This window comes from Escherichia sp. WS1450 (genome assembly GCF_046487395.1).
Lineage (GTDB): Bacteria > Pseudomonadota > Gammaproteobacteria > Enterobacterales > Enterobacteriaceae > Escherichia > Escherichia coli.
Window position 1 is genome coordinate 171147 of the sequence record NZ_JBJQJO010000002.1, and the last position, 57671, is coordinate 228817.

The 57671-nt window shown below is 51.6% G+C and carries 45 protein-coding genes and 3 tRNA genes (2 of these 48 cut by a window edge); 18 read left to right on the top strand and 30 right to left on the bottom strand.

All coding sequences use genetic code 11. The annotated features are described in order from the left end of the window. Nucleotides 1-462 carry the 3' portion of a TPM domain-containing protein gene (locus ACJHYR_RS03115; protein WP_001578882.1) on the top strand. The gene continues 411 nt to the left of window position 1, outside the view, so 462 of the gene's 873 nt are visible here — the last part of the coding sequence; its start codon lies off the left edge, out of view; it ends in the stop codon at nucleotides 460-462. Nucleotides 463-521: 59 nt separating this feature from the next. Here ACJHYR_RS03115 and eno read toward each other — a convergent pair whose 3' ends face one another. The 5 genes from eno to rlmD all read right to left on the bottom strand — a co-directional run bounded on the left by eno (nucleotide 522) and on the right by rlmD (nucleotide 8243). Continuing rightward, on the bottom strand, nucleotides 522-1820 hold the full coding sequence (eno, locus tag ACJHYR_RS03120; protein WP_000036723.1) for a phosphopyruvate hydratase: 1299 nt from the start codon (nucleotides 1818-1820) through the stop codon (nucleotides 522-524). 87 nt (nucleotides 1821-1907) lie between these two features. Continuing rightward, a complete protein-coding gene (gene pyrG, locus ACJHYR_RS03125) occupies nucleotides 1908-3545 on the bottom strand; it encodes a glutamine hydrolyzing CTP synthase (RefSeq protein WP_000210878.1) in 1638 nt (545 codons plus the stop codon). A 227-nt stretch (nucleotides 3546-3772) separates the two neighbouring features. Beyond that, nucleotides 3773-4564 carry a nucleoside triphosphate pyrophosphohydrolase gene (gene mazG, locus ACJHYR_RS03130; protein WP_059327670.1) on the bottom strand — a complete coding sequence of 264 codons (792 nt, stop codon included), beginning with the start codon at nucleotides 4562-4564 and terminating at the stop codon, nucleotides 3773-3775. Nucleotides 4565-4659: 95 nt separating this feature from the next. Next, nucleotides 4660-6894, bottom strand: coding sequence for a GTP diphosphokinase (gene relA, locus ACJHYR_RS03135; RefSeq protein WP_000226815.1), 2235 nt, complete (start codon nucleotides 6892-6894; stop codon nucleotides 4660-4662). A gap of 47 nt (nucleotides 6895-6941) precedes the next feature. After that, nucleotides 6942-8243 (bottom strand): 23S rRNA (uracil(1939)-C(5))-methyltransferase RlmD, encoded by a 1302-nt coding sequence (rlmD, locus tag ACJHYR_RS03140; RefSeq protein WP_000046778.1) that lies wholly within the window; start codon nucleotides 8241-8243, stop codon nucleotides 6942-6944. 56 nt (nucleotides 8244-8299) lie between these two features. Here rlmD and barA point away from each other — a divergent pair, with 56 nt between their 5' ends. Then, nucleotides 8300-11056, top strand: a complete 2757-nt coding sequence (gene barA / locus ACJHYR_RS03145; protein WP_219112262.1) for a two-component sensor histidine kinase BarA — start codon at nucleotides 8300-8302, stop codon at nucleotides 11054-11056. Between the two features lie 239 nt (nucleotides 11057-11295). Here the strand turns inward: barA and gudD are convergent, their stop codons facing one another. The 7 genes from gudD to syd form a co-directional block, all read right to left on the bottom strand. Then, a complete protein-coding gene (gudD, locus tag ACJHYR_RS03150) occupies nucleotides 11296-12636 on the bottom strand; it encodes a glucarate dehydratase (RefSeq protein ID WP_000098243.1) in 1341 nt (446 codons plus the stop codon). A 20-nt stretch (nucleotides 12637-12656) separates the two neighbouring features. Then, the gene (locus tag ACJHYR_RS03155; RefSeq protein WP_000211753.1) at nucleotides 12657-13997 is read right to left on the bottom strand and encodes an enolase C-terminal domain-like protein; all 1341 of its coding nucleotides are present in this window, start codon (nucleotides 13995-13997) and stop codon (nucleotides 12657-12659) included. 1 nt (nucleotide 13998) lies between these two features. Continuing rightward, nucleotides 13999-15351: a galactarate/glucarate/glycerate transporter GudP gene (gene gudP / locus ACJHYR_RS03160; RefSeq protein ID WP_000097082.1), complete on the bottom strand. Its 1353-nt coding sequence runs from the start codon at nucleotides 15349-15351 to the stop codon at nucleotides 13999-14001. A 434-nt stretch (nucleotides 15352-15785) separates the two neighbouring features. Then, nucleotides 15786-16235 (bottom strand): flavodoxin, encoded by a 450-nt coding sequence (locus tag ACJHYR_RS03165; protein WP_059327669.1) that lies wholly within the window; start codon nucleotides 16233-16235, stop codon nucleotides 15786-15788. Nucleotides 16236-16252: 17 nt separating this feature from the next. Further along, nucleotides 16253-17035, bottom strand: coding sequence for a tRNA pseudouridine(65) synthase TruC (truC, locus tag ACJHYR_RS03170; protein ID WP_000890001.1), 783 nt, complete (start codon nucleotides 17033-17035; stop codon nucleotides 16253-16255). After that, nucleotides 17035-17364, bottom strand: coding sequence for a YqcC family protein (locus tag ACJHYR_RS03175; RefSeq protein ID WP_000206993.1), 330 nt, complete (start codon nucleotides 17362-17364; stop codon nucleotides 17035-17037). The genes truC and ACJHYR_RS03175 overlap by 1 nt, the downstream gene beginning before the upstream one ends. Before the next feature lie 621 nt (nucleotides 17365-17985). Then, entirely contained in the window at nucleotides 17986-18531 is a 546-nt protein-coding gene (gene syd, locus ACJHYR_RS03180; RefSeq protein WP_059327668.1) for a SecY-interacting protein, read from the bottom strand. 67 nt (nucleotides 18532-18598) lie between these two features. Between syd and queF the strand changes: the two genes are divergently transcribed. From queF to xni, 5 genes are all read left to right on the top strand, one after another. Continuing rightward, nucleotides 18599-19447 carry an NADPH-dependent 7-cyano-7-deazaguanine reductase QueF gene (gene queF, locus ACJHYR_RS03185; RefSeq protein ID WP_059327667.1) on the top strand — a complete coding sequence of 283 codons (849 nt, stop codon included), beginning with the start codon at nucleotides 18599-18601 and terminating at the stop codon, nucleotides 19445-19447. Nucleotides 19448-19558: 111 nt separating this feature from the next. Beyond that, entirely contained in the window at nucleotides 19559-20923 is a 1365-nt protein-coding gene (ppnN, locus tag ACJHYR_RS03190; RefSeq protein ID WP_000627995.1) for a nucleotide 5'-monophosphate nucleosidase PpnN, read from the top strand. Nucleotides 20924-21479: 556 nt separating this feature from the next. Then, a complete protein-coding gene (sdaC, locus tag ACJHYR_RS03195) occupies nucleotides 21480-22769 on the top strand; it encodes an HAAAP family serine/threonine permease SdaC (RefSeq protein ID WP_000450476.1) in 1290 nt (429 codons plus the stop codon). 57 nt (nucleotides 22770-22826) lie between these two features. Next, nucleotides 22827-24194, top strand: a complete 1368-nt coding sequence (gene sdaB, locus ACJHYR_RS03200) for an L-serine ammonia-lyase II (protein WP_000626395.1) — start codon at nucleotides 22827-22829, stop codon at nucleotides 24192-24194. A gap of 111 nt (nucleotides 24195-24305) precedes the next feature. Then, nucleotides 24306-25061, top strand: coding sequence for a flap endonuclease Xni (gene xni / locus ACJHYR_RS03205; RefSeq protein ID WP_059327666.1), 756 nt, complete (start codon nucleotides 24306-24308; stop codon nucleotides 25059-25061). A 104-nt stretch (nucleotides 25062-25165) separates the two neighbouring features. On the opposite strand, the gene fucO is transcribed toward xni, so the two are convergent. Then, entirely contained in the window at nucleotides 25166-26314 is a 1149-nt protein-coding gene (fucO, locus tag ACJHYR_RS03210) for a lactaldehyde reductase (protein ID WP_410233071.1), read from the bottom strand. 27 nt (nucleotides 26315-26341) lie between these two features. After that, nucleotides 26342-26989 carry an L-fuculose-phosphate aldolase gene (fucA, locus tag ACJHYR_RS03215; RefSeq protein WP_000440775.1) on the bottom strand — a complete coding sequence of 216 codons (648 nt, stop codon included), beginning with the start codon at nucleotides 26987-26989 and terminating at the stop codon, nucleotides 26342-26344. A 546-nt stretch (nucleotides 26990-27535) separates the two neighbouring features. On the opposite strand from fucA, the gene fucP reads away from it, so the two are divergent. The 5 genes from fucP (at nucleotide 27536) to fucR (ending at nucleotide 33400) form a co-directional block, all read left to right on the top strand. Beyond that, nucleotides 27536-28852, top strand: coding sequence for an L-fucose:H+ symporter permease (gene fucP / locus ACJHYR_RS03220; protein ID WP_000528603.1), 1317 nt, complete (start codon nucleotides 27536-27538; stop codon nucleotides 28850-28852). A gap of 32 nt (nucleotides 28853-28884) precedes the next feature. Further along, on the top strand, nucleotides 28885-30660 hold the full coding sequence (gene fucI, locus ACJHYR_RS03225) for an L-fucose isomerase (RefSeq protein WP_000724167.1): 1776 nt from the start codon (nucleotides 28885-28887) through the stop codon (nucleotides 30658-30660). A gap of 108 nt (nucleotides 30661-30768) precedes the next feature. After that, nucleotides 30769-32187 carry an L-fuculokinase gene (gene fucK, locus ACJHYR_RS03230; RefSeq protein ID WP_001587372.1) on the top strand — a complete coding sequence of 473 codons (1419 nt, stop codon included), beginning with the start codon at nucleotides 30769-30771 and terminating at the stop codon, nucleotides 32185-32187. Between the two features lies 1 nt (nucleotide 32188). Beyond that, nucleotides 32189-32611, top strand: coding sequence for an L-fucose mutarotase (gene fucU, locus ACJHYR_RS03235; protein WP_000920840.1), 423 nt, complete (start codon nucleotides 32189-32191; stop codon nucleotides 32609-32611). 57 nt (nucleotides 32612-32668) lie between these two features. After that, complete coding sequence (gene fucR, locus ACJHYR_RS03240; protein WP_000642344.1) at nucleotides 32669-33400, top strand: L-fucose operon activator; 732 nt, start codon at nucleotides 32669-32671, stop codon at nucleotides 33398-33400. Nucleotides 33401-33443: 43 nt separating this feature from the next. Here fucR and rlmM read toward each other — a convergent pair whose 3' ends face one another. From rlmM to ACJHYR_RS03260, 4 genes are all read right to left on the bottom strand, one after another. Next, nucleotides 33444-34544, bottom strand: coding sequence for a 23S rRNA (cytidine(2498)-2'-O)-methyltransferase RlmM (rlmM, locus tag ACJHYR_RS03245; RefSeq protein ID WP_001045520.1), 1101 nt, complete (start codon nucleotides 34542-34544; stop codon nucleotides 33444-33446). Further along, the gene (locus ACJHYR_RS03250; protein WP_000203905.1) at nucleotides 34537-34932 is read right to left on the bottom strand and encodes a DUF423 domain-containing protein; all 396 of its coding nucleotides are present in this window, start codon (nucleotides 34930-34932) and stop codon (nucleotides 34537-34539) included. Before ACJHYR_RS03250 ends, rlmM begins: the two co-directional genes overlap by 8 nt. A gap of 18 nt (nucleotides 34933-34950) precedes the next feature. Next, nucleotides 34951-35868, bottom strand: a complete 918-nt coding sequence (gene gcvA, locus ACJHYR_RS03255) for a glycine cleavage system transcriptional regulator GcvA (protein ID WP_000044401.1) — start codon at nucleotides 35866-35868, stop codon at nucleotides 34951-34953. Between the two features lie 350 nt (nucleotides 35869-36218). Beyond that, nucleotides 36219-36446, bottom strand: a complete 228-nt coding sequence (locus tag ACJHYR_RS03260; RefSeq protein WP_000750398.1) for a YgdI/YgdR family lipoprotein — start codon at nucleotides 36444-36446, stop codon at nucleotides 36219-36221. Between the two features lie 191 nt (nucleotides 36447-36637). Here ACJHYR_RS03260 and csdA point away from each other — a divergent pair, with 191 nt between their 5' ends. Both csdA and csdE read left to right on the top strand, forming a co-directional pair. Further along, nucleotides 36638-37843 (top strand): cysteine desulfurase CsdA, encoded by a 1206-nt coding sequence (csdA, locus tag ACJHYR_RS03265; RefSeq protein WP_001305797.1) that lies wholly within the window; start codon nucleotides 36638-36640, stop codon nucleotides 37841-37843. Continuing rightward, on the top strand, nucleotides 37843-38286 hold the full coding sequence (csdE, locus tag ACJHYR_RS03270) for a cysteine desulfurase sulfur acceptor subunit CsdE (RefSeq protein WP_000184256.1): 444 nt from the start codon (nucleotides 37843-37845) through the stop codon (nucleotides 38284-38286). The genes csdA and csdE overlap by 1 nt, the downstream gene beginning before the upstream one ends. A gap of 50 nt (nucleotides 38287-38336) precedes the next feature. On the opposite strand, the gene tcdA is transcribed toward csdE, so the two are convergent. Further along, the gene (tcdA, locus tag ACJHYR_RS03275; protein ID WP_000117728.1) at nucleotides 38337-39143 is read right to left on the bottom strand and encodes a tRNA cyclic N6-threonylcarbamoyladenosine(37) synthase TcdA; all 807 of its coding nucleotides are present in this window, start codon (nucleotides 39141-39143) and stop codon (nucleotides 38337-38339) included. A gap of 238 nt (nucleotides 39144-39381) precedes the next feature. Continuing rightward, complete coding sequence (mltA, locus tag ACJHYR_RS03280) at nucleotides 39382-40479, bottom strand: murein transglycosylase A (RefSeq protein ID WP_000678646.1); 1098 nt, start codon at nucleotides 40477-40479, stop codon at nucleotides 39382-39384. A 208-nt stretch (nucleotides 40480-40687) separates the two neighbouring features. Here mltA and ACJHYR_RS03285 point away from each other — a divergent pair. From ACJHYR_RS03285 to ACJHYR_RS03295, 3 genes are all read left to right on the top strand, one after another. Then, nucleotides 40688-40764: transfer RNA gene (locus ACJHYR_RS03285), tRNA-Met, on the top strand. Between the two features lie 33 nt (nucleotides 40765-40797). After that, a tRNA-Met gene (locus ACJHYR_RS03290) sits at nucleotides 40798-40874 on the top strand. Between the two features lie 34 nt (nucleotides 40875-40908). Further along, a tRNA-Met gene (locus tag ACJHYR_RS03295) sits at nucleotides 40909-40985 on the top strand. Between the two features lie 74 nt (nucleotides 40986-41059). On the opposite strand, the gene amiC is transcribed toward ACJHYR_RS03295, so the two are convergent. Beyond that, nucleotides 41060-42313 carry an N-acetylmuramoyl-L-alanine amidase AmiC gene (amiC, locus tag ACJHYR_RS03300; RefSeq protein ID WP_000016907.1) on the bottom strand — a complete coding sequence of 418 codons (1254 nt, stop codon included), beginning with the start codon at nucleotides 42311-42313 and terminating at the stop codon, nucleotides 41060-41062. Between the two features lie 231 nt (nucleotides 42314-42544). Here amiC and argA point away from each other — a divergent pair, with 231 nt between their 5' ends. Further along, a complete protein-coding gene (argA, locus tag ACJHYR_RS03305; RefSeq protein WP_000237947.1) occupies nucleotides 42545-43876 on the top strand; it encodes an amino-acid N-acetyltransferase in 1332 nt (443 codons plus the stop codon). 61 nt (nucleotides 43877-43937) lie between these two features. Here the strand turns inward: argA and recD are convergent, their stop codons facing one another. From recD to thyA, 9 genes are all read right to left on the bottom strand, one after another. Next, entirely contained in the window at nucleotides 43938-45764 is a 1827-nt protein-coding gene (recD, locus tag ACJHYR_RS03310) for an exodeoxyribonuclease V subunit alpha (protein WP_000775943.1), read from the bottom strand. Then, nucleotides 45764-49306, bottom strand: a complete 3543-nt coding sequence (gene recB, locus ACJHYR_RS03315) for an exodeoxyribonuclease V subunit beta (protein WP_001322794.1) — start codon at nucleotides 49304-49306, stop codon at nucleotides 45764-45766. The genes recD and recB overlap by 1 nt, the downstream gene beginning before the upstream one ends. Continuing rightward, nucleotides 49299-52187, bottom strand: a complete 2889-nt coding sequence (ptrA, locus tag ACJHYR_RS03320; RefSeq protein ID WP_001587374.1) for a pitrilysin — start codon at nucleotides 52185-52187, stop codon at nucleotides 49299-49301. The genes recB and ptrA overlap by 8 nt, the downstream gene beginning before the upstream one ends. Before the next feature lie 175 nt (nucleotides 52188-52362). Beyond that, entirely contained in the window at nucleotides 52363-55731 is a 3369-nt protein-coding gene (recC, locus tag ACJHYR_RS03325) for an exodeoxyribonuclease V subunit gamma (RefSeq protein WP_000946850.1), read from the bottom strand. 12 nt (nucleotides 55732-55743) lie between these two features. Continuing rightward, a complete protein-coding gene (locus ACJHYR_RS03330) occupies nucleotides 55744-56067 on the bottom strand; it encodes a prepilin-type N-terminal cleavage/methylation domain-containing protein (protein ID WP_001276460.1) in 324 nt (107 codons plus the stop codon). Next, on the bottom strand, nucleotides 56052-56459 hold the full coding sequence (locus ACJHYR_RS03335; RefSeq protein ID WP_001078373.1) for a DUF2509 family protein: 408 nt from the start codon (nucleotides 56457-56459) through the stop codon (nucleotides 56052-56054). The genes ACJHYR_RS03330 and ACJHYR_RS03335 overlap by 16 nt, the downstream gene beginning before the upstream one ends. Beyond that, nucleotides 56456-57019 carry a prepilin peptidase-dependent protein gene (locus ACJHYR_RS03340; protein ID WP_001144285.1) on the bottom strand — a complete coding sequence of 188 codons (564 nt, stop codon included), beginning with the start codon at nucleotides 57017-57019 and terminating at the stop codon, nucleotides 56456-56458. Before ACJHYR_RS03340 ends, ACJHYR_RS03335 begins: the two co-directional genes overlap by 4 nt. After that, a complete protein-coding gene (locus ACJHYR_RS03345; protein WP_000857045.1) occupies nucleotides 57010-57480 on the bottom strand; it encodes a prepilin peptidase-dependent protein in 471 nt (156 codons plus the stop codon). The genes ACJHYR_RS03340 and ACJHYR_RS03345 overlap by 10 nt, the downstream gene beginning before the upstream one ends. A gap of 184 nt (nucleotides 57481-57664) precedes the next feature. Continuing rightward, a protein-coding gene (thyA, locus tag ACJHYR_RS03350; RefSeq protein WP_000816232.1) for a thymidylate synthase crosses the window boundary here: on the bottom strand, nucleotides 57665-57671 show its end. 788 nt of this gene lie beyond the right edge of the window; the window shows 7 of its 795 coding nt (coding positions 789-795); the start codon falls outside the window, past its right edge; it ends in the stop codon at nucleotides 57665-57667.

A 57671-nucleotide genomic window follows, 5' to 3' on the forward strand; every position in this document is an offset into this window, starting at 1 on the left:
AAATTAGCTCAGGGATTAGAGCTAGCTATAAACGCTTTGAATAACCAACTCACTTCACAACACCAATATCCGGCTAATCCTTCAGAAATTGAATCAGCGTCTTCCAGTGATCATTATTACTTTGCTATTTTTTGGGTATTTGCAGTGATGTTCTTCCCTTTCTGGTTTTTTCATCAAGGCAGTAATTTTTGTCGCGCATGTAAAAGCAGTGTCTGTATTTCAGCAATCTATCTTTTAGATTTATTCCTGTTCTCCGATAAAACTTTTTCCATTGCTGTATTTTTCTTCTTTTTTACTTTCACCACCATTATGGTCTTTACCTGTTTATGTGTACTTCAGAAAAAAGCATCTGGTAGAAGTTATCATTCAGACAACAGCGGTTCCGGTGGCGGCTCAAGTGGCGGCGGATTTAGCGGCGGGGGCGGTTCTTCTGGCGGTGGCGGCGCGTCCGGTCGCTGGTAACTCAACCATAAAAAATGCCAGCCCGAAGGCTGGCATTTTTAAATCAGATAAAGTCAGACTTATGCCTGGCCTTTGATCTCTTTACGACCGTTGTACGGTGCTTTTTCGCCCAGAGCTTCTTCGATACGAATCAGCTGGTTGTATTTAGCAACACGGTCAGAACGGCTCATAGAACCAGTTTTGATCTGGCCTGCAGCAGTACCAACAGCCAGGTCAGCGATGGTAGCATCTTCAGTTTCGCCAGAACGGTGAGAGATTACTGCAGTGTAGCCAGCGTCTTTCGCCATCTTGATTGCAGCCAGAGTTTCGGTCAGAGAACCGATCTGGTTGAATTTGATCAGGATGGAGTTAGCGATACCTTTTTCGATACCTTCTTTCAGGATCTTGGTGTTGGTTACGAACAGGTCGTCACCAACCAGCTGGATTTTGTCGCCCAGAACTTTGGTCTGGTATGCGAAACCGTCCCAGTCAGATTCGTCCAGACCGTCTTCGATGGATACGATCGGATACTGTTTGGTCAGTTCTTCCAGGAAGTGAGTGAATTCTTCAGAGGTGAAAGCTTTGTTGCCTTCGCCAGCCAGAACGTATTTACCGTCTTTGTAGAATTCAGAAGCTGCGCAGTCCATCGCCAGAGTGATGTCTTTGCCCAGTTCATAACCAGCAGCTTTAACAGCTTCAGCGATAACAGCCAGAGCTTCAGCGTTGGAACCCAGGTTCGGCGCATAGCCACCTTCGTCACCAACAGCAGTGTTCATGCCTTTCGCTTTCAGAACTTTTGCCAGGTGATGGAAAACTTCAGAACCCATGCGGATGGCTTCTTTCACAGTTTTCGCGCCAACCGGCTGAATCATGAATTCCTGGATATCAACGTTGTTGTCAGCGTGCTCACCACCGTTGATGATGTTCATCATCGGAACCGGCATGGAGTATTTGCCCGGAGTACCGTTCAGTTCAGCGATGTGCTCGTACAGCGGCATGCCTTTAGCGGCAGCAGCAGCTTTGGCGTTAGCCAGAGATACAGCCAGGATTGCGTTCGCGCCGAATTTGGATTTGTTTTCGGTGCCGTCCAGGTCGATCATGATCTTGTCAATGCCAGCCTGATCTTTGGCATCTTTGCCAATCAGTGCCTGAGCGATCGGGCCGTTTACCGCAGCAACAGCTTTGGTTACGCCTTTACCCAGGAAACGGGATTTGTCGCCATCGCGCAGTTCCAGAGCTTCACGGGAACCAGTAGAAGCACCTGACGGAGCAGCTGCCATACCGACGAAACCACCCTCCAGATGTACTTCGGCTTCAACAGTCGGGTTACCACGGGAGTCGATGATTTCACGACCGATGATTTTTACGATTTTGGACATTAGGTTTTCCTCAAGTCACTAGTTAAACTGAAACTCCAGACAAACAACGCGTACCCAGGGTACGCGTTGCCGTTCTAACTTTTTTACTTACTTCGCCTGACGTTTCTGGAACTCGCTGGCGGCTTTCACAAAGCCTGCAAACAGCGGGTGACCATCACGTGGAGTAGAAGTAAACTCCGGATGGAACTGGCAAGCCACGAACCACGGGTGATTCGGAACTTCGATGATCTCGACCAACTGATCATCCCCGGAACGGCCCGCAACGCGCAGACCTGCATCTTCAATCTGTTTCAACAGCATGTTGTTGACTTCGTAACGGTGACGATGACGCTCAACAATTGTCGGCGCATTGTACAGCTGGCGAACCAGGCTATCGTCAACCAACTGGCACTGCTGTGCGCCGAGACGCATGGTACCGCCGAGATCGCTCTTCTCGCTACGAACTTCAACGTTGCCGTTTTCATCGCGCCACTCGGTAATCAGCGCCACAACCGGGTACTTACAGTCTGGCACAAATTCCGTAGAGTTGGCGTTCTCCATGTTGGCAACATGGCGAGCGTAATCAATTAACGCCACCTGCATACCCAGGCAAATGCCCAGATACGGAATATTGTTCTCACGCGCAAAACGCGCGGTCGTAATCATGCCTTCTACGCCACGATAGCCGAAACCGCCAGGTACGAGGATTGCGTCCAGACCTTTAAGGATTTCAACGCCGCGCGTTTCAACATCTTGTGAATCGATCAGTTTGATGTTGACGCTGACACGATTCTTCAGCCCACCGTGTTTCAGTGCTTCGATCACGGATTTGTAAGCGTCCGGCAGTTCAATGTACTTGCCGACCATACCAATGGTGACTTCACTTACCGGATTCGCTTCTTCGAAGATAACCTGTTCCCATTCAGACAGATTCGCTTCCGGGCAGTTTAAGCTGAATCGTTTACAAATATAATCGTCCAGCCCCTGCGATTTCAACAGGCCCGGAATTTTATAGATGGAATCGACGTCTTTCAGAGAAATAACCGCTTTTTCCGGAACATTACAGAACAATGCAATCTTCGCACGTTCGTTCGCCGGAACAGCGCGATCTGAACGACAAATCAGGATGTCAGGCTGGATACCGATGGAGAGCAGCTCTTTTACAGAGTGCTGAGTCGGTTTGGTTTTGACTTCACCAGACGCTGCCATATACGGCACCAGCGTCAGGTGCATAAACAGAGTGTGCTCACGGCCAATTTCAACAGCCATCTGGCGAATCGCTTCGAGGAACGGCAGGGATTCGATATCACCTACTGTACCGCCGATTTCTACCAGTACCACGTCATGACCTTCGCCGCCTTCCAGCACGCGCTCTTTGATAGCGTTAGTGATGTGCGGAATAACCTGTACGGTTGCGCCGAGGTAGTCGCCGCGGCGTTCTTTACGCAGAACGTCAGAGTAGATACGCCCCGTGGTGAAGTTGTTGCGGCGGCTCATTTTGGTACGAATGAAACGCTCGTAGTGCCCCAGGTCCAGGTCGGTTTCAGCGCCGTCTTCAGTAACGAACACTTCCCCGTGTTGGATTGGGCTCATAGTACCTGGATCGACGTTGATGTACGGATCCAGTTTCATGATGGTCACATTGAGGCCACGGGCTTCAAGAATGGCTGCGAGGGAGGCTGCGGCAATGCCTTTACCCAGAGAGGATACGACCCCGCCGGTCACAAAAATATAGTTCGTTGTCATGCTGAACCTGAGAAGTTAGGTTGAAAAGACGATGGAATAACCAGGACGGGAAAGCAGTATACCCGAACATGACCTGTGCCACAAACTTTCATTATCCCTCCTCTTCGCCAGCGCACTATTGAAATCAGGAGTGAGAAAATAGCCCCTTTGGGGTAAATGTTTTTGACGCAAATCAAGCGCTTGTCATTTAAAAAATGACACAAATCGCGCTTGACCACGTAATTCCCTTAGAGATCAATTTCCTGCCGTTTTACCTGTTGCCAGACTTCTTCCATTGTTTCGAGGTCAACACCTGTCATTTCCAGTCCACGCGCGGCAACAATACGCTCCACTTCGCGAAAACGGCGCTCGAATTTTTCATTGGCTTTTTGTAGTACAATCTCTGCTTTTGTCCCTAAATGGCGTGCCATGTTGACCGTGGCAAACAGCAGGTCACCCATTTCCTCCTCCAGTTTAGCCTGGTCGATAACAGCCTGCCGCGCCTCGTACATCACCTCGTCGATCTCTTCGTAGACTTTATCGACTACCGGACCAAGCGTCGTCCAGTCGAAACCAACGTTGGCGCAACGTTTCTGGATTTTTTGCGCACGCATTAAAGCCGGTAAACTACGAGGAATATCGTCCAGCGCTGAATGCTGCGCTTTCTGCGCGCGCTCTTCGGTTTTGATTTGCTCCCAACGGGTAAGCACTTCACTACTGTTTTCGGCAGAACTGTCAGCAAAAACATGCGGATGGCGACGCTCTAATTTATCGCTAATAGCAGCGCAAATATCATTAAAGTCAAAGCGCCCTTCTTCCTGAGCCATTTGCGCGTAAAACACCACCTGGAATAGCAGATCGCCCAGTTCACCGCGAAGATCGTCAAAATCTTCACGGGCGATGGCGTCCAGCACTTCGTAGGTTTCTTCAAGGGTGTAAGGCGCAATGGTGGCAAATGTCTGCTCTTTATCCCACGGGCAGCCGTTTTCCGGGTCGCGCAGGCGCTGCATAATAGTGAGCAAACGGTCGATTTGATTCATTGAATTGTCCTGAAAATTGCGGGTCTGTCAGGTGTAATACCTTCGAGTAAAAGATATCGCTGGATACGGCTGACGCCATATCCAGCTATGTAAGACTAACTCCCGTGCAACCGACGCGCGTCGATAACATCCGGCACCTGGTTGAGTTTACCCAGCACGCGCCCCAGCACTTGCAGGTTGTAAATCTCAATGGTCATGTCGATGGTCGCCAGTTGCTGTTTGGTATCGCTACGGCTGGCAACGCCAAGCACGTTCACTTTCTCATTGGCGAGAATGGTCGTGATATCACGTAACAACCCACTACGATCATTAGCCACCACGCGGACCACCAGCGAATATCCGGCGGAGTAGCTCTCACCCCATACCGCGTCAACAATGCGTTCTGGCGCATGGGAGCGCAGTTCCGCCAGTTGTTCGCAATCGGCGCGGTGTACTGAAATACCGCGTCCCTGGGTAATGAAGCCGACAATCTCATCTCCAGGAATCGGCTGGCAGCAGCGCGCGATGTGGTGCATCAGGTTACCGACACCTTCAACCACCACACGACCGTTATCTTTACTGCGGTTTTGCGGCGTATAGCTTTTTTGCTGAAGTTGCTTCAGCGCGGCGGCATCCTGCTCTTCGGCACTCGGCTTATTAAATTGCGATTGCAGGAAGTTCACCATCTGATTGAGACGGATATCCCCGCCACCAATTGCCGCCAGCAACTCGTCGACATCATTGAAGTTGTAACGCGGCAGCAGATGTTTTTCTGCTTCTTTCAGGCTGATCCCCAGATGTTCCAGCTCGTCGTCAAGGATTTGCCGCCCAGCCAGAATGTTTTTGTCACGGTCCTGTTTACGGAACCAAGCGTGAATTTTCGAACGCCCACGGCTGGTTGTGACGTAACCGAGGTTTGGGTTTAACCAGTCACGGCTGGGGTTCGGCTGTTTCTGGGTGATAATTTCAATCTGGTCGCCCATCTGCAGCTGGTAGGTGAACGGCACAATGCGCCCGCCTATTTTTGCCCCGATGCAGCGGTGTCCGACATCACTGTGGATGTGGTAAGCGAAGTCCAGCGGCGTTGATCCCGCAGGCAAATCAACAACATCACCTTTCGGCGTAAAGACATACACCCGGTCGTCAAAGACCTGGCTGCGTACTTCGTCGAGCATTTCGCCGGAATCAGCCATCTCTTCCTGCCACGCAATCAGTTTACGCAGCCAGGCAATCCGGTCTTCATGTCCCGAACGTGCGCCGCCAGCAGCCGCGCCCTCTTTATATTTCCAGTGCGCAGCAACACCCAACTCTGCATCTTCATGCATCTGTTTGGTGCGGATTTGGATCTCAACGGTTTTGCCACCCGGCCCCAGAACCACGGTATGAATAGACTGATAACCGTTTGGTTTCGGGTTAGCGACGTAATCGTCAAACTCATCCGGCAGGTGGCGATAGTGAGTGTGCACTATCCCCAGTGCGGCATAACAATCCTGTAAACGCTCGGCGACAATACGTACCGCACGCACATCAAACAGCTCATCGAAGGCGAGGTTCTTTTTCTGCATTTTGCGCCAGATGCTGTAGATGTGTTTCGGTCGACCATACACTTCAGCTTTAACGCCTTCAGCTTTCATCTCAGCGCGCAGATGGCCGACAAACTCTTCGATATAGTGTTCGCGGTCGAGACGGCGTTCATGCAGCAGTTTTGCGATGCGTTTGTATTCGGTCGGGTGGAGATAACGGAAGCAGTAATCTTCCAGCTCCCATTTCAGTTGTCCAATCCCAAGACGGTTCGCCAACGGCGCGTAGATATTGGTGCACTCTTTTGCCGCCAGTACGCGTTCATCTTCCGGCGCGTCTTTTACTTCGCGCAGATGAGCAATACGCTCTGCCAGTTTGATGACCACGCAGCGGAAATCATCGACCATCGCCAATAACATCCGGCGAACGTTATCGACCTGTTCGGAGGAAACAGAATCGGTATGCGTCGCTTTCAGCTGGCGGATCGCCGCCATATCACGCACGCCGTGAATAAGGTTAACGACCGACTTACCGACGCTCTCACGCAGCACATCTTCGCTGACTACGTTGGCATCCGCCAGAGGGAACAGCAGCGCCGCCCGCAGCGTGTCAATGTCCATACTTAATGTCGAGAGGATCTCCACCATCTCAACACCACGCCACAATAACAGACTGGCATCCGGATGCCCCTGCGTCTGTTGCAGACAATACGCCCAGGTTTCGGCTAAGCACTCACACGACTTCTGGCTGGTAATACCCAGACTTGCGATCCATTTTTCCGGATCAAATTCACCAGCCTTATTGATATGTGCACTTCTTACCGCAACCATCGTCCTCTCCTTTAGGGACCAGACCTGCCGAAATCGGCAAATCGTAACTATTTAACGCGCGAGAAAAGTACCATCGATTCCAGATGTCCCGTGTGTGGGAACATATCCAGCATCGCCAGTCGCGCAATGGTATATCCTGCTTTTAATAACGCTTCGCTATCCCGAGCCAGCGTTGCAGGGTTACAGGATACATAAACTATACGAATAGGTTCCAGTTTTATAATTTGCTGCATAACACCTGCGGCACCTGCTCGCGCGGGGTCCAGCAACACTTTATCGAAGCCGTTTTTCGCCCACGGCTGCTTTGTGACATCTTCTTCAAGATTTTCGTGATAAAACGTCACATTGTGTAAGTCATTAAGACGCGCATTCTGCTGGCCTTTTTCCACCAGCGCCGGAACACCTTCTACACCCACCACACTGGCAGCTTGTGTCGCCAATGGCAGTGTAAAATTGCCCATACCGCAGAACAGATCCAGTACGCGATCTTCAGGTTGTACATCCAGCCATTCCAACGCACGCGCTACCATTTTTTGGTTCACACCCGCATTGACCTGAATAAAATCGCGCGGGCTAAAAGTTAAGCGCAACCCGTTTGAGTCATACCAGGGCATCTCACCAGAGACGGTTTCGAGTATCTCACTATCGGGGGCGAGATACAGATCCAGGCCTTCAGAATGCGAAAAGCGTTCCAGTTTTTCGCGATCAGCCGAACTTAGCGGTGCGGTATGGCGCAAAATCATCAGCGTGCCGCTGGTTGCCTGTACCAGTTCAACATGACCAAGATGGCGCATAGCTTGTAAGCTGCCCAGGCATGCCCTGACTTTGGGCAGTAATGCTTCAAGTTGGGGCACTAAAATGGGGCATTGTTTAACGTCGACAATGTCACTGGAGCCCGCTTTGCGAAAGCCCATCTGAAGTTGCTGTGTTTTCGGTAAGTAGTTCAAACTTAAACGCGCGCGACGGCGATAGCCCCAGGGAACATCGGCGATCACTTCAGAGACTTCGTGTTTCATTAATCGGGCGAGTGCCGCACTTTTGCTTCGCTGCTGTAAATCCACGCTGGCGTGTTGTTGCTGACAGCCACCGCATACGCCAAAATGAGGGCAGAGTGGCGTTTCGCGTTCCGGGCTATCGCTTAACCGGCGCACGACTTTAGCGCGGGCGTACTGTTTTTTATCTTCAGTAACAGTAACTTCCGCGTTTTCCTGTGGCAGTAATCCAGGAATAAATAACGCTTTGCCGTTATGTCGTGCCACGCCCTGACCAAAAGAGTCGAGGTCGTTGACTGAAACAGTTATGATCTGACGCGTCGTCGTGCGTCGTTTTGCAGAGTAGAATTGCGCCATTGGCGAGACTTTCTCAATTTAACAGTGTGACCTTAATTGTCCCATAACGGAACTCCATGACCAACTACAGCCTGCGCGCACGCATGATGATTCTGATCCTGGCACCGACCGTCCTTATTGGTTTATTGCTGAGTATCTTTTTCGTTGTGCATCGCTATAACGACTTGCAGCGTCAACTGGAAGATGCCGGAGCCAGCATTATTGAGCCGCTTGCAGTTTCTACTGAATATGGCATGAGCCTGCAAAATCGCGAATCTATCGGTCAGTTAATAAGCGTACTGCATCGTCGCCATTCCGATATTGTTCGCGCGATTTCGGTTTATGATGAAAATAACCGACTCTTTGTCACCTCCAATTTTCATCTTGATCCCTCATCAATGCAGCTCGGCAGCAACGTGCCGTTTCCTCGCCAGCTCACTGTCACTCGTGACGGCGATATTATGATCCTCCGCACGCCGATTATTTCTGAGAGTTACTCCCCCGACGAATCGCCCAGTAGCGATGCCAAAAATAGTCAAAATATGTTGGGATATATTGCGCTTGAGCTGGATCTTAAATCGGTTCGCTTGCAGCAATATAAAGAGATTTTTATTTCCAGCGTGATGATGCTGTTTTGTATCGGTATTGCGCTTATTTTTGGCTGGCGCTTAATGCGCGATGTAACCGGTCCGATTCGCAATATGGTGAATACCGTCGACCGCATCCGTCGCGGGCAACTCGACAGCCGGGTGGAAGGATTTATGCTCGGCGAGCTGGATATGCTGAAAAACGGTATCAACTCGATGGCAATGTCGCTGGCTGCTTATCACGAAGAGATGCAGCACAATATCGACCAGGCGACGTCCGATCTGCGTGAAACGCTGGAGCAGATGGAAATTCAGAACGTTGAGTTGGATCTGGCGAAAAAGCGCGCCCAGGAAGCGGCGCGTATTAAATCCGAGTTTCTGGCAAATATGTCACACGAGCTGCGTACACCACTGAATGGTGTTATTGGCTTTACCCGCCTGACGCTGAAAACAGAATTAACACCAACGCAGCGCGATCACCTGAATACGATTGAACGTTCGGCAAATAATTTGCTGGCAATTATTAATGATGTTCTCGACTTCTCGAAACTGGAAGCAGGTAAGCTGATTCTGGAAAGTATTCCATTCCCACTACGCAGCACGCTGGATGAAGTCGTTACCCTGCTGGCACATTCTTCTCACGATAAAGGGCTGGAACTGACGCTCAATATTAAAAGCGACGTGCCTGATAACGTTATCGGCGACCCTCTACGATTACAGCAAATCATCACTAACCTGGTGGGGAATGCAATTAAATTCACCGAGAATGGCAACATTGATATTCTGGTAGAAAAACGTGCGCTGAGTAATACCAAAGTGCAGATTGAAGTGCAGATTCGGGATACCGGCATTGGTATTCCTGAACGCAATCAATCGCGCTTATTCCAGGCCTTCCGACAGGCTGATGCCAGTATTTCCCGCCGTCATGGTGGTACCGGGCTGGGGCTGGTGATTACACAAAAACTGGTTAATGAAATGGGCGGCGATATTTCGTTCCATAGCCAGCCGAATCGCGGTTCAACTTTCTGGTTCCACATTAATCTCGATCTGAACCCGAACATTATTATCGAAGGGCCATCCACCCAGTGCCTAGCCGGCAAGCGCCTGGCCTATGTCGAACCAAACTCCGCAGCAGCGCAATGCACGCTGGATATTTTAAGTGAAACGCCGCTGGAAGTGGTTTATAGCCCAACGTTCTCCGCGCTGCCTCCCGCGCATTACGACATGATGTTGTTAGGCATCGCGGTGACCTTCCGCGAGCCGCTAACAATGCAACATGAGCGATTAGCGAAAGCAGTATCGATGACCGATTTTCTCATGCTGGCACTTCCTTGCCATGCACAAGTCAATGCTGAAAAACTTAAGCAAGATGGTATCGGCGCGTGTCTGCTGAAACCATTAACACCTACGCGCCTGTTACCTGCCCTGACGGAATTTTGTCATCACAAACAAAACACGCTTTTGCCTGTAACCGATGAAAGTAAGCTGGCAATGACAGTCATGGCGGTTGATGACAACCCCGCTAACCTGAAACTTATCGGCGCATTGCTGGAAGATATGGTGCAACATGTGGAACTTTGCGATAGCGGGCATCAGGCGGTTGAACGGGCGAAACAGATGCCGTTCGATTTGATCTTAATGGATATTCAAATGCCGGACATGGATGGCATTCGGGCCTGCGAACTCATCCACCAGCTCCCCCATCAGCAACAAACGCCAGTTATCGCGGTAACGGCGCATGCAATGGCCGGGCAAAAAGAGAAGCTGCTTGGCGCAGGGATGAGCGATTATCTGGCGAAACCGATTGAAGAAGAGCGATTGCATAATTTGTTGTTGCGCTACAAGCCTGGCAGCGGTATTTCCTCTCGCGTCGTGACGCCCGAAGTCAACGAAATTGTGGTGAACCCGAATGCGACCCTCGACTGGCAACTGGCACTACGCCAGGCAGCAGGAAAAACCGATTTAGCGCGCGATATGCTGCAAATGTTACTCGATTTCCTGCCTGAAGTTCGCAACAAAGTTGAGGAACAGCTGGTTGGAGAAAACCCGGAAGGCCTGGTTGATTTGATTCATAAACTGCATGGCAGTTGCGGCTATAGCGGTGTGCCGCGTATGAAGAATCTCTGCCAGCTGATCGAACAACAGCTACGTAGCGGTACTAAAGAAGAAGATTTGGAGCCGGAGCTGCTGGAACTGTTAGACGAGATGGATAATGTAGCGCGCGAAGCCAGCAAAATTCTCGGGTAACGGACGTCTTGTCGAGTCAAAATAGGTTCCGTCCAATGCCAATGCTGGGAGCAGCACAGACAGTCCCCTCGCCCCTCCGGGGAGAGGGTTAGGGTGAGGGGAACAGGCCAACGCAAGTGCGAATGATTACCCTCACCCCGGTCCCCTCCTTGAAAGGGCGAGGGGAAAACCGTCCCCGTAAGCCACTTCGTCAGTAATCTCAAACCGGCTCCTGACAGAGCCGGTTTTGGTTTTCTGTCTTAACGCACCATGCACGGGCGCTTGTTATCAAACGTCCAGCCAGGAATCAGATACTGCATTCCCATTGCATCGTCACGCGCGCCAAGCCCGTGTTTCTGATACAGCTCGTGGGCTTTCATCACCTGATCCATATCGATTTCTACTCCCAATCCTGGTTTTTGCGGCACCTGAACCAGACCGCCTTTGATCTCAAACGGTTCTTTGGTCAGACGCTGATTGCCTTCCTGCCAGATCCAGTGCGTATCAATAGCAGTAATTTTACCCGGTGCAGCAGCGGCTACATGGGTAAACATCGCCAGGGAAATATCGAAGTGGTTGTTAGAGTGTGAACCCCAGGTCAGGCCAAATTCATGGCACATTTGCGCCACACGTACCGAACCTTGCATCGTCCAGAAATGCGGATCCGCCAGCGGGATATCAACGGATTGCAGGGAGAGCGTATGGCCCATCTGCCGCCAGTCGGTGGCGATCATATTGGTTGCGGTCGGCAGGCCAGTTGCGCGACGGAACTCTGCCATCACTTCACGCCCGGAGAAACCTTGCTCCGCACCACACGGATCTTCTGCATAAGCCAGCGAACCTTTCAGGTATTTACCAATTTTAATCGCTTCGTTCAGCGACCAGGCACCGTTAGGATCGAGGGTAATACGCGCCTGTGGGAAGCGTTGCGCCAGTGCCACAATAGATTCTGCTTCTTCTTCCCCGGCCAGTACGCCGCCCTTCAGTTTGAAATCGTTGAAGCCATATTTTTCATACGCCGCTTCCGCCAGGCGCACCACCGCATCCGGCGTCATCGCTTCTTCGTGACGCAGGCGATACCAGTCACATTTATCATCCGGCTGGCTTTGATACGGCAGCGGTGTGGCTTTGCGATTACCGACGAAGAACAGATAACCAAGCATTTCGACTTCGCTACGCTGTTGACCATCGCCCAGCAGCGATGCCACGTTAACCCCCAGATGCTGCCCCAGCAGATCCAGCATTGCCGCTTCTATCCCGGTAACTACATGAATAGTGGTACGCAAATCAAATGTCTGCAAACCGCGCCCACCGGCATCACGATCGGCAAAAGTATTACGCACCAGCGTCAGAACGTTTTTGTATTCACCCAGCGTTTTACCCACCACCAGCGGAATCGCATCTTCCAGCGTTTTACGGATTTTCTCGCCGCCGGGAATTTCCCCTACGCCAGTGTGACCGGAATTATCTTTGATAATCACAATATTACGCGTGAAGAACGGTGCATGTGCACCACTCAGATTCATCAGCATACTGTCATGGCCCGCCACCGGGATGACCTGCATTTCAGTAACAACAGGCGTCGTAAATTGAGAACTCATATTTATGTCCTTTTTCAAAATCAATGACGGCCGAAAACGGGACGTTTACGGTCAAAGGTCCAGCCGGGGATCAGGTACTGCATCGGGCCCGCGTCGTTACGCGCACCGCCAGGCAGACGTTTATAGGCCTCATGCGCCTTTTGTACCTGCTCCCAGTCCAGTTCCACGCCCAGACCGGGCGCATCAGGAACGGCAATTTTTCCGTTTTTAATCTCCAGCGGATTTTTGGTCAGGCGACAATCGCCCTCCTGCCAAATCCAGTGGGTATCGATAGCGGTAGGATTACCCGGTGCCGCCGCACCCACATGGGTAAACATCGCCAGAGAGATATCAAAGTGGTTATTGGAATGGCAGCCCCAGGTCAGCCCCCAGTCGTCGCAAAGTTGCGCCACGCGGACTGCACCGGAAAGCGTCCAGAAGTGCGGATCGGCAAGTGGAATATCTACCGCATTGAGCATCACCGCATGGCCCATTTCGCGCCAGTTGGTGGCGATCATGTTAGTCGCGACGGGCAAGCCGGTCGCCCGTCGAAATTCCGCCATCACTTCACGTCCGGAGAAACCCTGTTCTGCGCCACATGGATCTTCGGCATAGGTGAGAACATCATTCAGCCCTTTGCACAGAGAAATAGCTTCATCAAGCAGCCATGCACCGTTGGGATCAACGGTAATCCGCGCATCCGGGAAACGTTTCTTCAATGCACGAACAGTGTCGATTTCTTGCTCGCCAGGTAACACGCCGCCCTTAAGTTTGAAATCTTTAAAGCCGTAGCGATCCTGTGAGGCTTCCGCCAGACGCACAACGGCTTCGCTGTTCATCGCTTTCTGATGGCGCAACTGATACCACTCATGGTTGCCCGGCGTATTTTCCAGATAAGGAAGATCGGTTTTGGTCCGATCACCGATATAAAACAGATAACCGAGGACGGTAATAGCCTCGCGTTGCTTGCCTGGCCCCAACAGTTCGCAGACCGGAACATTCAGCGCCTTACCTAGCAGGTCAAGCAAGGCGGCTTCCAGCGCCGCCACGGCATTAACGCGCAATTCAAAAGTCCAGGCACCTTTGCCGAAGGTATCAAAATCGGCTGCCTGATTACCTTTATGCACCTGCTGAACCACTTTATTCAGGCGCGCAACTTCCTGGCCCAACACCATCGGAATAGCATCGACCAGTGTCTGATAAATCACCTCTCCGCCTGGCGCTTCACCAATGCCGGTATGCCCGGCGTTATCGGTGAGTACCACAATATTGCGAGTGAAATATGCGTTATGCGCCCCACCAATATTAAGCAACATGCTATCGTGCCCGGCGACCGGAATGACTTTCATATCAGTAATAACAGGACTGGATTGTGTCGTCATCTTATTGCCCCGCGACAGGTTTCAGCTCGATACGCTTGATATCGCCCACCAGCACCAGGTAGCTCAGTACCGCGATTAAGGCATGAACACCAACATAAATCAGCGCCCCATTAAAGGAGCCAGTCGTGCCAACGATATAACCAATTGCGATTGGCGTGACGATGCCAGAAATGTTACCGAACATGTTGAACAGGCCACCGGAAAGACCGCTGATCTCTTTTGGCGCGGTATCTGCCATTACTGCCCAACCCAGCGCCCCGATGCCCTTACCGAAGAAGGCCAGCGCCATAAAGCCGATGATCATCCACTCAACGTTGACGTAGTTGCAGAACACCATCACCATCGACAGCAACATGCCCATTACGATCGGTGTTTTACGCGCAATGTTCAGCGATCCCGTGCGGCGCATCAGCCAGTCGGAAATAATCCCACCCAGCACACCGCCGATAAAACCGCAAACCGCCGGAACGGAAGCCACAAAGCCCGCTTTCAGAATCGACATCCCACGCGCCTGCACCAGATAAACCGGGAACCAGGTAATAAAGAAGTAAGTCAGGGCGTTGATACAGTACTGACCGATATAAACGCCGATCATCATCCGTGACCCGAGCAGTTGTTTGATCTGCCCCCACTTCACGCTGAACGGCACTTTAACTTTGGTGTTTTGCTGATCCATATTGATCAGCGCGCCACCCGCGGCGATGTACTCCAGCTCTTTCTGATTTACCCCCGGATGTTGATTTGGCTCGTGGATGACTTTCAACCAGATAAAGCTGATGACAATGCCCAGACCGCCCATAAAGAAGAAGACGTGTGACCAGCCCACTTCATGCGTCAGCCAGCCCATAATCGGCGCGAAGATCACCGTTGCGAAGTATTGAGCGGAGTTAAAAATCGACACCGCCGTTCCCCTTTCCTGCGCCGGAAACCAGGCCGCAACAATGCGACTGTTGCCGGGGAAAGATGGCGCTTCAGCAAGCCCGACCAGGAAGCGCAGAGTAAACAGGGCAACGATAATGCCGAATCCACTAAAGATATCGACGAAGCCTTGCAGCAAGGTAAACATCGACCAGATAAAGATCGACCAGAAGTAGACGCGTTTTGAACCAAAACGATCCAGCAACCAACCACCAGGGATCTGCCCGATAACATAAGCCCATGAGAAGGCAGAGAACACATAGCCCATTCCCACGGGATCAAGGCCGATATCTTTGGCCATTTCCGAACCGGCAATAGAAAGCGTAGCGCGGTCGCCGTAGTTGAAGGATGTGACGATAAACAACATCACCACTATCCAGTAACGAGCATTCGTGCGTTTTTCCACACTGCTCGCAGCCTGACTTAAAGAACTCATTGTTGCACTCCTGAAAATTCGCGTTAGCCACGCTCACTCTGGACTGCGACATCGCCAGGAAATCAGAGGTGACGTAGGGTGTTTTTTGCCGTTTTTATAGGTCGTTCGCCGAATACGGCGCGTGTTTATATCTGGCAATAGCAGTATAAAAAGCGCGCCATAGCGGCTCACCGTGCAACAACACAACATTAATGCGTTCAATGAGGCCCAATTTTGGCATTAGCCCTGGACGGTGGAATCCACTTCACGGAAATGAAAACAAGAACAAGAAAGGAAGGGTTAAAACGAAGAAATAAAGAAGAGTATGAAATGGATCGCTTGACTCCAGGCAAACGCCAGTAAAAATCCGCGCTATGAAGCAGTTTTTACTGGCATTTGCCTGAAAAGATTCGATTCAGCACCGCTAAAACGGCATTTACCGCTCGCTGAACGTATCAGGACAACAGCGTGCCCCAATTTTCGACCCACGGATTTGATTCCGTTTCCGGTTCCGGGTTCTCACTGGCGTCAATCAACAGCATTTCTCCCACTCGCTGAGCGCTCTGTTCCTGCAACAAGCCATCGAACTGTTTGCCGCCATTGCAGAAATTCACATAACTACTGTCGCCGAGCGCAATCACGCCATAACGCAGATTCGGCTGGAAGCCCAGGGTATCTTTAATTCCCTGAAAGAGCGGCACAATGCTATCAGGAAGGTCGCCCTGCCCGGTCGTGGACGTAACCACCAGAACATACTTATCCTGATAGGGCAGCCAGTCGCTTAATTCAGGATCTTCAAATACCGTTGCTTTGTGGCCCTGCGCGGTCAGAATTGCTTCCGCTTCTTCCGCCACTAACAGCGAATTTCCGTACATAGTGCCGACAAAAATACCAATTTCCGCCATACCGTTTTCTCCCTGGATTAGGAACTTATCTCTCCATCCTGACCCGATGGCGCACTGAACTCAACCCTTTCATTTTCAGGAAGCAGACCCCGCCAGCCAAATTGTGATAACGCCTGCATCCAGGTGTCGTCCAGGCCCGCGTGAATAGTCAGCGGCTCGCCAGTAAAAGGATGCGTTAATGACAACTGACTGGCATGCAGCATTAACCGCTGAAGGCCAAAATGTTCAGCACCGCTGCGATTCTGGCGTAAATCACCATGTTTGCTGTCGCCAATAATCGGGTGCCGCAAATGGGCAAGATGGCGACGGAGCTGGTGCTTGCGTCCGGTTTTCGGCTCCAGTTCCACCAGGCCGTAGCGCGTGGTCGGGTAACGTCCGGTCGCTACCGGCATTTCTACGGTCGCCAAACCGCGATAATGCGTCACTGCTGGCTGTGGGCCTTTATCTTCGCGGGCAAATTTATCAGCGATTTTGTCCAGTTCTTCCACCAGTGGATAATCCAGAACTGCTTCTTCCATCAACCAACCGCGCACAATCGCATGGTAACGTTTCTGGATTTGGTGCTGTTCAAACTGTTGTGCCAGCAGCCGTCCGGCCTCGCTGGATAATCCCATCAACAACACACCAGAAGTTGGTCGGTCCAGACGATGAGCAGTAAACACATGCTGGCCTATCTGGTCACGCACGGTTTGCATGACCACTACTTTCTCGTCGCGATCCAGCCAGCTGCGGTGAACCAGCCAGCCGGAAGGTTTATTTACCGCAACCAGCCATTCATCCTGATAGAGTATTTCCAGCATTAGCTCGCATCATCCGCAAAAAGAGCATCCAGTTTTTCCAGCTCAGCCAGAATAAGCGCGCGTTGCGGGTGGTCCGTCGCCAGCGCCATTTCATAATAGGGAGCAACGGCAAAAGCGCCCGGTAACGGCTGGTTGTTTTCTAACAAATCGTGCATTCGCGGGATCAGCACCCACTGCAACCACTCCAGTGGTTCCATGGTGTCCATAAAGAACGGTTGGGTACTATTAAATTGATGCGGCTGGGGTTCATCGTTTCGCCAGTGCTGATGTTCACGCAGTAACGCTTCAAGCGCCTGCAACTGGAGACGAACGCGGTCATGAGTGGTCATAAAGCAACCTCAATAAGAAAAACTGCCGCGAAGGATAGCAGGAATAAAAAAAGGGAGCACTGTATTCACAGTGCTCCCGGTTCGTTTCGCAGCATTCCAGCTACTTTTGTTGCTCCCTGCTCATCCTTGACAACTTTTCCTCTGGCCTTTCGGCCAATCGTTCATCCTGAACTATTGCTTCCTGCTCACACCACCCCGATGTGATACTTCATCCTGAAGTGTCCCTGGCCTTCCTGACCCACCGAATCATCCTGACCGGTTCTCATTCTCCATCCTGGAGGTGTCCTTTAACGCGTCCTGCGTCATCCTCTTCGCTTCATCCAGAAGCCTTTCCCTGAAACACCATCCTGGTGTGTCCTTCAGAAGTGTCATCATCCTGATGTTCACTTCGTTGTCTGACTCCCTGTCGACGAAGATAGAATCGTCTTTTTCGCGAAGTCTTACAAGGCGCTTACAGACAATGCCTTAAGGAAAATTTCATATGAAAGTTAAGAATTGACAAGCAATATATTGATTTTAAATGAAAATAACGATTCTTATCTTTTTAAGTATTCGCTTATTTCCTGGCGATCTCCTACAGAGTCTGTAAGAGATCTCTCACAACCAGATGGGGTATTTGGATTACAGAAGAGGCTTAAGTTGATTAAGGAATTCCGCAAGATTTGAGGCTAAATGCGTCCGTTTACGTGTTCCCAGCGTCTCTTTGCACACTTCACCGGAGAGATTACACACCGAGATCACCTCTAACTCTTCTTCCAGCGTCGCGATAAATAGCGTGGGCGGCAGTTTTAGCCTTTTCTGAGTCACCAGATGACCAATCAGATTTTCCTGCACCCGACGGAAGTCGTCTTCACTCCAGGTTTGCAGCAATGTCAGTTTAATATCGCCAAACTGCGCGTGCATATCCCCGGCAAACTGAGTCGTATAAAAGGTATGAATTGTGGGTTGTATCACAATATCAAAAGCGCATTCAACCGCGTTTACATTTTGTTCCCCGGTAAACGGCTGGGGTTGCCAGTATACGGCGTCTTCGGTGGTTGAAATAATGCACGGTGAAGGAACGCCGTACAGTTCCTCACTCAACGGCCAGCTTTTATGCTCTTCATGCCACGCATCGCAGTAGCGTGCAGTAAAATCTTTCAGGGCTTGTGCGGTCAAATCGTCCACTAATTTCTCTCTTCACTTAAACCAGATACACTTGTCGTTTAGTTTATCTGGTTTATGACGGTGAAACATGTCTTCTTATGCAAACCATCAGGCACTTGCGGGCCTGACTCTTGGAAAATCAACCGATTACCGGGATACCTATGACGCCAGCCTACTGCAAGGCGTTCCGCGTAGTCTGAATCGCGATCCGCTGGGTCTGAAAGCGGATAACCTGCCTTTTCACGGTACGGATATCTGGACGCTATATGAACTTTCCTGGCTGAATGCGAAAGGTTTGCCGCAGGTCGCCGCCGGTCATGTTGAACTTGATTACACCAGCGCAAATCTGATTGAGTCGAAGAGTTTTAAGCTCTATCTCAACAGTTTTAACCAGACGCGTTTTAATAACTGGGATGAGGTGCGCCAGACGCTGGAGCGCGACTTAAGCACTTGCGCTCAGGGTAAGGTTAGCGTGGCGTTATATCGTCTTGATGAACTGGAAGGCCAACCGATAGGTCATTTCAATGGCACTTGCATTGATGAACAGGATATCACTATCGATAACTATGAATTCACTACTGACTATCTGGAGAATGCCACCAGTGGCGAAAAAGTAGTAGAAGAGACGCTCGTCAGCCACCTGCTGAAATCAAATTGCCTGATCACCCATCAACCAGATTGGGGATCGATCCAAATTCAGTATCGTGGACGCCAAATTGACAGAGAAAAACTGCTGCGTTACCTGGTTTCTTTCCGTCATCACAACGAGTTCCACGAACAGTGCGTGGAACGCATCTTTAATGACCTGTTACGCTTCTGCCAGCCAGAGAAATTGAGCGTTTACGCACGTTATACCCGTCGTGGCGGTCTGGACATTAACCCGTGGCGCAGTAATAGCGATTTTGTCCCATCGACCACAAGACTGGTTCGGCAATAAATTTTTTCTCAATTTTGCGTGCTGGATTCACGCAGAAGGTTGTGAAAGGTCATCAGGCAGGGCTATTGTAATCAAAGGGAATGACGATATTCGTCCCATAAGGAGTTTTTCTTGATTACACATATTAGCCCGCTTGGCTCCATGGATATGTTGTCGCAGCTGGAAGTGGATATGCTTAAACGCACCGCCAGCAGCGACCTCTATCAACTGTTTCGCAACTGTTCACTTGCCGTACTGAACTCCGGTAGTTTGACCGATAACAGCAAAGAATTGCTGTCTCGTTTTGAAAATTTCGATATTAACGTCCTGCGCCGTGAACGCGGCGTAAAGCTGGAACTGATTAATCCCCCGGAAGAGGCTTTTGTCGATGGGCGAATTATTCGCGCTTTGCAGGCCAACTTGTTCGCGGTTCTGCGTGACATTCTCTTCGTTTACGGGCAAATCCATAACACCGTTCGTTTTCCCAACCTGAATCTCGACAACTCCGTCCACATCACTAACCTGGTCTTTTCCATCTTGCGTAACGCTCGCGCACTGCATGTCGGTGAAGCGCCAAATATGGTGGTCTGCTGGGGTGGTCACTCAATTAACGAAAACGAGTATTTGTATGCCCGTCGCGTCGGGAATCAGCTGGGCCTGCGTGAGCTGAATATCTGCACCGGCTGTGGTCCGGGAGCGATGGAAGCGCCGATGAAAGGTGCTGCGGTCGGACACGCGCAGCAGCGTTACAAAGACAGTCGTTTTATTGGTATGACAGAGCCGTCGATTATCGCCGCTGAACCGCCTAACCCGCTGGTCAACGAATTGATCATCATGCCGGATATCGAAAAACGTCTGGAAGCGTTTGTGCGTATCGCTCACGGTATCATTATCTTCCCTGGCGGTGTGGGTACGGCAGAAGAGTTGCTGTATTTGCTGGGAATTTTAATGAACCCGGCCAACAAAGATCAGGTTTTACCATTGATCCTCACCGGCCCGAAAGAGAGCGCAGACTACTTCCGCGTACTGGACGAGTTTGTCGTGCATACGTTGGGTGAAAACGCGCGCCGCCATTACCGCATCATCATTGATGACGCCGCTGAAGTCGCTCGTCAGATGAAAAAATCGATGCCGCTGGTGAAAGAAAATCGCCGCGACACTGGTGACGCTTACAGCTTTAACTGGTCAATGCGCATTGCGCCAGATTTGCAAATGCCGTTTGAGCCGTCTCACGAGAACATGGCTAATCTGAAGCTTTACCCGGATCAACCTGTTGAAGTGCTGGCTGCCGATCTGCGCCGTGCGTTCTCCGGTATTGTGGCGGGTAACGTAAAAGAAGTCGGTATTCGCGCCATTGAAGAGTTTGGTCCTTACAAAATCAACGGCGATAAAGAGATTATGCGTCGTATGGACGACCTACTACAGGGTTTTGTTGCCCAGCATCGTATGAAGTTGCCAGGCTCAGCCTACATCCCTTGCTACGAAATCTGCACGTAATCTCCCCTCCCCCGGTGACGTTTGTTGCCGGGTTTTCTCGTTTTTGGTCACTTACTCATCAACTCATTTCATTTGTTATATGAATGTTTCTTACCACCCTCACGCAACAAATATCATCACAGTTAATATGTCATACAATTTATATTGCAACGCAAACGTTTCCCTATTTTCATAAACCGTATTTTATCGCTATGAAAAAGAAATTATCGCCATGATTAACTAAAAGTATTGATTTTTTCAGTTCAACCTACATATATTGCGCGCCCCGGAAGAAGTCAGATGTCGTTTAATGGGCAAATATTGCCCTTAAATTCTCTTTTACTTTTGATTTACAGAGTAAAGCGTTGGGATAATCTATCTTCCAAGTAGATTATTGTATTTGGGATCAAGATCACTGATAGATACATAACTTGTGTGTATCTTTCCGCCCTCAAATTATTACGGCGGTAAATGATTAAGCCATCGCCGATAGACAGATTTCATTTTTACGGTCAGGCACCTTCCCGGGCTGAACTGGCTAAAAGCTGAATTATTTGCATTCCTCCAGGAGAAATAGATGGAAACGACTCAAACCAGCACGATTGCGTCGAAAGACTCTCGTAGTGCCTGGCGCAAGACAGACACCATGTGGATGCTGGGCCTTTACGGCACGGCAATCGGCGCGGGCGTGCTGTTCCTGCCAATCAACGCCGGTGTTGGCGGTATGATCCCGCTGATCATCATGGCTATCCTTGCGTTCCCGATGACATTTTTTGCTCACCGCGGTCTGACTCGCTTCGTACTGTCTGGTAAAAACCCGGGCGAAGACATCACCGAGGTTGTAGAAGAACACTTTGGTATTGGCGCAGGTAAACTGATTACCCTGCTCTACTTCTTCGCTATCTACCCGATCCTGCTGGTTTATAGCGTGGCAATCACCAATACAGTTGAAAGCTTCATGTCTCACCAGCTGGGTATGACGCCACCGCCGCGTGCGATTCTGTCGCTGATCCTGATCGTGGGTATGATGACCATCGTTCGCTTCGGTGAGCAGATGATCGTTAAAGCGATGAGTATTCTGGTATTCCCGTTTGTTGGCGTACTGATGCTGCTGGCTCTGTACCTGATCCCGCAGTGGAACGGCGCAGCACTGGAAACGCTGTCTCTGGACACTGCATCGGCAACCGGAAACGGTCTGTGGATGACCCTGTGGCTGGCAATTCCGGTAATGGTGTTCTCGTTCAACCACTCTCCGATCATCTCTTCTTTCGCCGTTGCGAAGCGTGAAGAGTACGGCGATATGGCAGAACAGAAATGCTCGAAGATCCTGGCATTCGCACACATCATGATGGTGCTGACCGTAATGTTCTTCGTATTCAGCTGCGTACTGAGCCTGACTCCGGCAGACCTGGCTGCGGCTAAAGAGCAGAACATCTCGATTCTGTCTTACCTGGCTAACCACTTTAACGCACCGGTTATCGCGTGGATGGCTCCGATTATCGCGATTATCGCAATCACCAAATCCTTCCTCGGCCACTACCTGGGCGCACGTGAAGGCTTCAACGGTATGGTGATTAAATCTCTGCGTGGTAAAGGTAAGTCTATCGAAATCAACAAGCTGAACCGTATCACTGCGCTGTTCATGCTGGTAACGACCTGGATTGTTGCCACCCTGAACCCGAGCATCCTGGGTATGATTGAAACCCTGGGCGGCCCAATCATCGCGATGATCCTGTTCCTGATGCCGATGTACGCAATTCAGAAAGTACCGGCAATGCGTAAGTACAGCGGTCACATCAGCAACGTATTCGTTGTCGTGATGGGTCTGATTGCAATCTCCGCAATCTTCTACTCTCTGTTCAGCTAAGTCCTTTCGCGCCGCTTTCGGGCGGCGCTTCCTCCGTTTTAACGCGATGTATTTCCTATGATTAGCGTATTCGATATTTTCAAAATCGGCATTGGCCCTTCCAGTTCTCATACCGTTGGACCAATGAAAGCGGGTAAACAATTTACCGACGATCTGATTGCCCGTAATCTGCTTAAAGACGTGACCCGCGTGGTGGTTGACGTGTACGGCTCGCTCTCTCTGACCGGTAAAGGCCACCACACTGATATCGCCATTATTATGGGCCTGGCGGGTAACCTGCCGGATACCGTGGATATCGATTCCATCCCTGGTTTTATTCAGGATGTGAATACTCATGGTCGCCTGATGCTGGCAAATGGTCAGCATGAAGTGGAGTTCCCGGTTGATCAGTGCATGAACTTCCATGCCGACAACCTTTCTCTGCATGAAAACGGTATGCGCATTACCGCACTGGCGGGCGATAAAATCGTTTACAGCCAGACTTACTACTCTATCGGCGGTGGCTTTATCGTTGATGAAGAACATTTTGGCCAGCAGGATAGCGCACCGGTTGAAGTTCCTTATCCGTACAGTTCAGCAGCCGATCTGCAAAAACATTGTCAGGAAACCGGGCTGTCACTCTCTGGCCTGATGATGAAAAACGAGCTGGCGCTGCACAGCAAAGAAGAGCTGGAACAGCACCTGGCGAACGTCTGGGAAGTCATGCGTGGCGGTATTGAGCGCGGTATTTCCACCGAAGGCGTGTTGCCTGGCAAACTGCGCGTTCCACGCCGTGCTGCGGCACTACGCCGGATGCTGGTCAGCCAGGATAAAACCACCACTGACCCGATGGCGGTTGTTGACTGGATCAACATGTTTGCACTGGCAGTGAACGAGGAGAACGCTGCTGGCGGTCGCGTGGTGACTGCGCCGACTAACGGTGCGTGCGGGATTATCCCGGCTGTGCTGGCGTACTACGATAAGTTTATCCGCGAAGTGAACGCTAACTCACTGGCTCGTTACCTGCTGGTAGCCAGCGCCATTGGTTCTCTTTATAAGATGAACGCGTCGATTTCTGGTGCCGAAGTGGGTTGCCAGGGTGAAGTTGGCGTGGCGTGCTCAATGGCGGCGGCTGGTCTGGCAGAACTGTTAGGCGCAAGCCCGGCGCAGGTGTGCATCGCGGCGGAAATAGCCATGGAGCATAACCTCGGTCTGACGTGTGACCCGGTTGCTGGACAGGTGCAGGTACCGTGCATCGAGCGTAACGCCATTGCGGCAGTAAAAGCGGTGAACGCCGCGCGTATGGCGCTGCGCCGTACCAGCGAGCCGCGCGTCTGCCTCGATAAAGTTATCGAGACCATGTACGAAACAGGTAAAGATATGAACGCCAAGTACCGCGAAACCTCTCGCGGCGGCCTGGCAATGAAGATCGTTGCCTGCGATTAATCGCTCTCCAGAGGCCTCGTTTTGCGAGGCCTCTTCCCGTTTTCTCAACCAGCCATAGCCTGTTCCGGCATCGAATGTTACCCTTATCGCCTGATCTTTAAGGGGGTTATCGTGGCTGTTCATTTGCTTATTGTCGATGCACTGAATCTTATTCGTCGCATTCATGCCGTTCAGGGTTCGCCCTGTGTCGAAACCTGCCAGCACGCGCTCGATCAGCTCATTATGCACAGCCAACCAACCCACGCGGTCGCCGTTTTTGATGATGAAAACCGCAATAGCGGCTGGCGTCATCAGCGTTTACCAGATTACAAAGCGGGTCGACCGCCAATGCCGGAAGAGTTGCACGACGAGATGCCTGCACTACGCACCGCCTTTGAGCAACGCGGCGTCCCGTGCTGGTCAGCCAGCGGTAACGAAGCCGATGACTTAGCCGCCACGCTGGCGGTCAAAGTGACACAGGCCGGGCATCAGACAACGATTGTTTCGACAGATAAAGGCTACTGTCAGTTACTTTCACCGACATTACGTATTCGTGATTACTTCCAGAAACGTTGGCTGGATGCGCCATTTATCGATAAAGAATTTGGCGTTCAACCGCAGCAGTTGCCCGATTACTGGGGGCTTGCGGGGATCAGCAGTTCAAAGGTACCGGGTGTTGCGGGGATCGGACCAAAAAGCGCCACGCAGCTACTGGTCGAGTTTCAGAGTCTGGAAGGGATATATGAGAATCTGGATGCGGTTGCCGAAAAGTGGCGCAAAAAATTAGAAACCCATAAAGAGATGGCGTTTCTGTGCCGCGATATTGCCCGCTTACAAACCGATTTGCATATCGACGGCAATTTACAGCAATTGCGGTTGGTACGGTAACGGCGTGCCGGATGCAAACGATTATCAACACATTGAATTTAATGAACTTATACGCCGGATAAGACGCAGCTAGCGTCGCATCCGGCATTATCACATCAGCGCATTTACCAGGCGGTATGGTAAAGCTCTACAATATCCTCAAGCGTTGCTTCGCGCGGGTTGCCACCGGTACAAACGTCATCAAGCGCCGCCTGCGCCAGTGCCGGAATGTCTTCCTTGCGTACACCAACGTCACGCAAATGTGGCGGAATACCGACATCACGGTTGAGAGCAAACACCGCTTCAACAGCGGCATTACGCGCCTCTTCCAGGCTCATACCTTCCACTTTCACGCCCATAACGCGCGCGATATCGCGGTACTTCTCACCGGTAAAGTCAGCGTTATAGCGCATGACATGCGGTAACAGGATGGCGTTCGCAACACCGTGTGGAGTGTTATAAAACGCGCCCAGTGGATACGCCATACCATGCACCAACCCTAACCCAACATTCGAGAAGCCCATACCCGCAACATACTGCCCGAGCGCCATTTCTTCTCCGGCATCCTTATCACCAGCAACCGATCCTCGCAGCGCCCCAGCAATGATTTCAATCGCTTTAATGTGCAGTGCATCGGTTAGCGCCCACGCGCCACGGGTAATATACCCCTCAATAGCATGAGTGAGCGCATCGACACCCGTCGCAGCTTTCAGCGCTGGAGGCATACCATCCATCATGTCAGCGTCAATAAACGCCACCTGCGGGATATCATGCGGATCAACGCAAACAAACTTGCGCCGTTTCTCTTCGTCAGTGATCACGTAGTTAATGGTCACTTCTGCCGCAGTGCCTGCTGTGGTGGGGATTGCCAGAATCGGTACACTGGGTTTATTGGTCGGGGAAAGTCCTTCCAGGCTACGCACATCGGCAAACTCCGGGTTGTTGCTGATAATGCCAATCGCTTTGCACGTATCCTGTGGAGAACCACCACCAATAGCGATCAGGTAATCCGCGCCGCTATTCTGGAATACACCGAGCCCTTCTTTGACGACAGTAATTGTTGGGTTGGGCACTACGCCGTCGTAAATCGCCCATGCCAGCCCTGCAGCATCCATCTTATCGGTCACTTTTGCCACCACGCCGCATTGCACCAGCGTTTTATCGGTGACGATCAGCGCCTTCTGATAACCACGGCGTTTCACCTCATCGGTTAAAGCTCCAACAGCACCCCGACCAAACCATGCCGTTTCGTTCAGAATCATTCTGTTAGCCATCATCCTTCTCCTTGTTGCTTTACGAAATTACTCTTCAATCCGTAACCCGTAGGTTTTGAATTTCTCCAGCACTACGGCAATCTCTTCATCGCTCAGCACTGGCACCGGGTCCGTAATCGCCAGGGTCGTCAGGTAAAGTTGCGCCAGCACTTCAACTTCATGCGCCAGCCATAACGCTTTTTCCAGATTCACCTCACAAGCGATAAGCCCATGATGTTGTAACAAAGTTGCCTTACGATTTTTGAGAGCCAGCGCAACATGTTCAGAAAGTTCGCGTGTTCCAAAGGTCGCATAAGGCGCGCAAGGAATAGAATTACCGCCAGCCGCCGCAATCATGTAGTGAATAGCGGGGATCGGTCGGTTAAGAATGGAAACTGCTGTGCAATGAACGGCATGATTGTGAACAACCGCGTTGGCATCCGGTCTGCTTTGATAGGCCGCCATATGGAAACGCCATTCGCTTGAGGGGAGTTTTCCTTCCTCATGTTTACCGTTGCCATCAATAAAGACAATATGCGACTCCGTCAGTTTTTCATATGGAATACCTGTAGGCGTAATCAGCATCCCATCCTGATAACGTACACTGACGTTACCCGCTGTCCCCTGGTTCAGTCCCAGGCGGGTCATTTCCAGGCAAGTGTCAATAATCTGACGAGCAAGTTTATTTCGTTCCATTAGCTACCTCTCTCTGATTCAAAACAGGGCAATAATGTTGCTCCTTTCACACTATTGAATTAGCCGTTTAATTACCCACCATCTTCTTCCTGATTAACAAGAAAGAAATTCACAAGCTTATATTTTGTGACCTGGTTCAACTAATCACAGTAAATAACTGCAACTTCTCTTTTTATAACCCCATTAAAAATGACCGCTCTTAAAAATATTTATCAAAACGGTCATTTTTCCATTCCCTCTCGCCAGAAATGCCCGTTTTCGGCACAAACAATTAATACGGTCATCGGGTTTGTGTTTTTTATGATTTATTTTCTGAAACGGGCATGAAATTTCGATTATTAAAGTGATGGTAGTCACATAAAGTCACCTCCCAGCTAATAAGTGTGACCGCCGTCATATTACAGAGCGTTTTTTATTTGAAAATGAATCCATGAGTTCATTTCTGACAGGCAAATATTCACTGATATGAAGCCCGAACTCGCTGGTTTTGCACTTTTGAAAACATAACCGATTACGTGCTTAAGCTTCTGAACCTAAGAGGATGCTATGGGAAACACATCAATACAAACGCAGAGTTACCGTGCGGTAGATAAAGATGCAGGGCAAAGCAGAAGTTACATTATTCCATTCGCGCTGCTGTGCTCACTGTTTTTTCTTTGGGCGGTAGCCAATAACCTTAACGACATTTTATTACCTCAATTCCAGCAGGCTTTTACGCTGACAAATTTCCAGGCTGGCCTGATCCAATCGGCCTTTTACTTTGGTTATTTCATTATCCCAATCCCTGCCGGGATATTGATGAAAAAACTCAGTTATAAAGCAGGGATTATTACCGGATTATTTTTATATGCCTTGGGCGCTGCATTATTCTGGCCCGCTGCAGAAATAATGAACTACACCTTATTTTTAGTTGGCCTATTTATTATTGCAGCCGGATTAGGTTGTCTGGAAACTGCCGCAAACCCTTTTGTTACGGTATTAGGGCCGGAAAGCAGTGGTCACTTCCGCTTAAATCTTGCGCAAACATTTAACTCATTTGGCGCAATTATCGCGGTTGTCTTTGGGCAAAGTCTTATTTTGTCTAACGTGCCACATCAATCGCAAGACGTTCTCGATAAAATGTCTCCAGAGCAATTGAGTGCGTATAAACACAGCCTGGTATTATCGGTACAGACACCTTATATGATCATCGTGGCTATCGTGTTACTGGTCGCCCTGCTGATCATGCTGACGAAATTCCCGGCATTGCAGAGTGATAATCACAGTGACGCCAAACAAGGATCGTTCTCCGCATCGCTTTCTCGTCTGGCGCGTATTCGTCACTGGCGCTGGGCGGTATTAGCGCAATTCTGCTATGTCGGCGCACAAACGGCCTGCTGGAGCTATTTGATTCGCTACGCTGTAGAAGAAATTCCAGGTATGACTGCAGGCTTTGCCGCTAACTATTTAACCGGAACCATGGTGTGCTTCTTTATTGGTCGTTTCACCGGTACCTGGCTCATCAGTCGCTTCGCACCACACAAAGTCCTGGCCGCCTACGCATTAATCGCTATGGCACTGTGCCTGATCTCAGCCTTCGCTGGCGGTCATGTGGGCTTAATAGCCCTGACTTTATGCAGTGCCTTTATGTCGATTCAGTACCCAACAATCTTCTCGCTGGGCATTAAAAATCTCGGCCAGGACACCAAATACGGTTCGTCCTTCATCGTTATGACCATTATTGGCGGCGGTATTGTCACTCCGGTCATGGGGTTTGTCAGTGACGCAGCGGGCAACATCCCCACTGCCGAACTGATCCCGGCACTCTGCTTCGCAGTCATCTTTATCTTTGCCCGTTTCCGTTCTCAAACGGCAACTAACTGAACATATTTTCCGAATAAAGTGAGGAATCAGTAATGAAAAAAATCAGCTTACCGAAAATTGGTATCCGCCCGGTTATTGACGGTCGTCGCATGGGTGTTCGTGAGTCGCTTGAAGAACAAACAATGAATATGGCGAAAGCCACGGCCGCACTGCTGACCGAGAAACTGCGCCATGCCTGCGGAGCTGCCGTCGAGTGTGTCATTTCCGATACCTGTATCGCGGGTATGGCTGAAGCCGCTGCTTGCGAAGAAAAATTCAGCAGTCAGAATGTAGGCCTCACCATTACGGTAACGCCTTGCTGGTGCTATGGCAGTGAAACCATCGACATGGATCCAACCCGCCCGAAAGCCATTTGGGGCTTTAACGGCACTGAACGTCCCGGCGCTGTTTACCTGGCAGCGGCTCTGGCAGCTCACAGCCAGAAAGGCATCCCGGCATTCTCCATTTACGGTCATGACGTTCAGGATGCCGATGACACATCGATTCCTGCTGATGTTGAAGAAAAACTGCTGCGCTTTGCCCGCGCCGGTTTGGCCGTCGCCAGCATGAAAGGTAAAAGCTATCTGTCGCTGGGCGGCGTTTCGATGGGTATCGCCGGTTCCATTGTTGATCACAACTTCTTTGAATCCTGGCTGGGAATGAAAGTCCAGGCGGTGGATATGACCGAACTGCGTCGCCGTATCGATCAGAAGATTTACGACGAAGCCGAACTGGAAATGGCGCTGGCCTGGGCTGATAAAAACTTCCGCTATGGCGAAGATGAAAATAACAAACAGTATCAACGCAATGCCGAGCAAAGCCGCGCAGTTCTGCGCGAAAGTTTACTGATGGCGATGTGTATCCGCGACATGATGCAAGGCAACAGCAAACTGACCGATATTGGTCGCGTGGAAGAATCACTTGGCTACAACGCCATCGCTGCGGGCTTCCAGGGACAACGTCACTGGACCGATCAATATCCCAATGGCGACACCGCCGAAGCGATCCTTAACAGTTCATTTGACTGGAATGGCGTGCGCGAACCCTTTGTCGTGGCGACCGAAAACGACAGTCTTAACGGCGTGGCAATGCTAATGGGCCACCAGCTCACTGGTACCGCTCAGGTATTTGCCGATGTGCGTACCTACTGGTCACCAGAAGCAATTGAGCGTGTAACGGGGCATAAACTGGACGGACTGGCAGAACACGGCATCATCCATTTGATCAACTCCGGTTCTGCTGCGCTGGACGGTTCCTGTAAACAACGCGACAGCGAAGGTAACCCGACGATGAAGCCGCACTGGGAAATCTCTCAGCAAGAGGCTGACGCTTGCCTCGCCGCTACCGAATGGTGCCCGGCGATCCACGAATACTTCCGTGGCGGCGGTTACTCTTCTCGCTTCCTTACCGAAGGCGGCGTCCCGTTCACTATGACTCGAGTCAACATCATCAAAGGCCTGGGACCGGTACTGCAAATCGCGGAAGGCTGGAGCGTGGAATTGCCGAAGGATGTGCATGACATCCTCAACAAACGCACCAACTCAACCTGGCCAACCACCTGGTTTGCACCGCGCCTCACCGGTAAAGGGCCGTTTACGGATGTGTACTCGGTAATGGCGAACTGGGGCGCTAACCACGGGGTTCTGACCATCGGCCACGTTGGCGCAGACTTTATCACTCTTGCCTCCATGCTGCGTATCCCGGTATGTATGCACAACGTTGAAGAGACCAAAGTGTATCGTCCTTCTGCCTGGGCCGCGCACGGCATGGATATTGAAGGCCAGGATTACCGCGCTTGCCAGAACTACGGCCCGTTGTACAAGCGTTAATACATTACTCCCTGATGTGATGCCCGGTCGCTCCGGCTACCGGGCCTGAACAAGCAAGAGTGGTTAGCCGGATAAACAATGTTATCCGGCTATATTGCAGGAGCGATTATGAAACAAGAAGTTATCCTGGTACTCGACTGTGGCGCGACCAATGTCAGGGCCATCGCGGTTAATCGGCAGGGAAAAATTGTTGCCCGCGCCTCAACGCCTAATGCCAGCGATATCGCGATGGAAAACAACACCTGGCACCAGTGGTCTTTAGACGCCATTTTGCAACGCTTTGCTGATTGCTGTCGGCAAATCAATAGTGAACTGACTGATTGCCACATCCGCGGTATCGCCGTCACCACCTTTGGTGTGGATGGCGCTCTGGTAGATAAGCAAGGCAATCTGCTCTATCCGATCATTAGCTGGAAATGTCCGCGAACAGCAGCGGTAATGGACAATATTGAACGGTTGATCTCCGCACAGCAGTTGCAGGCTGTTTCTGGCGTCGGAGCTTTTAGTTTCAATACGTTATATAAGTTGGTGTGGTTGAAAGAAAATCATCCACAACTGCTGGAACGCGCGCACGCCTGGCTCTTTATTTCGTCGCTGATTAACCACCGTTTAACCGGCGAATTCACTACTGATATCACGATGGCCGGAACCAGCCAGATGCTGGATATCCAGCAACGCGATTTCAGTCCGCAAATTTTACAAGCCACCGGTATTCCACGCCGACTCTTCCCTCGTCTGGTGGAAGCGGGTGAACAGATTGGTACGTTACAGAACAGCGCCGCAGCAATGCTCGGCTTACCCGTTGGCATACCGGTGATTTCCGCAGGTCACGATACCCAGTTCGCCCTTTTTGGCGCTGGTGCCGACCAAAATGAACCCGTGCTCTCTTCCGGTACATGGGAAATTTTAATGGTCCGTAGCGCCCAGGTTGATACTTCGCTGTTAAGTCAGTATGCCGGTTCCACCTGCGAACTGGATAGTCAGGCAGGGTTGTATAACCCAGGTATGCAATGGCTGGCATCCGGCGTGCTGGAATGGGTGAGAAAACTGTTCTGGACGGCTGAAACTCCCTGGCAAATGTTGATTGAAGAGGCTCGTCTGATCGCGCCTGGCGCGGATGGCGTGAAAATGCAGTGTGATTTATTGTCGTGTCAGAACGCTGGCTGGCAAGGAGTGACGCTTAATACCACGCGGGGGCATTTCTACCGCGCGGCGCTGGAAGGGTTAACCGCGCAATTACAGCGCAATCTACAGATGCTGGAAAAAATCGGGCACTTTAAAGCCTCTGAATTATTGTTAGTCGGCGGAGGAAGTCGCAACACATTGTGGAATCAGATTAAAGCCAATATGCTTGATATTCCGGTAAAAGTTCTCGACGACGCAGAAACGACCGTCGCAGGAGCTGCGCTGTTCGGTTGGTATGGCGTAGGGGAATTTAACAGCCCGGAAGAAGCCCGCGCACAGATTCATTATCAGTACCGTTATTTCTACCCGCAAACTGAACCTGAATTTATAGAGGAAGTGTGAAATGCTGAAAACAATTTCGCCGTTAATTTCTCCCGAACTATTGAAAGTGCTGGCAGAGATGGGACATGGAGATGAAATTATTTTTTCCGATGCTCACTTTCCCGCCCATTCGATGGGACCGCAGGTGATCCGCGCTGATGGCCTGTTGGTGAGCGACTTGCTCCAGGCGATTATCCCGTTATTTGAACTGGACAGTTATGCACCGCCGCTGGTGATGATGGCGGCGGTAGAAGGTGACACTCTCGATCCTGAAGTAGAACGACGTTACCGTAATGCGCTTTCACTACAAGCCCCGTGTCCTGACATCATCCGCATCAATCGTTTTGCGTTTTATGAACGGGCACAAAAAGCCTTTGCGATCGTTATCACAGGCGAACGAGCGAAGTACGGGAATATTCTTTTAAAAAAAGGGGTAACACCGTAATCTCATACCGGTACGCCCGCATGACGCGGGCGGTTATCGAATGATGGGGTGAAAAATATGAAAGCGGCACGCCAGCAAGCGATAGTCGACCTGCTGCTGAACCATACCAGCCTGACCACGGAAGCTCTCTCTGAACAGCTAAAGGTCAGTAAAGAAACCATTCGTCGCGATCTCAATGAATTACAGACGCAGGGTAAAATTCTGCGCAATCATGGGCGCGCTAAATATATCCACCGTCAAAATCAAGACAGTGGCGATCCCTTTCACATCCGGCTGAAAAGCCATTATGCGCATAAAGCAGATATCGCGCGCGAGGCGCTCGCGTGGATTGAAGAAGGGATGGTAATAGCCTTAGACGCAAGTTCAACCTGCTGGTATCTGGCACGCCAGTTGCCTGACATCAACATCCAGGTCTTCACCAATAGCCATCCGATTTGCCATGAACTCGGTAAACGCGAACGCATTCAACTAATCAGTTCCGGCGGCACACTTGAGCGCAAATATGGCTGTTACGTCAATCCCTCGCTGATTTCCCAACTTAAATCGCTGGAAATCGATCTGTTTATTTTTTCTTGTGAAGGGATCGATAGCAGCGGCGCACTGTGGGACTCCAATGCCATCAACGCTGATTACAAATCAATGCTATTAAAACGCGCCGCGCAATCGTTGTTATTGATTGATAAAAGTAAATTTAATCGTTCAGGGGAAGCCCGCATCGGGCATCTGGATGAGGTAACGCACATTATTTCTGATGAGCGCCAGGTTGCAACTTCTTTGGTAACAGCCTGACGGAAAGGGTAGCAGGCCGGAGACGACGCCCCGGCCTTGCCTGTTATCGCTCGTCGCGACGACCACCCACCGCAGCCCAGATACGGCGGACGTGCACCGTCACTTCTTCGCGATCGTGATACAACTGCCGCGCCTGAATCTGAGCATTTATGCCATGTTCATCAAGCTGTGCCTGAATATACGCCAGATTGTGTGACACTTCTTCGTAGCGTTTTTTCATCGGCAGTTTGAGGTTGAAAATGGTTTCACGACACCAGCCATTAACCAGCCACTGCGCCATCAATGCCGCAACTTTCGCCGGTTTTTCAACCATATCGCATACCATCCAGGAAATATTGCTGCGTGTCGGACGGAATTTGAAACCATCTTCCCGCAGCCACGTCACCTGCCCGGTATCCATCAGACTTTGCGCCATCGGGCCGTTGTCGACGGAATAAACCCACATGTTGCGCTTCACCAGTTGGTAGGTCCAGCCACCAGGGCAAGCGCCCAAATCCACCGCCCACATCCCGTTCGCCAGGCGTTCATCCCACTCATCCGCAGGAATAAACACATGAAATGCCTCTTCCAGTTTGAGCGTGGAACGACTCGGCGCATCTGCCGGAAATTTCAGGCGCGGAATGCCCATATAGAACGGCGAATTATTGTTGCTGTATGAGTAACCGGTATAGCAGCAGCCTGGTGCAATAAAGAATACATGCACAACCGGACGCTTCGGCGTTTCATAGTTCGCCAGCACACCCGCATCGCGCAAGGCAGCGCGTAGCGGCACGGTGAATTTACGGCAGAATTTCAGCAACTCTTTGCTTTCGTTGGTATCGGCAACTTCAACACGCAGTTCACCGCCCTTCTCTACTACGCCCTGTAACATGCCGACAATGGGAGTAATACGATCTTCTGGCGGCAAATGCTGCAGGAGTTCCCCCACCACAAACCACTGGCGGGCAAAAATTAATGAACTGAACGGCAGCTCACGGATTAACTTATCGCCATCATCAGGTTGATAACATTCATAAATGACATAACCCGCATTCTCTTTCACGCGGGCAAAACCGAAAATTTCCCGCTGGCCGGCTTTATCGGTAATTTCTGCGGCGCACTCTTTTTCAAAGCCCGGACGGCACAGCAATACAACCTTATTCATGACTTACGCCCTTGCGCTTTAAACGGATAGCACCAACTAACATTAACGCCCAGCCCGCGAGGAAGCTCACGCCGCCAACCGGTGTGACAAATGCCCACAAACGCAGATGGGACAGCGCCAGGCAATAAAGGCTGCCGCTGAACAGCACCGTGCCTAACGCGAGGAAAACGCTACTCCAGTAAAACCAGATACTGATGCGACGCTGCATTGCCACCGCCAGACCTAAGATCGCCAGCGTATGGAACGCCTGATATTCGAGACCGGTCTGGATCCAGCCCATCTCAACGGCCCCCATGGTTTTACTTAACACATGCGCGCCAAAAGCGCCCAGAGCCACAAAAATGAAGCCGCTAATGGCGGCGAAAATCAGCATAAAACGGCTGGTCATGGTCGTACCCTACGTAAATTATTGTTCATAACGAAAGCGGAATTTTTCTTGTTCAGCAGCGGCTTTCGCCAGGATCCATTGACGAAAGGCGGCTATTTTACCCAGTTCTGCCTGACTGTCATGACAAACCAGATAAAAAGCATTTTTACTGACCAGAACATCATTAAACGGGCAAACAAGACGTCCGGCCTCGATTTCAGATTGCGCCATCACGTTATTTGCCAGCGCCACTCCCTGCCCGTGAATAGCCGCTTGCAGCACCATGGCGCTATGGCTAAAAATTGGCCCTTGCTGAACGTTGATATGATTTAACCCCAATTGGCGAGTATATGTCTGCCAGTCACGGCGTGACGCATCATGTAATAACGTATGTTTAGCCAGATCTTCCGGGGTCTTCAAGGGTTTTTCGCCAGTCAGCAGTAGCGGCGAACACACCGGCAATAAATATTCGGCGTAAAGTTTTTCCACCCGTAGCCCCGGCCAGTTGCCCCGACCATAAAATATCGCCACATCAACATCATCCGCCAGCTTATCTTCCTGACGATCAACCGCCTGGATTCGAACGTCAATTCCCGGATAAGCTGAATTAAAGCTGGAAAGTCGCGGAACCAACCAATGAATGGCGAAACTGGGGAGTAAACTGACCGTCAACGCCCCCTTGGCGCTACGGGCCTGGAGTTTACGCGTCGCTTCGGTTAATTGCGAAAATATCTCTTTGATATCGAGGAAATAGCTTTGACCTTCCTCGGTCAGCAGGAGTGAACGATTACGGCGGCGGAACAGTTTTAGCCCCAGAAAATCCTCAAGAGACTTGATTTGATGACTTACTGCGGCCTGGGTCACAAAAAGCTCTTCTGCTGCGCGAGTGAAACTTAAATGGCGTGCTGCGGCATCAAAAACTCGTAAGGCATTTAGCGGTGGTAATCGTTTAGACATGGCTTTTAAACTTTGATGTTAAATGAATTTAACAATTAGATCACACTGTGTAACCTATTAGTTTTTTTAATCTGAGCCATTATAAATTGTCCGTTGAGCTTCTACCAGCAAATACCTATAGTGGCGGCACTTCCTGAGCCGGAACGAAAAGTTTTATCGGAATGCGTGTTCTGGTGAACTTTTGGCTTACGGTTGTGATGTTGTGTTGTTGTGTTTGCAATTGGTCTGCGATTCAGACCATGGTAGCAAAGCTACCTTTTTTCACTTCCTGTACATTTACCCTGTCTGTCCATAGTGATTAATGTAGCACCGCCTAATTGCGGTGCTTTTTTTTACCTTGCGATCGCGAATTACTGATCCAGTTCGACCATCTCTTTCACGTCGGTACGGTTGATCTGCTGTTTGTTGCCATTAGCGTCTTTATACGAAATCATACCGGTATCGTTATCAGTCTGTGGTTTGCCGTCAGAGACGATGGTACGTCCGTCATTGGTGTGCATCACATAGTTCGAACCGGAACAGGCGCTCAGGGCAAAAGTCAGCATACAGGCAGAAATAATTGCGGCAGTCTTTTTCATCATCTTCTCCTTAAAGCGATTAATAAATCTTAATAGTATTGATTAACAGGCTAAAATTAACGCCTAACACTATTCAGCATATGTTACTTACGCGGCTTCGCCAGGATATCCAGATAATTCTGATGGTTAGCACTCTCCTTGTATCAAAGTGAATTTTGCGTCACGATCGGTTCATCAAGCCGAGGAGTACCATGAACGTTTTTAATCCCGCGCAGTTTCGCGCCCAGTTTCCCGCACTTCAGGATGCGGGCGTCTATCTCGACAGCGCCGCGACCGCGCTTAAACCTGAAGCCGTGGTTGAAGCCACCCGACAGTTTTACAGCCTGAGCGCCGGAAACGTCCATCGCAGCCAGTTTGCCGAAGCCCAACGCCTGACCGTGCGTTATGAAGCTGCACGAGAGAAAGTGGCGCAATTACTGAATGCACCAGATGACAAAACTATCGTCTGGACGCGCGGCACCACTGAATCCATCAACATGGTGGCACAATGCTATGCGCGTCCACGTCTGCAACCGGGCGATGAGATTATTGTCAGCGTGGCAGAACACCACGCCAACCTCGTCCCCTGGCTGATGGTCGCCCAACAAACTGGAGCCAAAGTGGTGAAATTGCCGCTTAATGCGCAGCGACTGCCGGATGTCGATTTGTTGCCAGAACTGATCACACCTCGTAGTCGAATTCTTGCTCTGGGACAAATGTCGAACGTCACTGGCGGTTGCCCGGATCTGGCGCGAGCGATTACCTTTGCTCATTCAGCCGGGATGGTGGTGATGGTTGATGGTGCTCAGGGGGCGGTGCATGTCCCCGCAGATGTTCAGCAACTGGATATTGATTTCTATGCTTTCTCTGGTCACAAACTGTATGGCCCGACGGGTATCGGCGTGCTGTATGGCAAATCAGAACTGCTGGAAGCGATGTCACCCTGGCTGGGTGGCGGCAAAATGATTCACGAAGTGAGTTTTGACGGCTTCACGACTCAATCTGCGCCGTGGAAACTGGAAGCCGGAACGCCAAATGTCGCTGGTGTCATAGGATTAAGCGCGGCGCTGGAATGGCTGGCAGATTACGATAGCAACCAGGCCGAAAGCTGGAGCCGTAGCTTAGCAACGCTGGCGGAAGATGCGCTGGCAAAACGTCCTGGCTTCCGCTCATTTCGCTGCCAGGATTCCAGCCTGCTGGCCTTTGATTTTGCTGGCGTTCATCACAGCGATATGGTGACGCTGCTGGCGGAGTACGGTATTGCCCTGCGGGCCGGGCAGCATTGCGCTCAGCCGCTACTGGCAGAATTAGGCGTAACCGGCACACTGCGCGCCTCTTTTGCGCCATATAATACAAAGAGTGATGTGGATGCGCTGGTGAATGCCGTTGACCGCGCGCTGGAATTATTGGTGGATTAATGACGAACCCGCAATTCGCCGGACATCCGTTCGGCACAACCGTAACCGCAGAAACGTTACGCAATACCTTCGCACCGTTGACGCAATGGGAAGATAAATATCGCCAGTTGATCATGCTGGGGAAACAGCTTCCGGCTTTGCCAGACGAGTTAAAAGCGCAGGCTAAAGAGATTGCCGGATGCGAAAACCGCGTCTGGCTGGGATATACCATGGCTGAAAACGGCAAGATGCATTTCTTTGGCGACAGCGAAGGGCGCATTGTGCGCGGCCTGCTGGCGGTGTTGTTGACTGCCGTTGAGGGGAAAACCGCCGCCGAATTGCAGGCACAGTCGCCGCTGGCATTGTTTGATGAGCTGGGATTGCGTGCGCAGCTTAGCGCCTCACGCAGCCAGGGGTTGAATGCGTTAAGCGAGGCGATTATCGCTGTGGCGAAGCAGGTTTAAGCACAGAACCAGGTCGGATAAGACGTTCGCGTCGCATCCGACCTGATTGTTTACCCCTGACGGGCCGCTTTCGCCATCATCTTCTTCAGCGCATGAGAAACCGCAACAAAACCAAAGGTGGCGGTCACCATCGTCGCCGCGCCAAATCCAGATGCACAATCCATCCGCTTTGGCCCTTCCGCCGTAGCTTTCATTGCACAGACCGTGCCATCTGACTGCGGGTACACCAGCGCTTCGGTAGAGAACACGCAATCCACGCCGAGCTTACCTTTGCTGTTTTTCACTACGCCAAAATCGCTTTTCAGGCGCTCGCGCAACTTCGCCGCCAGCGGGTCCTGAATCGTTTTCGCCAGATCGGTAACCTGAATCTGCGTCGGGTCAATCTGCCCACCCGCGCCACCAGTCGTGACCAGCGGGATTTTATTGCGCCGACAATAAGCAATCAGCGCCGCTTTGGGCCGTACACTATCAATGGCATCAATCACGTACGAATAACCCACGCTCATATACTGCGCTACGTTATCCGGCGTCACGAAATCATCCACCACCGTTACACGGCACTCCGGGTTAATCTGGCGAATACGCTCCGCCATAACTTCCGCTTTTGCCAGCCCAACGTTATCGCGCAGGGCATGAATTTGCCGATTGGTATTGGTGACGCACACATCATCCATATCGATAAGCGTGATTGCGCCAATCCCTGTGCGCGCCAGCGCTTCCGCCGCCCAGGAACCGACACCGCCAATACCCACCACACAAATATGTGCATCGGCAAACAGTTGCAGCGCTTTTTCACCATACAGACGCGCAGTGCCGCCAAAACGCTGACGCCATGCATCACTAATTACCACAGACATAGCACCTCAGAATTAAAAAGGGCGAGGTTATCCCTCACCCTAAACGCATAAATGCCTGATGCGCTACGCTTATCAGGCCTACATAACTCCTGCAATATTTTGGATTTGCATGATTTGTAGGCCGGATAAGGCGTTCACGCCGCATCCGGCATGAACAACGCGCACTTAGTCAATAATCAGGATGTGAGGTTACCCCTCACCCTGTCATATCCGTAAAAACGGCATACAGAATATCACATCAGCCGCTAAAGACGTTACCTGCGCCCGGAGCCGTTTTCAGCACCCAGACACGTCCATAGTGGTTGTACCAACCTGCGCGGTGCCCGGCTTCCGGACCGATCCCTTGATAGATATCGAAGTGTTGGCCTTTGATTGCGCCACCGACATCCAGCGCCACCATCAGACGCAGTTCATACTGACCGTTAAATTTGCCGTTATTATCCAGCAGCGGCACTTCTGCCAGTAAGGTAGTACCTGGCGGAATAATTGAACGATCGGAGGCAACAGAAGCACGGCCAACCAGCGGTACTGCACTTGCTCCTTTCACCGGTGCAAAAGATTGCGGTTTAAAGAAAACGAAAGACGGGTTCTGTTCCAGCAGCTCGCGAACCTCGGCTTCACTGTGTGTTTCGCCCCAGTGACGAATCGCCTGCATCGACATATCTTCTTTTTTCACTTCGCCACGGTCGATCAGCACCTTACCAATGCTGCGATAGGCATGACCGTTTTTCCCTGCATAGCTGAAAAAGTTAAGCGGACTGCCATCACCAAAGTCGATATACCCACTACCCTGCACATCCATAATGAAGTTATCCATCAAGGAGTTACTGTAAGCGAGAATGTATTTATCGCTCAATGCTCCCGCGTAGATCTCCGCACGAGACGGCAAACGACCACGTTTTGGTGGCATACGGTAAATCGGATACTGGAACTCGCCCTGGCGGGTATGGCGTGCCTGAATTACCGGCGTGTAATAGCCTGTAAACTGCACGTTACCATAGTTGTCGGCACCTTCCATCTGCCAGGCATCAATGCCGAACTGGCGCATATTGCGGGTATCACCGCCTGCGCGCAGCCACTCTTGCACCGCGTTATAAACATTACTCTGGTTGCCATACAGACGCGGTGACGAATTACGGATATGGTTAATTTGCTCGGCAAAATCACCGGCGTTAATCGGCGCGCCAACGGCATCTGGCTGGTTCACCAGAGAGAAAGGCTGGGTAAATTTCCCGTCTTTATATTGCTGTCCGCGATCGGTTGGTTTGGAAGAGCAGGCGGCAAGCATTGCCACAACCGTGCCCATAAGAAGGTACTTTACCCAACGTCCTTTCATTGTTCTCTTCTTCAGGTTAAAAAATAAGGCGCAACGAAGATAACAAACCGCCGCGTTTAATGAAATGAGCAGCCTCTCCGTGACGCAAATTTTGCACAAAAAATAGGCTTTAGTGATTTGTTTTTGTTCAAAATCATGCCAGAACCGTGATCGGGGTAAAAAAAAGGTTGCATGAAAACGCGAGCGGAGTATAGTGCGCATCCACGGACGCGGGGTGGAGCAGCCTGGTAGCTCGTCGGGCTCATAACCCGAAGGTCGTCGGTTCAAATCCGGCCCCCGCAACCAATTAAAATTTGATGAAGTAAAGCAGTACGGTGACGCGGGGTGGAGCAGCCTGGTAGCTCGTCGGGCTCATAACCCGAAGGTCGTCGGTTCAAATCCGGCCCCCGCAACCAATCAAAATTTGATGAAGTAAAAGCAGTACGGTGACGCGGGGTGGAGCAGCCTGGTAGCTCGTCGGGCTCATAACCCGAAGGTCGTCGGTTCAAATCCGGCCCCCGCAACCAATTATTGAACACCCTAACGGGTGTTTTTTTGTTTCTACTCTCCCATAAAAAAAGCGCCATTCAGCGCCTTTTTATCATCCCCTTCTCGCCAGCGTCGCCCCATCGGCAAAATACGCTTTAATCCCCGCAAGAATAGACTCCGCAACTTCCTGCTGGAAAGTCGCCGTTTTCAGTTTACGTTCTTCCTCAACGTTACTGATAAACGCCGTTTCGACCAGAATGGAGGGAATATCAGGCGCTTTCAGCACGGCAAACCCGGCCTGTTCAACCTGATTTTTATGCAGCTTGTTGATTTTACCGAGCTTATTCAGCACCGCTTTACCAAACTTAAGGCTGTCGGCAATGGTCAGCGACTGCACCATATCGAACATGGTGTGGTCGACATAGCGGTCACCGCTTTTGCTCACGCCACCAATCAAGTCCGAGGCGTTCTGGGTCTGTGCCAGATATTTTGCCGCAGTACTGGTTGCGCCTTTGGTTGAGAGCGCAAACACTGAGGAACCGCTCGGCTGGCGACTGGTAAAGGCGTCGGCATGGATAGAGACAAACAGGTCGGCACGCTGTTTCTGGGCTTTTGCTACGCGCACTTGCAACGGAATGAAGATGTCTTCATTGCGCGTCATGTACACCTTCATATTGCCCTCTTTCTCGATCAGAGAGCGCAAACGGCGAGCTATTTGCAATACCACGTCTTTTTCGCGCGTTTTGTATTTCCCCACCGCACCGGAGTCTTCGCCGCCGTGGCCAGGGTCAAGCATAATAACAATCGGACGATCGCGCCCTGCTTTACCCGGTTGTGGACCACTTTGTGCTGGCGGCACCTGCTTTTCGAGGTCGCCTTTGTTGTAATCCTCCAGCAGCGCCAGCAGCGGGTCCTGCATATCCTGTGCATTAGCCGGATAGAGGTCCATCACCAGACGCTCTTTAAACCCGGCGACCGGCGCAAGGGCAAACAGCTGCGGTTTTACGTTTTGCTTTAATTCAAAAACCATGCGTACGGTTTGCGGGTCAAATTGCCCGACGCGCGCCGACTTGATGAACGGGTCGTCTGCACGAATTTGTGCCGCCATCCCCTTGAGTACCGAGTTCAGGTTTACATCTTCGATATCCACCACCACGCGTTCCGGGTTACTCAACGCGAACTGCTTATATTTCAGCTGACGATTTGATTCTACCGTCACGCGGGTGTAGCTGGACGCAGGCCAGACGCGCACCGCCACGACCTGGCTGACCGCAGCCAGACTGACCTGACTTACGCTCAATAGCCACATGGCACCCGCGCCTTGCAGTAAACGACGACGGCTGATTGCAGTGTTGGATCCTGACATGCCTCTCCCGAGCAAAAGAAATCTAAGCTGTGTAACAAGTAAACGACTAATTTGACCGGAAACTTTAGCGAAAGACGCATAATCTGTCATCTAATAAACGGTAAACATTCTTTTTATATTCACGGCATTACTGATAAAAAAGTCGCTCTCGCATAAAATTTACACTTGCACCCTGCGAAAAAACAGAATAAAAATACAATAATTTCGAATAATCATGCAAAGAGGTGTGCCGTGGTAAAGGAACGTAAAACCGAGTTGGTCGAGGGATTCCGCCATTCGGTTCCCTATATCAATACCCACCGGGGAAAAACGTTTGTCATCATGCTCGGCGGTGAAGCCATTGAGCATGAGAATTTCTCCAGTATCGTTAATGATATCGGGTTGCTGCACAGCCTCGGCATCCGTCTGGTGGTGGTCTATGGCGCACGTCCGCAGATCGACGCAAATCTGGCTGCGCATCACCACGAACCGCTGTATCACAAGAATATACGTGTGACCGACGCCAAAACACTGGAACTGGTGAAGCAGGCTGCGGGAACATTGCAACTGGATATTACTGCTCGCCTGTCGATGAGTCTCAATAACACGCCGCTACAGGGCGCGCATATCAACGTCGTCAGTGGCAATTTTATTATCGCCCAGCCGCTGGGCGTCGATGACGGCGTGGATTACTGCCATAGCGGGCGTATCCGGCGGATTGATGAAGACGCGATCCATCGTCAACTGGACAGCGGTGCAATAGTGCTAATGGGGCCGGTCGCTGTTTCAGTCACTGGCGAGAGCTTTAATCTGACCTCGGAAGAGATTGCCACTCAACTGGCCATCAAACTGAAAGCTGAAAAGATGATTGGTTTTTGCTCTTCCCAGGGCGTCACTAATGACGACGGTGATATTGTCTCCGAACTTTTCCCTAACGAAGCGCAAGCGCGGGTAGAAGCCCAGGAAGAGAAAGGCGATTACAACTCCGGTACGGTGCGCTTTTTGCGTGGCGCAGTGAAAGCCTGCCGCAGCGGCGTGCGTCGCTGTCATTTAATCAGTTATCAGGAAGATGGCGCGCTATTGCAAGAGTTGTTCTCACGCGACGGTATCGGTACGCAGATTGTGATGGAAAGCGCCGAGCAGATTCGTCGCGCAACAATCAATGATATTGGCGGTATTCTGGAGTTGATTCGCCCGCTGGAGCAGCAAGGTATTCTGGTACGCCGTTCTCGCGAGCAGCTGGAGATGGAAATCGACAAATTCACCATTATTCAGCGCGATAACACGACTATTGCCTGCGCCGCGCTCTATCCTTTCCCGGAAGAGAAGATTGGGGAAATGGCCTGTGTGGCAGTTCACCCGGATTACCGCAGTTCATCACGGGGCGAGGTTCTGCTGGAACGCATTGCCGCTCAGGCGAAGCAGAGCGGCTTAAGCAAATTATTTGTGCTGACCACGCGCAGTATTCACTGGTTCCAGGAACGTGGATTTACCCCAGTGGATATTGATTTACTGCCCGAGAGCAAAAAGCAGTTGTACAACTACCAGCGTAAATCCAAAGTGTTGATGGCGGATTTGGGGTAAGCGATGAAAATCGTCGGATGCGACATGCGTAACACTCGTGCGTCGCATCCGGCAATTACGTTTATTCCCGTGAACTAAACAACGCCGCCAGACCACTGCGCCGCTCAGTACGAGTGGCGATTGCCGCACTTAATATGCGCTCATCGGCATACAGCGACAGACGGCGACGCGCGCGGGTCACCGCGGTGTAAACCAGCTCTCGTGTTACTACCGGCGTGCGTTGGCTCGGTAAAATCAACGCCGCATGGTCGAACTCCGATCCCTGCGATTTATGTACCGTCATCGCCCACGTAGTTTCGTGCTCTGGCAGGCGACTCGGTTGCACAGACTTAATATTGCCGTCCGGCATCGCAAACCAAACGCGCGTCCCCTGTCCGCGATCCAGAGCGATACCGATATCGCCATTAAACAACCCAAGCGCGCTGTCATTACGGGCAATCATCACCGGTCGGCCTTCGTACCAACGAGAGTGCGGATTACGATGAATTTTGCGCTTCTGTTGCATAAACTGCTCAATTCGCTCATTCAGTCCAGCCACGCCAAACGGCCCTTCCCGCAGGGCGCACAAAAGCTGGTACTCATTGAACGCCTGAATGATTAAATCCGGCTCGGCACGCGCTTGCAGCAGATCCAGATAACGTCCGTAACCCGCAAGAGCTTCCTCAAGCATCGCAATATAATCTTCGCCGCTCTGTAAAAGCCGTTTTTCGATATCAGAAAAATCCTGCTGAAAAACGGTTTTCACTGCCGTTTTATCACCACGGTTGATCGCCGCAGCTAACTGACCAATGCCAGAATCGCTGCCGAAACGATAGCTTTTTTGCAGCAGGCAGAGACTGTCGCGCAAAGATGCCGCTTCTGTGCCAGTTCCTGCCGGAACGTGAGTTCCCGTCAGGCGGCTTAGCTGCCCGGCACGCTCGGCGGTAAAGCCGGCATTGGCATAAGCACAAATATCGCCCAGCACAGCCCCAGCCTCAACCGAGGCCAGTTGATCACGATCGCCGAGAAAGATCACTCGCGCATGATCGGGCAAGGCGTCGATCAGTCTCGACATCATCGGCAGATCGATCATTGACGCTTCATCTACCACCAGCACATCAAGATGCAGCGGGTTACCGGCATGATGACGTAAACGCTGGCTACCCGGCTGTGCACCCAGCAATCGGTGCAAAGTACTGGCATCTTCCGGAATGCGTTTCTTTTGTTCATCGGTCAGCGGTAACTGGCGCAAAGCCTTGCCGAGAGATTCGGTTAAGCGCGCGGCAGCTTTACCCGTTGGTGCAGCCAAACGGATACGGCAGCGTTCGCCGTCGGCCATTTGAATTAACGCAGCCAGCAACTTCGCTACGGTGGTCGTTTTACCGGTGCCAGGGCCGCCGGAAATCACCGAGATCCGCCGCGTCAGCGCCACTGCCGCCGCAACTTTTTGCCAGTTAATTTCATCGCTTACTGGAAAAAGTTTGTCCAGGGTTTGCGCCAGTAGAGCTTCATCAACCTCAATGGCATGATTCACTTCGTTGAAAAAGCGTGCCACTGTGCGCTCGTTACACCACATGCGATTCAAATAAAGACGATCACCACAGAGGATCATCGGCGTTGGTTCATCTCCCCGGCTGACCGCTTGTGAAGCCAGCAAGCATTCTTCCCAATTTTGTAACTCACCGATTTCACTGACACAGGTCGCCAACAGCGGATGCGACGCCTCGTTATTTTCCAGTCGTGAGAGCGGTAAACAGACATGCCCTTCTCCGGCGTCGTGGCTTAACAGGGCTGCCGCGAGGGTGACGGCAGGATGTTCATCTCCCGCCACGGTCAGGGCAAATTGCACATCCAGCGGGCGTAGCTGTTTGTGCTCCACAGCTTCCAGTAATTGCTTTTGCAATTTCATTACGCCTCCTCCAGGGTCATACCGGCAAACATCTCATCCATCAGGTCAATCAACCCGGCGTTGGGTCGGGTTGTGTAAATCCCTTGTTGCGGATGTTCTTTATCAACGCCACGCAGGAACAGATAGATAACGCCGCCAAAGTGACGATCATAGTCGTAATCAGCAATGCGATGGCGCAGATAACGGTGCAGCGCCAGGGTATAAAGCTGATATTGCAGATCATAGCGGTGTGCCTGCATCGCCGCTGCCATAGCCTGTTGGGTGTAAGCCGAACTGTCTTCACCCAGCCAGTTGGATTTATAGTCGAGCAGGTAATAACGCCCTTCGTGGCGGAATACCAGGTCGATAAAGCCTTTTAACATGCCGCGTACCTGCATGAACTCCAGCGGCGGGCAGCCAGCGGATAGCGGATCAAACTGGCGAATTAGTGCATCAAGCTGGCTGGCGATGAGCGGTTCACTAATCGGCAGGTAAAACTCCATCTCCACCTGTTTATCGCGGTCGGAAAGCTGACTCAGGCTAACACCCGTTTCATTGAGAGGTGCCTGGAGGACAGCCGTGATCCACTCGGTCAACACCGGTTCCCACTGCGATTCAAAGCCGCCGAGTTCCAGTTTTTCCTGTACCCAGTTCGGGTCAACCGGCTGGGTAAAATCGAGGTCTTCAAACAAACTGTGCAAGAATGTCCCCGGTGACGCACCGCGCGGGAACTGATGCGGTGTTAACGTCGGTTCTTCAACGACGCTGACCACGCCTGCGGCATCAACATCCAGCCGTGGCATCAGATCCTGAGCGATACCGTGACCACGCTGCTGCAAACCGGAGTAGCTGGTGACACGCCAGTTATCGCCGGGCAATCGTTGTAGTGTCCTCGCATTCAGTTCTGCAGTTATAGCATCATTAACCTGCCAGGGCTGGTTATCACCCGTTTGTGCCGTTTGCCAGGCAATATCATCATCGCATAACGCTTCAATACAGGTGCGAAGTCCTGCCGCATCTTGCGGTTCCCCTTTTTGCAGCAAACGCCCGAGCGCACTTTGGTGGACGTCGGTGTCACCTTTTTTATCGCCACGACGGCGCACCAGCGGTGCAACGCCGAGACTGCAATGCCAAACCGAACGCGTCAGCGCCACGTAAAGCAAACGCAGATCTTCCGCCAGACGTTCGGCCTCCGCGAGATCGACACTTTCTGGCGCAGCGTTAAGATCCAGAACAGCCTCAAACGAGTGGCGATCGTGATAGAACGCCTGATCCTGGACGCGGAAATTGGTAATAAATGGCAACCAGACCAGCGGATATTCCAGCCCTTTTGATTTATGGATCGTGACAATCTGCACCAGATGTTTATCACTTTCGAGGCGCATTTGTTGGCTGGAGGCATTACTGTCTGGCTCGAGGATATGTTGCGATAACCAGCGTACCAGCGCATGTTCACTTTCCAGCTGCGTTCCGGCTTCTTGTAGCAGTTCGCTGATATGCAAGATATCGGTAAGACGCCGCTCACCGCCTGCCGTTGCCAGCAAGTTTTCAGCAATGTTACGCGCCGACATCAGCGCCCGCAGCATCGGCATAACGCCACGTTTGCGCCAGATTTGCCGATAACCATCGAACTCTTCGACTACCGCATCCCACGCATGTTCGTCATTATTCAGCGTTTCAATATCCAGCGCATTCAGCCCCATCATTGACGTTGCCAGCGCACTGCGCAGGGTGTTCTCACGTTCGGGAGTCATCACCGCCTGCAACAGCCAAAGCATCTCCTGCGCTTCCAGAGTTTCAAAAACACTGTCGCGGTTCGAAAGGTAAACGGAAGGGATTTCCAGCAGCGTTAAGGCATCGCGCACCTGAGCGGCCTCCTGGCGGCTGCGCACCAGCACACTGATGTCCGAAGCACGCACCGGACGCGCGTCGTCGCCGTTCATCAGCAACGCTTCGCCCCGCTGTCCGGCTTGTAGCCAGTCGCGGATTTGCGCAGCACATACCTGCGCCATGGTACTTTGATAGTCGCCAACGCCGCAGCTTTCGCCTTCCATCAGCCACATTTTCATCGCAGGCTGCGTTTCACCTTTAAACACAAAACGTAACGCCTGATTTTTCCCGGCTGATTTCACTGGAATAAAAGGAATTTCGCGAAACATGAACGCGTCATCAGTCTGACTGAAAAGCTTATTCACGCTGTTCACCATTCCTGGTGCGGAGCGCCAGTTGGTATCTAAAGTGTAGTGGGCGTGAACTTCGCTACGCGCCTTCATATAAGTGAAGATATCCGCACCCCGGAATGCATATATGGCCTGTTTCGGGTCGCCAATCAGCAACAATGCGGTTTCCGGCTGATGGTGCCAGATACGGCGAAAAATTCGGTACTGCTGGGGGTCGGTATCCTGAAATTCATCGATCATTGCCACCGGGAATCGCGTACGGATCGCCGCTGCCAACACCTCTCCGCTTTCGCTACGCAGCGCGGAATCGAGCCGACTTAACATGTCATCAAAACCCAATTCGCCACGGCGGCGTTTTTCACGCGCTACTGTTTCGCGGATCTCAGCCAATGCGCGGGTGATCACCAGATCGCGGATCGACAATGGTTCTGCAAGCAGTTGATCGATCGCCTCAAACAGTGGATGTCGCGGGGTTTCCCCCCCGGCTTTCGTGCGATCTTCTAAGAAACGCTGAGAGAATTTTTCCAGCGACTCCGGTAACTGATAACTGTTGGTCTCTTCTTCTGCCCAGGCGCTGATCTTGTCGATCCATTTAGCCTGATTGCTACGGTTAAACTTGCGTCGATCAATACCAGAAGATTCGATCAGCGCATCCAGTTCACCCACCGCGTCGCGCCACTGCTGTTTTACCGTATCAATACGCGCCACAATTTGCGCGTGGCGGGAAGCCAGCGTTTCATCATCGGGCGGCGGCGCTTTGATAACCGGCGCTTCGCCTTGCAGATAACGATTAATATCGCGCAGCAACGCCTGCGGTCCTTTCCAGGTTTCAAAGACGACCTGGGCAATTTCACGCGGCAGCGGGTAGCAGTGGCGACGCCAGAAATCGGCGCAGGCCTGGTAGCGTAGCAGAGACTCATCTTCAATCAGCTGCTGCTCAAACAGCATGCCGGATTCAAAGGCATTCAGGTTGAGCATGCGCTGGCAAAAACCGTGAATAGTAAAGACTGCCGCTTCATCCATCTGCCGTTCGGCTAACAACAACCACTGCGCGGCTTGCGCTTTATCGTCGATCTCTTCCAGCAGGCGTTCGTACAGTGGATTGTCGGTGGTTTCACGCAAACAGGCGATGCGCAACTCGTGGATATTGCTACGGATACGACCGCGCAATTCTGCCGTGGCAGCCTCGGTAAAGGTGACCACCAGCAGTTCTTCAACGGTCAGCGGGCGGGGAAAGGCGGCAGAACCGCCTAGTCCAAGTAACAGGCGCAAATAGAGCGCCGCAATCGTAAAGGTTTTGCCTGTGCCGGCAGAGGCTTCAATCAGGCGCTCGCCCTGTAAGGGCAAGCGCAAAGGATCTAGTGTCTCGGCGACATCACTCATTCTTTTCACTCATCAGGGGCATTGTTTGCTGCAACGCGCTGACGTTCTCCCACACTTTCCAGCCTTCAGGATGCACATATTCGGCTTTCCCGTTCTGGCTACCGGAAATCTGCGACAGAATAGCCATGCCTTGCGGCTCGACCACCGCCTGATGGAAGAAATCGGCCAGTTTTTGCGGCGTCAGCAGTTTTATCTGGGCCACGATTTTATCACGCGAATCGAAGCGCATATTGCCGCGATCGAAATCTTTACTTAACTTCGATGCTTCTTCGCCGAGCGTTTGCGGTGCCTGCAGCATCTGGGTAATTACCGCCTGCTGGATTTGCGCAAACTCTTCTGGCTTCATCGTCCGCAATTTTGCCTCTGCGGTTGGGAAAAACGCCTTGTAACGCTCCCACAAGAATGAAGGCTGTTTATCATTGCTTTGCAACAGGAAGCCCATGCCCCACTGACGCCCCACGCTCATTGGAAACGCAAACACGGCATAGCCCAACTGTTCTTCGGTACGCAACTGATTGTAGAACCACGGCTGTACGATCTGCCCCAACAGAGAGCTATAGGCTGAGCTGGTGTATTCATCGTAGCCAGTCGGTACAAATACCGCTGCCAGTGCGGAGTCGGTGCTGTTACCGGCTTTTTCAAAGATGACGGATTGTTTTTTATCGACCACGACATCTTTGTTACGACACCACTCCGAACCATCAGCGCCCAACTGTTTTTGCACATCGCGTGCCAGCGTTGTTGCCTGGGCTTCGGTCATGTTGCCAATAACCATAAACTCTGGTCGAGCCCCTGATTTTAAGGCGTCGCGATAGGCCAGCACCTCTTTCAAAGTGATTGAAGGCAAAATTTTGCGCCGTTCATCTCGCGAGAAGTACGGCACTTGCGAGAGCATCTGCGCGGGCATAATCGCCTGCTCGAACGCTTTGCCCTTTTCTGCAGAATCCATCATCTGGTTATACCAGGACTTCGCCTGCTCAAGCTGATCTTCCGTAGCGGTATAGCTAAAGTAGCCCTCCAGCAGAGCCTGGAACAGCTGCGGCAGGCGCTGGGTGTAACCATTGGCATTAACCATAAGGCCGTTGTTAGCGTTGGTGGAAAAACTTATGCCACCAACCGACGCCTGGTTGCTTAACTGATCAAGCGCCAGTCCGGCAAGATAATCATTGAGCGCAAACATCACCTGATTGCGGGCGCTGTCCATGGCTTTCGGGTTACGCAAAATCAGGCTGACATCAGCTTTGGGTTCGCTGGAAAAATAACGGCTTGGCGCATACACCACACGCAGATTCGACTCATCAACAATCAGCTCTGGATGGTCATATTTCTTCTCTGACTTAATCAGCGAGAAATCGTCAGGAATATAGGGGTTAAGCTCTGGCAAAGAGAGCGCAATGTCGGCTGCTTTTTTCTGCCAGTCAGCGAAAGTTTGTGCGCTAATTTTATCGACCTGATACGGCGCATCGACAAAGTAAGCCGTTTTGTTGTGCGGCTCTTTCGGGCTGATATACCAGATACGCGCATTCTGCGGCGTCATCATCGCCAGGCGTTCTTTTACTGCTTTAGCGTCGTACCGATCGGCAATATTGACTGCATCCAGCGTATGCTCAACAGGAACGCGAATCATGGTATCTGCCAGCCATTCGACGTAATCCATATCACGGGTGATTGACGGATAACGGAAGTCGATATCCAGCACATTCGCCAGTTCATCGAAGTATTGTTTATCAATCCCTTTTTCGCGTAACAGATTGAGGTAGCTAAAAATGGCCGCCACAACCTGATCGCGATTCGCCAGACCTTTATCGGTTAAAGACGCAGAGATCGCTAATACGCCGCTGTTGCCGTTGACGATAGGATCGGAATTGGCGCTAATGCCCTCAACTAATCCCTGCTTTTGCAGCCAGTCAGAAAGTGTACCTGGGCTGCGATTACCGATCAGATAGGTAATCAATTCATCCGTTTTACTACGGAACTTCGCTGAATTGTTATCGATGCGAAACTCAACGCGCAGAACTTTACGCGGCAGCGCCGGGACGTAATGAATGATAATGCCCTTTTGCGCGTCGGTGACTACCGGCACGGTGATTTCCGGTTTTTTGCTCTCTTTGTTCGGCACGCGACCAAAGGTGTCCGCCGCCATTTTTGCCAACTCCGGCAGCGGTTTATTGCTGTAAATAACCGCCTTCATCAGATTGGCGGAATAGTACTTCTCGTGGAAATCTTTCAGCGCCTGCTGTACCGGATTTCCGGGTTTGTCGCTTAAAGTTTCGAGGTTACCACCAGAAAACTTTGAACCGGGGTGTGCCGGGTTAATGGTTTCTGCGCTGACCTGTGCCATGCGCATCCCGTCACGCGTACGCGCCATGGTTAATTCGGCATTCACTGCATTACGTTCACGTTCGGCGTATTTCTTGTCGAGCAAGGGTTCTGCAATAGCGTCCGCCAGGCGGTCTACCGCACCGGGCAAGGCGTCGTTCTCAACTTCCAGATAGAAAGCCGTGCGATACGGTGCCGTGCTGGCATTGTGACTGCCGCCGTGCATTTTGAGATATTCGGCCAGACTGTCAGCCTGCGGGTACTTTTTCGACCCCATCAGACTCATATGTTCAAGGTAATGTGCCAGCCCCTGGTACGCCTCGGGATCTTCCAGCGACCCAACGGGCACTACCAGCGCCGAGAGCGATTTAACCGCCTGCGGATCAGAAACCAGCAAGACCACCATACCGTTATCCAGACGTATAGCCTGATACTGGCGGTTATCTTTATCACTTTTACGGATGGTTTCCTGAATCGGCTGCCATCCCGTTTCTGCCTGACTTAAGGGTGCCCAAAGGGCAACAAACAACAATAATGCTTTGAACCAGGTGCTGCTGGGCATTCACGGACCTCATAATCAACTTTATTTTCTGGCCAGATTCAACAGGTTAACGCAAATCATCTGCCAGAATTTAATCTTGTGCTGCACGAGTCAGCCTATGTCTATATATCCATCAGTCCGTGACTGGTGCGCATCATAAAGCAAGCAGATATATTGCGCAATTTTTATACAGCACTCATGACTGATTAAAGCGAAACAGCGGTAACAGGAAACGTTGCGACTGTTCAACGATGGCCTCCATTGTCTCTGGTGTTAATTGCCGCCAGAGCCGTTGATACCAGATATCATCACCTTCGCCACGCACCATCATGTTGCCTTCGTAAGCCTGAAGGAATTTCGTACGGGCTTTTTGTAACGTGGAATCGTCATCCAGCATGGCATCGTTTTGCGCGTCATAACAGGTTTTTAGCCACGCGCCGCCACTTTCAGGTAACACCAGCAATGGCGCGGACATTCCTTCACGATACCCCTCAATCAGTTGTGAGAGGTAATGCAAAGCCTGTTCGGCTGCAAGCGGCGGAAAACGCCACTCGCCGTCTTTGCGTAGAAAAAGGCGACTTTCACCATTACCACCGCTGGCACAGTAGACAAGGTGTTCCAGCCAAAGTTGCATTCCCTGCGCCACACTTAATAAAGAGGGACGCCAGCGCAACAGGCCATCCGGCTGCACCTGCGGCAACCAGCCAGTTATCTGCACACCGTTGCAGGCGAGATCAATTTCCATACTCTGCCCCGGCTGGCGACAGGCAATAACTCTGTCGGCAAGCTGCTGCATCTCCTGGCACTGTGTTTCCCAGAAAATTTCACCAAAAGCGCCATACGGTAAATCCCCTGCCGCCCGGAAGCGGCGGAACAAGCGTTCGGCATCATCCTGCTCAACCAGTGCATTCAATAACTGCTGATTGATTTGATAACGGCTAAGCCCTTCCAGAATAAATGGCTCGGTGTCGGGGATTTCGCTGTCTTCAGTACGGAAGTTCACCTGCAAACGCATCTGGAAGAACGCCCGTACCGGATGTGCCCAGAATCGTTGTAGCGTTTCCAGCGGCACGGTTTCCGGTAAGGTAAACGGCAGCGGCTGAACAAATTCAGAATGTGCTTTACCAGCCTGGCTGGCCGCAGGTAGCCATTCACGAGCATAGCTTTGTCGTTCGCCTGGCTGGTAGTTTTGCGGATCAAACGGCATCCGGGTATGGAGGCAAGTAAGATGCGCTTTTACCCTTGCCTCGCTTTCATCACAGTTGAGCGCTTCATCGCCCGGTAGATAATGGCTTTGCCCGATGTAGTCGATCAGTTCCTGCACCAGTACCGACGGGAAACGTTCACTGTTATCCTGAATAGAACGCCCGATATAGCTGATATAGAGTTTTTGCTGCGCGGAAATTAACGCTTCCAGGAACAGATAGCGGTCGTCATCGCGACGGCTACGGTCGCCACGCTTCGGTTTCTGGCTCATCAGGTCAAAGCCCAATGGCGCAAGCTGGCGTGGATAAACGCCGTCGTTCATTCCCAGCAGGCAAACCACTTTGAATGGGATGGAACGCATTGGCATCAGAGTACAAATGTTAACCGGTCCGGCGAGAAAACGCTGGCTGATACGTTCCTGATCCAGGCGCTGTGCCAGTTCATCACGCAATAGTGACAGCGGCACCGCGTCGCCATACTGCGCACCTAAACCTTCGGCGATAATCGCCTGCCATTGTTGTTCGATCAGCGTCATCGCCGCTTCGGTTTCCGCATCCGGCAGGAAGAAGGCGTTGAGCATATCGCGACAAACCGGCAACCACTCTTCCAGCGGACGCTCCTGCGCCAGCCCGCGACGCCAGATGTTTAGCTGCATTAGCAGTGAAGCCAGATGCCCCACTAGTTCTGCAATTAAGCCGCTCGATTCATCATAAGGTAGAACCGATTGCCACTCGCCCTGCGCGCTCTCCATCGCGTAGCCCAGCAACATACGCGTCAGGCCAAATCGCCAGGTGTGTTGTCCGGTGGCGGGGAGTTCCAGCTCGCGAACGTTGTCGTCATCTATCCCCCAACGAATGCCAGACTCGTTGACCCACTGGCGTAAATAACGCAGCCCTTCTTCGGTGATGTCAAACCGCGCCGCCAGCACCGGCACATCCAGTAATGCCAGAACGTCCTCCGACACAAAGCGACTGTCAGGCAGTGATAACAGGCTGATAAACGCTTCAAGTACAGGATGCGACTGCCGCGCCCGACGGTCGGAAATGGCGTAAGGTAGGTAACGATCCGCAGGTGCGCTACCAAACACAGCCTGAATAAACGGACTGTAGCTGTCGATGTCGGCCACCATCACGATGATGTCGCGCGGAGTGAGTGTCGGGTCTTCCTCCAGCATCGCCAGCAGGCGATCGTGTAAAACTTCAACTTCGCGCTGCGGGCTATGGCAAACGTGGAAGGTGATACTGTTATCCAGTGGATCAAGCAGGCGTTTGTTATCGCTACGGGAAAACTCTTCGATATTCACACCCGCAACAGCGCAGTTTTCAAGTTCCAGAATGTCAGACTGAATGTTATGCAGCAGGTTATCTGGCGTGACATCGACAAAGGCGTCCAGCTCCTGGCTGCCCTCCAGATCAGAAAGGAGATAAATGTAGTCGCGCCCAAGCTTGCCCCATGAGGCCAGCAGCGGGTTGCCGACATCCTGTTCACCATCGCTGTTAAAGAGCTGTCCGGCATTTTCGCTGTCGCGAAATAGCGGTAATTCGCGATCTTCAAAACTGTGTCGGCGCTGGCGAGTCAGCAGTTTCGCCAGATAAGCAGGATCTTTAATGTCGCCCCAGTAATAACGGCAGGGGTTGGTAAACAGGAGATGGATTTCAATATGTTTACCCAGCGCCTGTAGCGCCTGGAGATAAACAGGCGGTAACGCGGAAATACCGCATATAAAGACGCGCGAAGGTAACCCCGGCGGGCAGGTCGTCGCGGACTCCAGCGTTTCGATAAAGCGCTGATAAAGATTGGCGCGGTGCCAGCGCGGTTGCCCGAGTTCGTCGGTATATTCCACCAACGCCTTCCACAACGGCGCTTGCCAGGCCTGCGCCTCTCCAAGTCCTTCTACCAGATTCCCGGCTTCCCACTGTGCCAGCCAGTCCGGGCGATAGACCAGATACTGGTCAAACAGGTCCGCCGCTTTTGAGGAAAGCTGGAACAGTTTTCGCTTGTCGCTATCGTCAGTCAGATAATGCCGCAACAGGGTAAAGTCTTCGCGATCCAGCAATTGCGGCAACAGAGTCATCAGTTTCCAGCTCATGCTCTGTTTGTTAAAGGCGCTCTCTTTGGGGATTTCCGGTAACACCCGGACGAACATATCCCAGATAAAGCTCGCAGGCAGCGGAAAATCAATGTTTGCCGCAATACCAAACTTTTGCGACAGGGTCATTTGCAGCCACTGCGCCATACCGGTACTTTGCACCAGAATCATCTCTGGTTCGAAAGGATCGTCCAGCCGTTCGCGTTCGACAATAAACTCCATCAACGCTTCCAGCACGTCCAGACGATTGGAATGGTAGACCCTTAACATAGCGGCTCCTGACTACTGACGATTCGGGCAATGCAGGCGGGTCATCTCGCCTTCTCTGCCCCCGGGTGAAACTAGCGTAACGCTGATGCTGACACATCCCGCCTGCGATGTCTGCATTCGGTTGACCTGCCAGTTGGCAGGTGGCGAAATCGCACGCAGTTGCGTTTGCTGCCAGCCATGCCGCCAGAGCTGTTGGTACTGGTTTCTGCTGGCAAGACTGTTCATTAATGTTCGCTGGAAACCCGATAACGCAGTGACAATCATCACCATCAACACCATCGCCAACATTACCTCCGGCAGGCTAAAGCCTTGTTGATTCTTCAGGGAAGCTGACATAACGCCCTCTCTTTCAGCGGACAAAAATCGCTCCAGCCGCGTGGCGAAAAAACAATGTTTCCATCGATGACTTCACCTGTTCGCCACAACGAAACGCCTTCATAACCGGCAATCAATAAGGCCTCATTATCTGCCAATAAACGCAGACAAACCCGGGCACCGGTGGCAGCATACAGTAAGCACTGAACTGCGGGCTGCGTCTGCCAGGAGTGCATTTTTCCCCACTCCAGCGCCGACTGAACGATGGCCTGGCGGCGCAATGACTGACTTTCCATGCTCACGCGAGAGGCAAAACTGCGATCCTGTTGGCTCATTCCTTGTAATAGCAAGCTACCCAAAATCAGCAGCATCAGGACCAGAGCCAGTGACGAAACACCCTTTTCGCGGTTCACAGGTTGGATCCTGTCACGCTATAGCTGGCATCCACCACGGTTTGCGGATCAGCCTTGCTGGCAGCGTGCATATTAACCGTCAACACCGGCGAGAAACCGCTGACATCCTGTCGGGTAACCTGAAAAGTGTCGATAATGATGGCATCCGGATTAGTGACTTTATCCCAGCCCTTACCTTCACAGGATGTCGCACCGCGTAGCGTTTCCAGCACATGCTCCTTCAGACGAAATCCAATCTGGTCGGACTCTTTTACCGGTTCGCGATCCCAGATACCGTTACTGTTCGCATCCCACTGCACAATGACACAGTCACCCTGTCCGACAATTTCCAGCCCTTCGCCGGTACAGCTGCCATGACAATAACCCGCCCTCTGGAGATGCTTCGCAACGGTAAATACCCGCAGCCAGATTTCATCTTCCAGCGCCAGCTTACGGGTGCTCGTTAAACTGTCACGCTGTAACGCAGGCAGAAAGCGTGCTGCCCCCAGCAACAATACGCTACTGATCGCCATAGCAATCAACACTTCCAGCAGAGAAAAACCTAGCTCTTTTACAGGCATCCTTCTGTTTCTCCTTGCTGACAAAGCCGGAGTCTTCCCCACGGCGAAACCACCAGCCACCACTCGCCCGTTGAGTTTTTGAAGCGAATATGCCCGGCCCATGCGGTATTGCGCAGGCCAAAGAAAGCAAGCGAAGGTGTCAGGTCGCTCATTTCGACTTCGGGCCAGCGTGGCACAAAGACCAATGGTGAACTGCCATGACAGGTATTGGCCCCAGCAGCGGAACTCACAAGGCACCATAACGCCCCCTCCCTGATAACGCTGATACTGTGGTCGCGGTTATGCCAGTTGGCATCTTCACGTAAATAGAGCAAATAGTCCCGCGCCTGGCTGGCGGTTTGCCATAGCCGTTGCGACTGCTGCCAGTATTGCCAGCCATAGAGTCCACTTGCGCTTAGCATGACCAAAATCAGCATCGCGACCAGCGTTTCAATCAGCGTATAACCACGTTGTGTTTTCATGCCGGCAGTATGGGGCGAGGAGAAAAAAAGACGAGGGCCAGTTTCTATTTCTTCGGCGCATCTTCCGGACTATTTACGCCGTTGCAGGACGTTGCAAAATTTCGGGAAGGCGTCTCGAAGAATTTAACGGAGGGTAAAAAAAACCGACGCACACTGGCGTCGGCTCTGGCAGGATGTTTCGTAATTAGATA

Bases quoted from the DNA above. Each gene is read 5' to 3' on its own strand.
- eno (WP_000036723.1), bottom strand. From the start codon at position 1,820: ATGTCCAAAATCGTAAAAATCATCGGTCGTGAAATCATCGACTCCCGT.
- pyrG (WP_000210878.1), bottom strand. From the start codon at position 3,545: ATGACAACGAACTATATTTTTGTGACCGGCGGGGTCGTATCCTCTCTG.
- mazG (WP_059327670.1), bottom strand. From the start codon at position 4,564: ATGAATCAAATCGACCGTTTGCTCACTATTATGCAGCGCCTGCGCGAC.
- relA (WP_000226815.1), bottom strand. From the start codon at position 6,894: ATGGTTGCGGTAAGAAGTGCACATATCAATAAGGCTGGTGAATTTGAT.
- rlmD (WP_000046778.1), bottom strand. From the start codon at position 8,243: ATGGCGCAATTCTACTCTGCAAAACGACGCACGACGACGCGTCAGATC.
- barA (WP_219112262.1), top strand. From the start codon at position 8,300: ATGACCAACTACAGCCTGCGCGCACGCATGATGATTCTGATCCTGGCA.
- gudD (WP_000098243.1), bottom strand. From the start codon at position 12,636: ATGAGTTCTCAATTTACGACGCCTGTTGTTACTGAAATGCAGGTCATC.
- ACJHYR_RS03155 (WP_000211753.1), bottom strand. From the start codon at position 13,997: ATGACGACACAATCCAGTCCTGTTATTACTGATATGAAAGTCATTCCG.
- gudP (WP_000097082.1), bottom strand. From the start codon at position 15,351: ATGAGTTCTTTAAGTCAGGCTGCGAGCAGTGTGGAAAAACGCACGAAT.
- ACJHYR_RS03165 (WP_059327669.1), bottom strand. From the start codon at position 16,235: ATGGCGGAAATTGGTATTTTTGTCGGCACTATGTACGGAAATTCGCTG.
- truC (WP_000890001.1), bottom strand. From the start codon at position 17,035: ATGCTGGAAATACTCTATCAGGATGAATGGCTGGTTGCGGTAAATAAA.
- ACJHYR_RS03175 (WP_000206993.1), bottom strand. From the start codon at position 17,364: ATGACCACTCATGACCGCGTTCGTCTCCAGTTGCAGGCGCTTGAAGCG.
- queF (WP_059327667.1), top strand. From the start codon at position 18,599: ATGTCTTCTTATGCAAACCATCAGGCACTTGCGGGCCTGACTCTTGGA.
- sdaC (WP_000450476.1), top strand. From the start codon at position 21,480: ATGGAAACGACTCAAACCAGCACGATTGCGTCGAAAGACTCTCGTAGT.
- sdaB (WP_000626395.1), top strand. From the start codon at position 22,827: ATGATTAGCGTATTCGATATTTTCAAAATCGGCATTGGCCCTTCCAGT.
- fucO (WP_410233071.1), bottom strand. From the start codon at position 26,314: ATGGCTAACAGAATGATTCTGAACGAAACGGCATGGTTTGGTCGGGGT.
- fucA (WP_000440775.1), bottom strand. From the start codon at position 26,989: ATGGAACGAAATAAACTTGCTCGTCAGATTATTGACACTTGCCTGGAA.
- fucP (WP_000528603.1), top strand. From the start codon at position 27,536: ATGGGAAACACATCAATACAAACGCAGAGTTACCGTGCGGTAGATAAA.
- fucI (WP_000724167.1), top strand. From the start codon at position 28,885: ATGAAAAAAATCAGCTTACCGAAAATTGGTATCCGCCCGGTTATTGAC.
- fucK (WP_001587372.1), top strand. From the start codon at position 30,769: ATGAAACAAGAAGTTATCCTGGTACTCGACTGTGGCGCGACCAATGTC.
- fucU (WP_000920840.1), top strand. From the start codon at position 32,189: ATGCTGAAAACAATTTCGCCGTTAATTTCTCCCGAACTATTGAAAGTG.
- fucR (WP_000642344.1), top strand. From the start codon at position 32,669: ATGAAAGCGGCACGCCAGCAAGCGATAGTCGACCTGCTGCTGAACCAT.
- rlmM (WP_001045520.1), bottom strand. From the start codon at position 34,544: ATGAATAAGGTTGTATTGCTGTGCCGTCCGGGCTTTGAAAAAGAGTGC.
- ACJHYR_RS03250 (WP_000203905.1), bottom strand. From the start codon at position 34,932: ATGACCAGCCGTTTTATGCTGATTTTCGCCGCCATTAGCGGCTTCATT.
- gcvA (WP_000044401.1), bottom strand. From the start codon at position 35,868: ATGTCTAAACGATTACCACCGCTAAATGCCTTACGAGTTTTTGATGCC.
- ACJHYR_RS03260 (WP_000750398.1), bottom strand. From the start codon at position 36,446: ATGAAAAAGACTGCCGCAATTATTTCTGCCTGTATGCTGACTTTTGCC.
- csdA (WP_001305797.1), top strand. From the start codon at position 36,638: ATGAACGTTTTTAATCCCGCGCAGTTTCGCGCCCAGTTTCCCGCACTT.
- csdE (WP_000184256.1), top strand. From the start codon at position 37,843: ATGACGAACCCGCAATTCGCCGGACATCCGTTCGGCACAACCGTAACC.
- tcdA (WP_000117728.1), bottom strand. From the start codon at position 39,143: ATGTCTGTGGTAATTAGTGATGCATGGCGTCAGCGTTTTGGCGGCACT.
- mltA (WP_000678646.1), bottom strand. From the start codon at position 40,479: ATGAAAGGACGTTGGGTAAAGTACCTTCTTATGGGCACGGTTGTGGCA.
- amiC (WP_000016907.1), bottom strand. From the start codon at position 42,313: ATGTCAGGATCCAACACTGCAATCAGCCGTCGTCGTTTACTGCAAGGC.
- recD (WP_000775943.1), bottom strand. From the start codon at position 45,764: ATGAAATTGCAAAAGCAATTACTGGAAGCTGTGGAGCACAAACAGCTA.
- recB (WP_001322794.1), bottom strand. From the start codon at position 49,306: ATGAGTGATGTCGCCGAGACACTAGATCCTTTGCGCTTGCCCTTACAG.
- ptrA (WP_001587374.1), bottom strand. From the start codon at position 52,187: ATGCCCAGCAGCACCTGGTTCAAAGCATTATTGTTGTTTGTTGCCCTT.
- recC (WP_000946850.1), bottom strand. From the start codon at position 55,731: ATGTTAAGGGTCTACCATTCCAATCGTCTGGACGTGCTGGAAGCGTTG.
- ACJHYR_RS03330 (WP_001276460.1), bottom strand. From the start codon at position 56,067: ATGTCAGCTTCCCTGAAGAATCAACAAGGCTTTAGCCTGCCGGAGGTA.
- ACJHYR_RS03340 (WP_001144285.1), bottom strand. From the start codon at position 57,019: ATGCCTGTAAAAGAGCTAGGTTTTTCTCTGCTGGAAGTGTTGATTGCT.
- ACJHYR_RS03345 (WP_000857045.1), bottom strand. From the start codon at position 57,480: ATGAAAACACAACGTGGTTATACGCTGATTGAAACGCTGGTCGCGATG.